Annotated in this window: 47 protein-coding genes and 1 pseudogene (1 of these 48 running past the window's edge); 27 read left to right on the top strand and 21 right to left on the bottom strand. The window is 60.9% G+C overall.

Annotation, left to right across the window (positions count from 1 at the left end; all coding sequences use genetic code 11):
- Positions 1 to 16 precede the first annotated feature (16 nt).
- A complete protein-coding gene (locus I5961_RS28145) occupies positions 17 to 1,021 on the top strand; it encodes an asparaginase (RefSeq protein ID WP_227233945.1) in 1,005 nt (334 codons plus the stop codon).
- Between the two features lie 68 nt (positions 1,022 to 1,089).
- On the opposite strand, the gene I5961_RS28150 is transcribed toward I5961_RS28145, so the two are convergent.
- The gene (locus tag I5961_RS28150) at positions 1,090 to 1,494 is read right to left on the bottom strand and encodes a hypothetical protein (RefSeq protein WP_227233946.1); all 405 of its coding nucleotides are present in this window, start codon (positions 1,492 to 1,494) and stop codon (positions 1,090 to 1,092) included.
- Between the two features lie 363 nt (positions 1,495 to 1,857).
- On the opposite strand from I5961_RS28150, the gene I5961_RS28155 reads away from it, so the two are divergent.
- The 4 genes from I5961_RS28155 (at position 1,858) to I5961_RS28170 (ending at position 9,899) form a co-directional block, all read left to right on the top strand.
- Positions 1,858 to 2,856, top strand: a complete 999-nt coding sequence (locus tag I5961_RS28155) for an AraC family transcriptional regulator (RefSeq protein WP_227233947.1) — start codon at positions 1,858 to 1,860, stop codon at positions 2,854 to 2,856.
- 132 nt (positions 2,857 to 2,988) lie between these two features.
- On the top strand, positions 2,989 to 4,014 hold the full coding sequence (locus I5961_RS28160) for a histone deacetylase family protein (RefSeq protein ID WP_085696733.1): 1,026 nt from the start codon (positions 2,989 to 2,991) through the stop codon (positions 4,012 to 4,014).
- Positions 4,011 to 5,111: a polyamine ABC transporter substrate-binding protein gene (locus tag I5961_RS28165; RefSeq protein WP_227233949.1), complete on the top strand. Its 1,101-nt coding sequence runs from the start codon at positions 4,011 to 4,013 to the stop codon at positions 5,109 to 5,111. Before I5961_RS28160 ends, I5961_RS28165 begins: the two co-directional genes overlap by 4 nt.
- A gap of 174 nt (positions 5,112 to 5,285) precedes the next feature.
- A complete protein-coding gene (locus tag I5961_RS28170; protein ID WP_227233951.1) occupies positions 5,286 to 9,899 on the top strand; it encodes a dermonecrotic toxin domain-containing protein in 4,614 nt (1,537 codons plus the stop codon).
- Here I5961_RS28170 and I5961_RS28175 read toward each other — a convergent pair whose 3' ends face one another.
- Positions 9,900 to 11,453, bottom strand: a complete 1,554-nt coding sequence (locus tag I5961_RS28175; protein ID WP_227233953.1) for a PLP-dependent aminotransferase family protein — start codon at positions 11,451 to 11,453, stop codon at positions 9,900 to 9,902. It abuts the gene before it with no gap.
- 92 nt (positions 11,454 to 11,545) lie between these two features.
- Here I5961_RS28175 and I5961_RS28180 point away from each other — a divergent pair, with 92 nt between their 5' ends.
- The 3 genes from I5961_RS28180 to I5961_RS28190 are packed head-to-tail and all read left to right on the top strand — an operon-like array spanning position 11,546 to position 13,310.
- Positions 11,546 to 12,169 carry an FMN-binding negative transcriptional regulator gene (locus I5961_RS28180; protein WP_085702286.1) on the top strand — a complete coding sequence of 208 codons (624 nt, stop codon included), beginning with the start codon at positions 11,546 to 11,548 and terminating at the stop codon, positions 12,167 to 12,169.
- A gap of 10 nt (positions 12,170 to 12,179) precedes the next feature.
- Entirely contained in the window at positions 12,180 to 12,626 is a 447-nt protein-coding gene (locus I5961_RS28185; RefSeq protein WP_085702285.1) for a GNAT family N-acetyltransferase, read from the top strand.
- 12 nt (positions 12,627 to 12,638) lie between these two features.
- On the top strand, positions 12,639 to 13,310 hold the full coding sequence (locus I5961_RS28190; protein WP_085702284.1) for a GNAT family N-acetyltransferase: 672 nt from the start codon (positions 12,639 to 12,641) through the stop codon (positions 13,308 to 13,310).
- A 30-nt stretch (positions 13,311 to 13,340) separates the two neighbouring features.
- Here I5961_RS28190 and I5961_RS28195 read toward each other — a convergent pair whose 3' ends face one another.
- On the bottom strand, positions 13,341 to 13,619 hold the full coding sequence (locus I5961_RS28195) for a helix-turn-helix domain-containing protein (protein WP_085702283.1): 279 nt from the start codon (positions 13,617 to 13,619) through the stop codon (positions 13,341 to 13,343).
- Complete coding sequence (locus I5961_RS28200; RefSeq protein WP_227233955.1) at positions 13,616 to 14,968, bottom strand: HipA domain-containing protein; 1,353 nt, start codon at positions 14,966 to 14,968, stop codon at positions 13,616 to 13,618. Before I5961_RS28200 ends, I5961_RS28195 begins: the two co-directional genes overlap by 4 nt.
- Before the next feature lie 241 nt (positions 14,969 to 15,209).
- Between I5961_RS28200 and I5961_RS28205 the strand changes: the two genes are divergently transcribed.
- Together I5961_RS28205 and I5961_RS28210 are read left to right on the top strand one after the other, a co-directional pair.
- Positions 15,210 to 18,167 (top strand): autotransporter domain-containing protein, encoded by a 2,958-nt coding sequence (locus I5961_RS28205; protein ID WP_227233956.1) that lies wholly within the window; start codon positions 15,210 to 15,212, stop codon positions 18,165 to 18,167.
- Between the two features lie 596 nt (positions 18,168 to 18,763).
- Positions 18,764 to 19,807, top strand: a complete 1,044-nt coding sequence (locus I5961_RS28210) for an autotransporter domain-containing protein (RefSeq protein ID WP_413541585.1) — start codon at positions 18,764 to 18,766, stop codon at positions 19,805 to 19,807.
- A gap of 103 nt (positions 19,808 to 19,910) precedes the next feature.
- Here the strand turns inward: I5961_RS28210 and oadA are convergent, their stop codons facing one another.
- Positions 19,911 to 21,719 carry a sodium-extruding oxaloacetate decarboxylase subunit alpha gene (oadA, locus tag I5961_RS28215; protein WP_085696724.1) on the bottom strand — a complete coding sequence of 603 codons (1,809 nt, stop codon included), beginning with the start codon at positions 21,717 to 21,719 and terminating at the stop codon, positions 19,911 to 19,913.
- Between the two features lie 11 nt (positions 21,720 to 21,730).
- A complete protein-coding gene (locus I5961_RS28220; RefSeq protein WP_085696723.1) occupies positions 21,731 to 23,146 on the bottom strand; it encodes an acetyl-CoA carboxylase biotin carboxylase subunit in 1,416 nt (471 codons plus the stop codon).
- A 190-nt stretch (positions 23,147 to 23,336) separates the two neighbouring features.
- Between I5961_RS28220 and I5961_RS28225 the strand changes: the two genes are divergently transcribed.
- Positions 23,337 to 24,299 carry a LysR family transcriptional regulator gene (locus I5961_RS28225; protein WP_227233958.1) on the top strand — a complete coding sequence of 321 codons (963 nt, stop codon included), beginning with the start codon at positions 23,337 to 23,339 and terminating at the stop codon, positions 24,297 to 24,299.
- Here the strand turns inward: I5961_RS28225 and I5961_RS28230 are convergent.
- The 3 genes from I5961_RS28230 to I5961_RS28240 all read right to left on the bottom strand — a co-directional run bounded on the left by I5961_RS28230 (position 24,241) and on the right by I5961_RS28240 (position 28,581).
- Positions 24,241 to 24,453, bottom strand: a complete 213-nt coding sequence (locus I5961_RS28230) for a PA3496 family putative envelope integrity protein (protein WP_227233959.1) — start codon at positions 24,451 to 24,453, stop codon at positions 24,241 to 24,243. The genes I5961_RS28225 and I5961_RS28230 overlap by 59 nt on opposite strands.
- A 238-nt stretch (positions 24,454 to 24,691) precedes the next feature.
- On the bottom strand, positions 24,692 to 25,558 hold the full coding sequence (gene hexR, locus I5961_RS28235) for a transcriptional regulator HexR (protein ID WP_007954250.1): 867 nt from the start codon (positions 25,556 to 25,558) through the stop codon (positions 24,692 to 24,694).
- A 149-nt stretch (positions 25,559 to 25,707) separates the two neighbouring features.
- The gene (locus tag I5961_RS28240; RefSeq protein WP_227233961.1) at positions 25,708 to 28,581 is read right to left on the bottom strand and encodes a putative bifunctional diguanylate cyclase/phosphodiesterase; all 2,874 of its coding nucleotides are present in this window, start codon (positions 28,579 to 28,581) and stop codon (positions 25,708 to 25,710) included.
- A gap of 259 nt (positions 28,582 to 28,840) precedes the next feature.
- Between I5961_RS28240 and uvrD the strand changes: the two genes are divergently transcribed.
- The 4 genes from uvrD (at position 28,841) to I5961_RS28260 (ending at position 33,117) form a co-directional block, all read left to right on the top strand.
- Positions 28,841 to 31,024 (top strand): DNA helicase II, encoded by a 2,184-nt coding sequence (gene uvrD / locus I5961_RS28245; protein ID WP_227233962.1) that lies wholly within the window; start codon positions 28,841 to 28,843, stop codon positions 31,022 to 31,024.
- 53 nt (positions 31,025 to 31,077) lie between these two features.
- The gene (locus I5961_RS28250; protein WP_085702277.1) at positions 31,078 to 31,518 is read left to right on the top strand and encodes an EamA family transporter; all 441 of its coding nucleotides are present in this window, start codon (positions 31,078 to 31,080) and stop codon (positions 31,516 to 31,518) included.
- Between the two features lie 175 nt (positions 31,519 to 31,693).
- Positions 31,694 to 32,572 (top strand): Tim44 domain-containing protein, encoded by an 879-nt coding sequence (locus I5961_RS28255; protein ID WP_085686042.1) that lies wholly within the window; start codon positions 31,694 to 31,696, stop codon positions 32,570 to 32,572.
- Between the two features lie 137 nt (positions 32,573 to 32,709).
- Positions 32,710 to 33,117 carry an SMI1/KNR4 family protein gene (locus I5961_RS28260; RefSeq protein WP_007954245.1) on the top strand — a complete coding sequence of 136 codons (408 nt, stop codon included), beginning with the start codon at positions 32,710 to 32,712 and terminating at the stop codon, positions 33,115 to 33,117.
- Between the two features lie 21 nt (positions 33,118 to 33,138).
- Here I5961_RS28260 and I5961_RS28265 read toward each other — a convergent pair whose 3' ends face one another.
- On the bottom strand, positions 33,139 to 34,902 hold the full coding sequence (locus tag I5961_RS28265) for a cation:proton antiporter (protein ID WP_085696713.1): 1,764 nt from the start codon (positions 34,900 to 34,902) through the stop codon (positions 33,139 to 33,141).
- A 282-nt stretch (positions 34,903 to 35,184) separates the two neighbouring features.
- On the opposite strand from I5961_RS28265, the gene I5961_RS28270 reads away from it, so the two are divergent.
- Positions 35,185 to 35,667: an acyl-CoA thioesterase gene (locus tag I5961_RS28270; protein ID WP_003229693.1), complete on the top strand. Its 483-nt coding sequence runs from the start codon at positions 35,185 to 35,187 to the stop codon at positions 35,665 to 35,667.
- A gap of 43 nt (positions 35,668 to 35,710) precedes the next feature.
- On the opposite strand, the gene pdxY is transcribed toward I5961_RS28270, so the two are convergent.
- Positions 35,711 to 36,583: a pyridoxal kinase PdxY gene (pdxY, locus tag I5961_RS28275; RefSeq protein WP_085696711.1), complete on the bottom strand. Its 873-nt coding sequence runs from the start codon at positions 36,581 to 36,583 to the stop codon at positions 35,711 to 35,713.
- Between the two features lie 117 nt (positions 36,584 to 36,700).
- Between pdxY and I5961_RS28280 the strand changes: the two genes are divergently transcribed.
- Entirely contained in the window at positions 36,701 to 37,114 is a 414-nt protein-coding gene (locus I5961_RS28280) for a DUF3301 domain-containing protein (protein WP_085696709.1), read from the top strand.
- Position 37,115: 1 nt separating this feature from the next.
- Here the strand turns inward: I5961_RS28280 and I5961_RS28285 are convergent.
- Positions 37,116 to 38,086 (bottom strand): annotated as a pseudogene (locus I5961_RS28285) (CobW family GTP-binding protein).
- 25 nt (positions 38,087 to 38,111) lie between these two features.
- Here I5961_RS28285 and I5961_RS28290 point away from each other — a divergent pair.
- On the top strand, positions 38,112 to 38,468 hold the full coding sequence (locus I5961_RS28290) for an NADH:ubiquinone oxidoreductase (RefSeq protein ID WP_227233964.1): 357 nt from the start codon (positions 38,112 to 38,114) through the stop codon (positions 38,466 to 38,468).
- Positions 38,469 to 38,472: 4 nt separating this feature from the next.
- On the opposite strand, the gene I5961_RS28295 is transcribed toward I5961_RS28290, so the two are convergent.
- Both I5961_RS28295 and zigA read right to left on the bottom strand, forming a co-directional pair.
- On the bottom strand, positions 38,473 to 39,123 hold the full coding sequence (locus tag I5961_RS28295; RefSeq protein WP_227233965.1) for a DUF1826 domain-containing protein: 651 nt from the start codon (positions 39,121 to 39,123) through the stop codon (positions 38,473 to 38,475).
- The gene (gene zigA, locus I5961_RS28300) at positions 39,123 to 40,328 is read right to left on the bottom strand and encodes a zinc metallochaperone GTPase ZigA (RefSeq protein ID WP_227233967.1); all 1,206 of its coding nucleotides are present in this window, start codon (positions 40,326 to 40,328) and stop codon (positions 39,123 to 39,125) included. Before zigA ends, I5961_RS28295 begins: the two co-directional genes overlap by 1 nt.
- 223 nt (positions 40,329 to 40,551) lie before the next feature.
- On the opposite strand from zigA, the gene I5961_RS28305 reads away from it, so the two are divergent.
- Positions 40,552 to 40,926, top strand: coding sequence for a glutamine synthetase (locus I5961_RS28305; protein ID WP_085696698.1), 375 nt, complete (start codon positions 40,552 to 40,554; stop codon positions 40,924 to 40,926).
- Here I5961_RS28305 and I5961_RS28310 read toward each other — a convergent pair.
- Positions 40,923 to 42,122 carry an N-acetylmuramoyl-L-alanine amidase gene (locus I5961_RS28310; protein ID WP_085702272.1) on the bottom strand — a complete coding sequence of 400 codons (1,200 nt, stop codon included), beginning with the start codon at positions 42,120 to 42,122 and terminating at the stop codon, positions 40,923 to 40,925. The genes I5961_RS28305 and I5961_RS28310 overlap by 4 nt on opposite strands.
- 84 nt (positions 42,123 to 42,206) lie before the next feature.
- Between I5961_RS28310 and folE2 the strand changes: the two genes are divergently transcribed.
- Genes folE2 through I5961_RS28340 form a run of 6 tightly spaced genes read left to right on the top strand, consistent with a single transcriptional unit; the run spans position 42,207 to position 47,419 of the window.
- Positions 42,207 to 43,103 (top strand): GTP cyclohydrolase FolE2, encoded by an 897-nt coding sequence (gene folE2, locus I5961_RS28315; RefSeq protein WP_227233969.1) that lies wholly within the window; start codon positions 42,207 to 42,209, stop codon positions 43,101 to 43,103.
- Positions 43,100 to 43,768, top strand: a complete 669-nt coding sequence (locus I5961_RS28320; protein WP_227233970.1) for a metal ABC transporter ATP-binding protein — start codon at positions 43,100 to 43,102, stop codon at positions 43,766 to 43,768. Before folE2 ends, I5961_RS28320 begins: the two co-directional genes overlap by 4 nt.
- Positions 43,768 to 44,634, top strand: coding sequence for a metal ABC transporter permease (locus tag I5961_RS28325; RefSeq protein ID WP_085696690.1), 867 nt, complete (start codon positions 43,768 to 43,770; stop codon positions 44,632 to 44,634). Before I5961_RS28320 ends, I5961_RS28325 begins: the two co-directional genes overlap by 1 nt.
- Before the next feature lie 11 nt (positions 44,635 to 44,645).
- Entirely contained in the window at positions 44,646 to 45,521 is an 876-nt protein-coding gene (locus I5961_RS28330; protein WP_227233972.1) for a metal ABC transporter substrate-binding protein, read from the top strand.
- Positions 45,518 to 46,078 carry a carbonate dehydratase gene (locus I5961_RS28335; protein ID WP_011336655.1) on the top strand — a complete coding sequence of 187 codons (561 nt, stop codon included), beginning with the start codon at positions 45,518 to 45,520 and terminating at the stop codon, positions 46,076 to 46,078. Before I5961_RS28330 ends, I5961_RS28335 begins: the two co-directional genes overlap by 4 nt.
- Before the next feature lie 3 nt (positions 46,079 to 46,081).
- Complete coding sequence (locus I5961_RS28340) at positions 46,082 to 47,419, top strand: dihydroorotase (protein WP_227233974.1); 1,338 nt, start codon at positions 46,082 to 46,084, stop codon at positions 47,417 to 47,419.
- Between the two features lie 45 nt (positions 47,420 to 47,464).
- Here the strand turns inward: I5961_RS28340 and I5961_RS28345 are convergent, their stop codons facing one another.
- Positions 47,465 to 47,983, bottom strand: a complete 519-nt coding sequence (locus I5961_RS28345; protein ID WP_007954220.1) for a DUF3617 domain-containing protein — start codon at positions 47,981 to 47,983, stop codon at positions 47,465 to 47,467.
- Between the two features lie 146 nt (positions 47,984 to 48,129).
- On the opposite strand from I5961_RS28345, the gene cls reads away from it, so the two are divergent.
- Entirely contained in the window at positions 48,130 to 49,569 is a 1,440-nt protein-coding gene (cls, locus tag I5961_RS28350; protein ID WP_085696684.1) for a cardiolipin synthase, read from the top strand.
- A 2-nt stretch (positions 49,570 to 49,571) separates the two neighbouring features.
- Here cls and cfaB read toward each other — a convergent pair whose 3' ends face one another.
- From cfaB to hflK (I5961_RS28375), 5 genes are all read right to left on the bottom strand, one after another.
- Positions 49,572 to 50,759, bottom strand: a complete 1,188-nt coding sequence (gene cfaB / locus I5961_RS28355) for a C17 cyclopropane fatty acid synthase CfaB (RefSeq protein WP_227233975.1) — start codon at positions 50,757 to 50,759, stop codon at positions 49,572 to 49,574.
- 177 nt (positions 50,760 to 50,936) lie between these two features.
- Positions 50,937 to 52,844, bottom strand: coding sequence for a heavy metal translocating P-type ATPase (locus I5961_RS28360; RefSeq protein WP_227233977.1), 1,908 nt, complete (start codon positions 52,842 to 52,844; stop codon positions 50,937 to 50,939).
- Entirely contained in the window at positions 52,841 to 53,899 is a 1,059-nt protein-coding gene (gene hflK, locus I5961_RS28365; RefSeq protein ID WP_085702263.1) for a protease modulator HflK, read from the bottom strand. The genes I5961_RS28360 and hflK (I5961_RS28365) overlap by 4 nt, the downstream gene beginning before the upstream one ends.
- Positions 53,896 to 54,942, bottom strand: a complete 1,047-nt coding sequence (gene hflC / locus I5961_RS28370; protein WP_085696676.1) for a protease modulator HflC — start codon at positions 54,940 to 54,942, stop codon at positions 53,896 to 53,898. Before hflC ends, hflK (I5961_RS28365) begins: the two co-directional genes overlap by 4 nt.
- Positions 54,939 to 56,885, bottom strand: coding sequence for a protease modulator HflK (hflK, locus tag I5961_RS28375; RefSeq protein WP_227233978.1), 1,947 nt, complete (start codon positions 56,883 to 56,885; stop codon positions 54,939 to 54,941). Before hflK (I5961_RS28375) ends, hflC begins: the two co-directional genes overlap by 4 nt.
- A gap of 209 nt (positions 56,886 to 57,094) precedes the next feature.
- On the opposite strand from hflK (I5961_RS28375), the gene lpdA reads away from it, so the two are divergent.
- Positions 57,095 to 57,671 carry the 5' end (the start) of a dihydrolipoyl dehydrogenase gene (gene lpdA / locus I5961_RS28380; protein WP_227233980.1) on the top strand. 824 nt of this gene lie beyond the right edge of the window, so 577 of the gene's 1,401 nt are visible here — the first part of the coding sequence; its start codon is at positions 57,095 to 57,097; its stop codon lies beyond the right edge, outside the window.

Here is a 57,671-nt window from a genome sequence, read left to right on the forward strand (position 1 = left end):
CTCAGGAGAACTCCCCATGAATTCCTCGACCTACCCTGCCGCCCAGCACGTCATGGTGCTGTACACCGGTGGCACCATCGGCATGCAAGCCAGCGCCAATGGCCTGGCCCCGGCCTCCGGTTTCGAAGCGCGGATGCGCGACTACCTGCGCAGCCAGCCTGAGCTGGTGGTGCCGCAGTGGCGCTTTCGCGAGATGTCGCCGCTGATCGACAGCGCCAACATGACCCCGGCCTACTGGCAGCAACTGCGCGAAGCGGTGGTCGACGCCGTTGATGTGCAGGGCTGCGACAGTGTGCTGATCCTGCATGGCACCGACACCCTGGCCTACAGCGCCGCCGCCATGAGCTTCCAGTTGCTCGGCCTGCATGCCCGTGTGTGTTTCACCGGTTCGATGCTGCCGGCCGGCGTCACCGACAGCGACGCCTGGGAAAACCTCAGCGGCGCGCTGGTCGCCCTCGGCCAGGGCCTGGCGCCGGGCGTGCATCTGTATTTCCACGGCGAACTGCTGGCCCCGACCCGTTGCGCAAAAGTGCGCAGCTTCGGCCGTCATCCGTTCAAACGTCTGGAGCGTCAGGGCGGTGGCGTGAAAGCCACTTCCCTGCCGGCCGCGCTGAACTACAACCAGCCGAAGCAACTGGCCAGGGTTGCCGTGCTGCCGCTGTTCCCGGGCATCGGCGCCGAGATCATCGACGGCCTGCTCGACAGCGGCATCCAGGGTCTGGTGCTGGAGTGCTACGGCAGCGGCACCGGACCGAGCGATAACCCGGCGTTCCTGGCCAGCCTTGATCGGGCGCGCAATAACGGCGTGGTCGTGGTTGCGGTTACGCAGTGCCATGAGGGCGGTGTGGAGCTGGATGTCTACGAAGCCGGCAGCCGTCTGCGCGGGGTTGGCGTGTTGTCCGGCGGCGGGATGACCCGTGAGGCGGCATTCGGCAAGTTGAATGCATTGCTCGGCGCAGGGCTGGATGTCGCGCAGGTTCGCCGGTTGATGGAACTGGACTTGTGCGGGGAGCTGCTCTGAGTAACACAGACCTGCGATCTGATGCCTGAAACAAGCAGGCCCTCCCCAGGGAGAGCCTGCACCAACAATTACTCTTCAGCCAAATCAAAACTTCCCGCAAACTTCCTTTTTCCATTGTCGAAATCAACACTGACGATACCTTTGAACGCCATCCACGGAAACCCCGTTACACGCTCCAGCTTTACTGTCCCTACCCCATCGAGATACAAAACATCGTCCGTCGTAATCTCGAAATGTGCGTGCTCCGGAATTTTAACTTCCGTGCCCAGGTATTCTTGTTTTACCAGCAGCGTGATTTTGTTCTTGAAACTTTGGCCGTCATAGTCAGCAAACACTAGAGCAACGCCTTCTTTATCGAGGCGCAATCCAGGTAGCGCAAAGTTCCCACCATCCAAAAGCCCTCTGATCATGCCCTTCGGCAAGGAAGCCGCTGAAGATCGGGTGTTGTTGACCTGCGAACCATTGTTATCCATAGCCGTTCTCCGAAATTTATTGGAACCTCAAAACAACAAGTGCACTTACAATCGAAACTAGCAACAGACCCACTGGCAGTCAAATATCAACACGACAAATAAAAAAATGTTTTCAATCAGCCAATATAACTGACGAACGGCAGCGTTTTCGCGAAAAACCTGTCAACTTTGACAGTTGTCGAATGATTGTTTTTATTTTAAGTTTTAAGTGCCAACAGCAATAACTTTAACTTAACCGAAGAATAAAACTTCAGTTATCAACATCGACAAGTTATTAACCGGGCCATCGCTTGATTAATGCAGGCATGCTGGCGGCACACAATTTGCTCATTGTTCCGGTATCCCCAAGGCTGGAAGTCTTCGATGCTCCACTCCCACCTCACCACCCTCAACGCCGTCGCCCTGGTGCTCAACACCTTCAAGGATCAAGGCCTGTCCAGCGAAGCGCTGCTGGCCGGCAGCGGTATCAGCGCGGCGGATCTGAGCCGGGCCGACACCCGCATCACCACCAATCAGGAGATGCAGGTCTGCGCCAACGCGGTCGCGCTCAAGCACGACATTGGCCTGGAACTGGGCCGGCGCATGCATGTTTCCTGCTACGGCATCCTCGGTTACGCGCTGCTGACCTGTGCCACCTTCGGTGACGCTTTGCGGCTGGCGATCCGTTATCCGGCGCTGCTGGGAACACTTTTCGAACTGAGCCTGGAAGACGACGGCGAGCGCGTCTGGTTCGTCGCCGCCGATTACCGCGAGAGCCCGGCAATGGCGGTGTTCAATGCCGAGTTCTGTCTGGTGTCGCTGAAAGTCATCTGCGATGACTTGCTCGGTCATCCGCTACCGCTGCTCGCCACCCGCTTCGAGCACACCGCGCCAGATTATCGCGACAGCTACGCCGAACACTTCAAGGCACCTGTGCACTTCGGCGCCAAGGACAATGCTTTCGCCTTCGACCGGCGCTGGCTCGACCAACCGCTGCCGCTGGCCGACATCATCACCCACCAGGCCATGGCCGAGCGCTGCCGCAAGCAGAACACCGAGTTCACCGGTCGTCAGGCGTGGCTGGGGCGGATCCGTCAGTTGCTCAGCGCGCAACTCAACGCCGCACCGGGGCTGGAAGGTCTGGCGCAGCAGATGAACTGCTCGCCGCGTACCTTGCGCCGGCATCTGAAGGACATGGGTTGCAGTTATCAGGAACTGCTCGACGAACTGCGTTTCGAGCGAGCCAAACAGATGCTGTGCGAGGACCAGTTGCCGATCTACCGCATCGCCGAAACCCTGGGTTTCAGCGAAACCGCGAGCTTCCGCCATGCGTTCGTGCGCTGGAGCGGCGTGGCGCCGAGTCAGTTCCGTCCACACGGTTAAACCGTCCAGGGGCGATATCAGGTCAGCATTTTTGGCCACATCGATCCCCTTTTGGCCTCTCTGGCCGTTCTCCGATTCGCTCCGCGCCGCAACACTGGGATCAACCGAATCAGCCCCTGCGGAGAACAACAAATGCTGACGATCTACTCTGACGATCACCACCTGCACCATGGCCGCTGCGAATTGATCGACGGGCAACTCAAGCCTTGCTTCGAGATGCCGTCGCGCGCCGACCACGTGCTGCAACGGGTAAAACATCAAAACCTCGGCCCGGTCGAGGCGCCGAAGGATTTCGGCCTCGGGCCGATCGAGCGCATCCACAGCCGCGACTACCTCGACTTCTTCAAAGGCGCCTGGGCGCGCTGGACCGAATTCAACACCGACGGCGACTTGCTGCCTTACACCTGGCCGGCGCGCACCTTGCGCCAGGTCAAACCGACCAGCCTGCACGGCCAGCTCGGCTATTACAGCTTCGACGGCGGCGCACCGATCACCGCCGGTACCTGGCAAGCCGCCTACAGCGCAGCCCAAGTGGCGTTGACCGCTCAAGCGGAAATCCAGCGCGGCGCCCGTGGCGCCTTCGCCCTGTGCCGTCCGCCGGGACACCACGCCGCCGGCGATTTGATGGGCGGTTATTGCTACCTCAACAACGCCGCCATCGCCGCGCAGGCTTTCCTTGATCAGGGCCACAAGAAGGTCGCGATCCTCGACGTCGACTACCACCACGGCAATGGCACCCAATCGATTTTTTATGAGCGTAGCGACGTGCTGTTCACCTCGATCCACGGCCACCCGGAAGCGGAGTTCCCGTTCTTCCTCGGCTACGAAGACGAGCGCGGCGAAGGCGCCGGTGAAGGCTTCAACTTCAACTATCCGCTGCCGGCCGGTTCCGGCTGGGATGTCTGGAGCGCGGCGCTGGATCAGGCCTGCCAGGAGATCGACAACTACGGCGCCGACATCATCGTCGTGTCGCTGGGCGTCGACACCTTCAAGGACGACCCGATCTCGCAGTTCAAGCTCGACAGCCCCGATTACCTGGCGATGGGCAAGCGCATCGCGGCTCTCGGCAAACCGACCCTGTTCGTCATGGAAGGTGGCTACGCGGTGGAAGAAATCGGCATCAACGCGGTGAACGTGCTTGAAGGTTTCGAACAATGAGCAGACTCAAGCACCTCATCGCGCCGGCGTTGTGCGCAGCGCTGCTGAGCGGCGCGGCGCACGCGGAGGAACGCACCCTGCGCGTCTACAACTGGTTCGACTACATCACCCCCAAAGCACTGGAAGACTTCAAGGCGCAGAACAGCCAGACCAAACTGGTCTACGACATCTTCGACACCAACGAAGCACTGGAGGCCAAACTGCTGACCGGCAATTCGGGCTACGACGTGGTGGTGCCGTCCAACGTGTTCCTCGCCAAGCAGATCGAGGCCGGGGTATTCCAGCCGCTGGATCGTAGTCAGTTGCCGAACTGGAATCACCTCGACCCGAAACTGATGAAGCTGATCGAGGCCAACGATCCGGGCAACAAATTCGCCGTGCCCTACATGTACGGCACCATCCTGATCGGCTTCAACCCGGCCAAGGTCAAGGCAGCGCTGGGCGACAACGCACCAGTGGACAGCTGGGATCTGATCTTCAAAGAGGAGAACATCAGCAAGCTCAAGCAGTGCGGCGTGGCCCTGCTCGACTCGCCGTCGGAAATCCTGCCGCTGGCCCTGCAACACCTCGGCCTGGATCCCAACAGCAAGAACCCGGCGGACTACGCCAAGGCTGAAGCGCTGCTGTTGAAGATCCGCCCGTACGTGACCTACTTCCATTCGTCCAAGTACATGGCCGATATCGCCAACGGTGACATCTGCGTCGCGGTCGGTTACTCGGGCAGCTTCTCGCAAGCCGCCAACCGCGCCAGGGAAGCGAAGAACGGCGTGGTGGTGGACATGCGCCTGCCGAAGGAAGGCGCGCCGATCTGGTTCGACATGCTCGCCATCCCCAAAGGCGCGAAGAACCCGCAGGACGCCTACACCTTCATCAACTACCTGCTGCAACCACAGGTGATTGCGCCGGTGAGTGACTTCGTCGGTTATCCGAACCCGAACAAGGACGCCACCGAACGTGTCGACCCGGCGATTCGCAACAACCCGAATCTGTACCCGACCGATGCGGCGATGAACACGCTCTACACCCTGCAACCGTTACCACGGGATGCAGAACGGGCGCGGACCCGGGCGTGGACCAGGATCAAGTCCGGCACTTGAAACCAGCCATTGAAAAAGACCCGCCTTCGCGGGTCTTTTTTTGCGCTATCCCTGTACCGTACCGTGTCGCCGGCGCCCTTATCTATCTACCACCGCACAGGCAAAAACCCGGCTTACCGTGGACCGGAATCGAAGTAGCAATCCCGCTACCTTCTTCACCCATGGAACAGGCCCGTGAATACACCTGCAGTGACACACGACGTGTCCCCTCCCTTGCTGAAACAGAGCCGACTGGTCGAAATGGCCAGTCAAGGCTATTCGCTGCATCAGATCGCCTCGACACTGTTGCGTACAGTATTGAGCGAACGCTACCCCGACCAACACCTCGATCCGGATAACACCCTGCTCGCCACACCGGTACGCAACATGGACGCGCCGCAGATGACCGTCGAAGCCTGCAACTTCGAAACGCTGACCCACGTCCTGATACAACAAAGCCTGCACAAGACCACCGCCGAGTTCATCGAAGGTGAACACTTCCTGACAGGCATGCCCCTCTCCAATCCACCGCTCCATCTGGCGGTGAGCATGGATGAGCTCACCTTATTGATGAACGAACATGCCCCTCTGCTGTTCGTCGCATTTCAGCAGCGCCAGCTGGATTACTGGAATGAAACCGAACAGGACCAGCCCCGTTGGCGAGCACTGTCCGACCAACTGCGCTCGGCTGTCGATGTTCAGACCGCCAGTGGCTGGGATAGCGACGCGTGCCTGCTGGCGCGCTTCGTCGCGCAGTACCCGGACAAAGCCGAACGCCCGACCGCCAGCGATCATTTCACCGGACTGCGAGCCTGCATCATGGACATCGACCAGGTCGATGGCAGCACCGTCACGCATGCGCTTGTCGCCGGCGCCCTGGTCATCACGGCAACCCTCGGCAAACGGCAGCGAATTCTGCTGCACACCATTGACGACGGCTATGAATCGTTCGATTCACTGGAACAACTGGGAGACTCCCTGCCGGAACGTATCGATCCCGAACACCCACAACCACCGCTGCAGTGGCGCCTGATCGAACCCGACGGCAATATCTTCGACGCTGTTGCCCAGGCACTCGTGGCCAATCAATTGGTCGCCATCGCGGCACTGGATCCCGCCAGTCAGCACCTCGACAACCGGGTCATGGCTGGCTCACAGAACACCAACCGACTCAGCCCGCCGGAACGAAACCGGATCAACCAGTTGGAAAAGGCAATTCCAGACTGGTTGAAAGCGGCGTCGGCGACGGACCTGCAAACCTACAGCCGCTACCTGGTCGACCTCGGCGCGTTGCGTCAGGAGGCTGCGGACGGCGCGTTCAAGGTCGATGACCTTCCTGCAATCAAACCCTATGCCGAGCAAAAAATGCAGGAGGCAATACTGGCCGATACCCGCGCGGAGGGGGCCGCCGACCTGCCGCTGGACCGCTTGCGAATCACCGTGACCGACAGCATGGAAACGGCTGGCTTCACCTTCGCCAATCCCTTGAGTCGGGTTCGCGAGACGCTGGGTGAATTCGCCTTGCAAAACACCCCGCCGTATCAGGCAAGCATCGACTTCGACGATGGCCGGGCCTTACCGGCGTGGCTGACGGTCGATTACCTGAGTGCCCTGGCAGAGCAGGTCGACATTGGCCTCCACTACCCGAAACTGATCAAACGCAACCTTATCGACGACCCGGTCCGTGCTGCCGAACAGAAGACTCGCTACACGCGCCAACTGCCCATACTCCTGCCGTTGCTGGCGCTGGAATGCAAACTCCGACATCTGGGTGGCGTCGATGAACGGGGTCACGCCTGCATCCGTCAGTTGATGGACGCCATCACAGGCAATCAACCGTCGCAGGAGCATCCGGTGACCATCCGCCCACTGGCGTTTACCCCCGTTCGCCGCCTGAGCGGTCAGTCAGACACCGTGACCAACATGTTCATCATTGCCCCCCGCGATCATCGCCAGGGGCCTTGCCTGTTGTATCGACCGATGACGGACATGCCACTGATGCAGTTCGCATCCCTGCAAAATCTGATGTATGCGCTGTACCAGCCCGGGGAATTGCGCAGTTCCGTATTGGCCTGGCTCGGCTCGCCTTCGCTGAGTTTCGAATACTCGCAGTATGTTTTTGCAACAGGGCTTCCTTCCCCGTGGACGGTGACCCAACTGGTGTTCGAACCCTTCATGCACCTGGACCTGACCGGACCCATCAAACTGGCGAACCAGCCTCTGACGGGAGACATTCTGGGCACCTTGCATGCGGCCAATAGTCGGGCATTGATCGAACTCGCCGACCGCCAGTCGGTGTCCAACAGCGAGCGGCGCTGGGCATTGCTGGCCGAAAGCGGCTGGGCGATCTTCAGTATCGCCTCCAATTTCATGAGCGGAGCGGCAGGTGCCGCCGTATGGGTCTGGCAGACCATCGAACAGATTCAGCAAGCCATCGATGCCCATGAACGCGGCGATGACCTGATGACCTGGCAATCGACTGCCGACATTCTGATGACACTCGGCATTCTGTTGACCCACCGGGTCGTCGCACGGCGCAACCGCTCGCTGAATCCGCAATTGAGCGCGACCCGGGAAACGCCGCAAACCTTGCGGGAAGCCGAAGAACCTTTCGAAAACCAGACAACGGAGTTGTCACCTGCCCCGAAGGCTGTCACCCACGATCCTGTCACCCTCACCGGAGACATCCCCGCCGGCCATCTCACACTGCTGGAACCTGCGCTCCTCCCGCGACCGGACTCCAGCGAGCGCTTCACTGCGATGCTCGACAGTTTCAAGGTCGAGGCCCCTGACCTGCACGACAAACAGGTGTCATCGACCAACCACCTCTATACGGTCGCGGACAAGACCTATGCCCAGGTCGGCAGCCGCTGGTTTCAAGTCAGTGCCCGCAAGGACGAGCCGGTGTACATCATTCATCCGCACGACCCGCTACGCACCGGCATGCCCCTGAAATATGACGACAAATCCGGACAATGGCACTGGGACCCGAAACTGCGCTTGCGTGGGGGCGGTCCGACCGGTCGCCTCGACGCGCTACGGCGCGCCAAGGAACAAGAGAAGGACGCCGCGTGGCAAGCCCTGCAACTGTTCTTCTCACGTGAACCGGCAAACAAGCGCGACATGCTGACCGAATTGCTCGCCTTGCCCAATGACAACAGCGAAGCCACCTATTCGCGCGCTGCGCCACGTTACCTGGACCTGGCCATGACGAATGGGACGGGCTACACCCAGGCGCTGGAACAGCTCGCGACCTGGCACCAGAACGGTGGCGGCGGTGTTTTCTACCAGGCACAACTGATGCGCATGACCGCCGAGCAGCATCGCTGCCTGGGTTCATGGCTGCGGGTGAAGATACGCCTGTATGCGATGACGTCCAAAAGGATCGCGGACAGCTTTGACAACAGTTCTCCCCTGTCACGCAGTGAACAGATCGACATCGCGACCCGAGCCACAGCACTCAGTGACGAAATGATCGCCACCCTTCAGACGCTGAATCGCTCTCTGCTTGTACTGGTCAAGCATTCCGGCAAAAGCGCAAAACTGGCCGCAGACTTGAAACGGTTGATGCCCGCTTACGGCGAACTTGATCTGAAGGCCAACGAAATCGGCATGTCCTTTGAACGCTGCGTCGTCGAACATCCCGGACCGGAAATGGACGCCGCCCGGCAGGACATCGGCATCATCACCGTCAAGGCTGCAGACGCCGCTCACGAGCTGCTCGGACTTTCACGCACAACCGCCACTGCGGACGGAAAAGCCGCGCGTATCGAGCAGTTTTCACACTGGAATGACCTTCTCTCCAGTCTCGACGATCAGATGGAACAGTTGCCCGCCAAACACCCTGCACAGTTCATCCAGGCCAGGATCGACAGGATTCGCGAACTGATCGGCGAGTTCCGTGAGCTGGCCCGCGAGCGCCTGATCGCCGAAGTCCCCGAGCCTCAAGTCGAGCCCATCGCGACACCCGCCAGACAGGATCCGCAGCCCTCGACTTCGCAACCGAAGGTCAAAGTCAGCAAAACCCGTCCGCGCCAGAATACCGCCGAACAGGCCCGCTTGCCCGGTACGACCCAGTCGGACGAAGAATCACCGTTCGTGAAAATTTCCGCTCGACCACCGAAACCGGCACAGTCAGTCGAGGACAGTGACCTGATCAACAAAGCGCAGGAGCTGAGCTATGACATCAACGACTTCATCACGAGGACTCGCGAAAGTGCCCGGCGTCCGGGGCGCATTCCCGCTGATATCAGAGACATGTTCGACCAGCAGGCCGCACGCCTGGAACAGGCGGCCAATGACGTGGACACGGTATTTGCCAAAAGGCGCGCAGCCAAACTGGATTCCTGGCCGGTTGCCGCTCTCAGTCCGGATCTGCGTGCCGGCGCGACCATCACACGCACCGAAGGCAACGCCGTCTACGGGGAGATGCTCAAGCAGCGCAAGCCCCGGGAAACCTATTTCCACTGGCTGTACGACAACGGTCAGGTCGACGTCGTCAAGGACGAACGCGGTCGCATCCGAACCCGACAGCGGGGTGATTACTTTCAGGAATACCGGATTCTCGACAAGGCCAAAGGAGGACGACCGATGTGGGTGGCGCATTTCCACTACGAACGAAAGAGTGACGCGGATGCCCAGTACACCATCGCCCACCTGAAATTCGCTGATGCCTATCTGCAGACCCTCGATGAAAAGACCCGTCAGACATTGAGCACCTTCGATGCCGTCGACAATGCAATGCGCCGCATCGTCGACCCGACGGTGCGTGACCTGTTCCTCAAGCCACAGCCGGCGGGCACCCGATAACTATTCACACCAGACAGAGCGCAGGCGGGCCAGAGCCGACTCGATTGCCGGCTCCGGCACCGCCGCAAAGCCCAGCACCAGACCGGCCCGCTGATCGAGCGGCGTCACCGAATCCGGCAGCCAATACTTGCTCAGGCCCTGGACTTCCACCTCCACACTGGCGGCTTGCTCTATCAACTGCTGCTCACGGGCCACGCTGTCGACTGCCACCGTGAGATGCAGTCCGGCCGACACAGCCGGCAATTCGCCGACGCCCGCCAGGCCTTGAGGCCAGCCGTTGATCAAGGCATTGCGCCGATTCACAGCCGCGCGACGCATCCGCCGGATGTGCCGCTGGAAGTGCCCGGCCGCCATGAACTCGGCCATCACCGCCTGGGTGCTGACTTCAGAATGCCGGACATCCACCGCACGTCGTTGCGCAAACGCTTTCACCAACCCCGGAGGCAGCACCAGATAACCCAGACGCAGCGCCGGGAACGCGACTTTGCCGAAGGTGCCGACGTACAACACACGACCCTGGCGGTCGAGCGCAGCCAACGGGGCCAAGGGCGCGCCGGTGTAGCGATATTCGCCGTCGTAGTCGTCCTCGACGATCCAGCCCCCGGTGCGCTCGGCCCAGTCCAGCAGTTCCAGACGTCGCGCCAGGCTCATCACTACCCCGGTCGGGTACTGATGAGACGGCGTGACATACGCCACCCGGCAATCTTCGGCAGCCGCCAGTGCCGCGCAGTCGATGCCCTCTTCGTCCACGGCAATGCCATGCAGCCGACCACCGGCCAGCGCGAAGGCATGACCCGCTGCGCGATAGCCGGGATTCTCGATGCCCACTCCGGCGCCCGGTTCAACCAGCAACTGTGCACAAAGGCTGATTCCCTGTTGTGCGCCACTGGTGATCACAATTTGCTCAGCGGAACACTGCATGCCGCGCGAACTGCGCAAATAAGCGGCGATCAGACCGCGCAGGCGCGCATCGCCCGCCGGGTCGCCGTAACACAGTTGCTGCAAATCGGGTTTGCGCCAGAAGGCCGCGTTCAGCTTGGCCCAGACGTCGAACGGAAACAGATCGAAGGCCGGAACACCGACCCGGAATGCTCGTGGCGGACCACTGGGTGGCGTCGGCAAATGGTTGCGCTCAAGCCGCTGCAACGCACAGCTGTGGATAACTTTGCTGGATAAATTACCAGTGGAATTGAGCGAAATTGTGGATAAGGCTGTGGGTAAGGTTGTTGAAAACCCTGTGGATACTTTTGTGGATAATTTTCGTGCCGGTGTCACCGATTGCGGCAACTGCGCCACATAAGTGCCGTCCCCGACACGGCCTTCGATAAAACCTTCGGCATACAGCTGATCGTAAGCGCGCACCACGCTGTTTCGGGAAATCCCCAACGCTGTCGCCAGATCGCGGCTGGCAGGCAGGCGCGTGCCGCTGGCCAGGCGCCCGTCCAGCACCCGCATGCGCAAGGCCTGGTAGAGCTGACGGCTCAGGCCTTTGCGGCGGTCGAGTTCGACACCGGCGGGGTTGAACGGCAGCGACAGCGTGGGCGAATCGGGCATGAAAATGGACCTATGAAATTGGTCATCAATGGCTCTTACAACAGACCAATAGCCTGCCTACGATGCAGGCATTCGCCAAGGAAATTTTCTCCATGTACACGCCCCGCGCCTTTGCCATCGATGACTTGTCCCAACTGCACGAATTGATCCTCGCCACCCGCCTCGCCATCCTGGTGACCCACGGCGAACAAGGCTTGCAGGCCAGTCATGTGCCGGTGCTGCTGCATCGCGAGCAAGGTCCGAACGGCACGCTGTACGGGCATCTGGCCAAGGCCAATCCGCAGTGGAAAGACCTGCGTGACGGCGCCGAGGCCATGCTGATTTTTCCCGGTGCCGATGCCTACGTCAGCCCGGGCTTTTACCCGAGCAAGGCCGAGCACGGCAAAGTCGTGCCGACCTGGAACTACGTCGCCGTGCACGCCTACGGTCACGCCGAAACCTTCAGCGATGGCGGTCGGCTGCTGGACATCGTCAGCACCCTCACCGATCGCCATGAAGCGGGCCGCGCCCAACCGTGGTCGGTCGACGATGCCCCGGCCGATTACATCGACGGCATGCTCAAGGCCATCGTCGGTTTCGCCATTCCGATCGAGCGCCTCGAAGGCAAGCGCAAGCTCAGCCAGAACCGCAGCGCCGAAGATATCGCCGGCGTGCGCGAAGGCCTGGCTGCCAGCCCCGACATCAACGATCAAACCCTCGCTCACTTGATGCGTTAAGGAAATCACCATGAGTCAGATCGACATCCGTCCGGTCAGTGCTGCCGATCACGCGGCCTGGCTGCCGCTGTGGCAGGCCTACCTGCGCTTCTACAACACCGAGCTGCCGGACACCGTCAGCCAAAGCACCTGGCAGCGTTTTCTCGACCCGAACGAACCGACCCACGCCGCCCTCGCCTGGGCCGACGGCAAAGCGGTGGGCATGGTGCACTTCATCTACCATCGTTCGAACTGGAGCATCGAAAACTCCTGCTACCTGCAAGACCTGCTGGTGGAGCCGCAAACCCGTGGCACCGGCGTCGGCCGGCTGCTGATCGAACACGTCTACGCCACCGCCAGGGCCGACGGTTGCTGCAAGGTGCACTGGCTGACCCATGAAACCAACGCCACCGCGATCCAGCTCTACGAGCGCATCGCCGAGCGCCCGGGCTTCATCCAGTTTCGCAAAGCCATTTAAGGAGCCACGTGCATGACGATTTCTCTCGCTGACTGGAAAGGCGTGCCGCCGCCCTCCACCACCCTGATCGAAGGCCGCTTCATCCGCCTGGAAAAACTCGACCCGGCGCGCCACGGCGACGACCTGTTCAACGCTCTGCAAGGCCCCGGCGCCGATCCGAAACTCTGGGATTATTTGCCCTACGGCCCGTTTCCGGAGCGCAGCGCCTTCAACGACTGGCTGAATAATCACGCCGCCCACAGCGATCCGTATTTCTTCAGCGTCATCGACCGCGCCAGCGGCCAGGTGCAAGGCATCCTCAGCCTGATGTCGATTGTTCCGGCCCAGGGCCGCATCGAAATCGGCCACGTCACCTTCGGCGCCCCGATGCAGCGTTCGCCGAAAAGCACCGAGGCGGTCTACCTGCTGGCCAAGGAATCCTTCGCCCTCGGCTACCGTCGTCTTGAATGGAAATGCAACAACGGCAACGCCCGCTCCAAATACGCGGCCGAGCGCCTGGGCTTCAGCTTCGAAGGCGTGTTCCGCCAGCACATGGTGGTCAAGGGCCAGAACCGCGACACCGCGTGGTACTCGATTCTGGACTCGGAATGGCCGGCGATTGCGGCAGGGTTCGAGCGCTGGTTGAGCGATGAGAATCAGACGGCCGAGGGGCAGGTGAAGGGGTTGGTTGAGTGCCGCGCTTAAAGCTCAATAGAGATTAAGTGTGTTGCGGGTTCAGCTGTTATCGCGTCGAACCCGCACCACCCCCATCTTCAGCCCGAACGGTCGAAACACGGCGTTCAGCGATTTGAGCGTCTGATTGCCCTCGCCGTGTTCGATGTGCACCAGCGTACGTACCGAAATTTTGCACATCTTCGCGAACTGGGTCTGATGCAGCCCGGTGACCTCAACGCGCAAACGGCGAACGGCTTCACCGATTTCTACGGTTCCTTCAGCCAGCGCTTCCTGGATGCTTTCGATGAGCACTGTGCGTTCGGCAACGGTCATGCTCATTTCAAATCCCACTCTTTCAAACGTTGCTCCAGGTTTTTCAGGTGGACGCCCGGATGATTCATTGTCCGCTCAGGCAAACCACCCGCGTTCAATATGTCCGGCAACTCGGCCAGGCACTGCGCATCTTCACGCAACCGCTCGAAAGATTCCGGTGCATCGGACATCGCTGCCAATGGGTCATCCGGATCGGAAATATCCGCCAATGCGCGGCAAACACCCCGCCAATCGACATCTCCCGCCCTCTCCAGCTCTTTTGGCCATTTGGTCGTGCGAGTCACACCTTCGTCATCCATGACCATGGGGGCCAAGTCATAAATGGGGGCCAAACGGTACGAGTCGGCGTCACGAATGATTGCGGTGTTGCGACCGTGGTTATCCGAGTTGCCAAGAATCTTGTTGATCAGGTCCCGACGCAAATAGTCTGCGACAAGTGCCGGAATCTCGTGCGCTTGCCCCGCTTCCCGCCAAAGCCTGGCAAGCATGCGAATGACATCCATATGATTCATAGCGCTCCCCGGCGTCGTCACCTCGGCCAGCGAGTAGATCGACTCCACGGCAAAACGCTCTACACCTCGCTCAGTCACTTGGCGATCAAAACGCCGCATCCACAAGCTGGGTTTGTTCGATTCCTCTAACGCCAGACCTTCCGCAGCGACGGTTTCGATACCAAGCGCCTGAAGCGCCTGATAGTAGTGGTATTCGCTGCGCAGGATGTCTTGATCGGTTTGACTGCCTTTATTTCGGGCAAACTTCACAAACCAGTGCTGACGGACGTTTTCATCGTCCAGCACAGCATCGGGGTAAAGAAGTCCGGCACGATCTTCAGCCAGAAGAATCTTGGGCGCTTCGCCTCCAGCCCCTGTCGCACCACCAATCGCAGCCCCCATTTCATACGCGTATTCAAGAAACCGGTAGTCACGGCTGATGACATCCTGGCGTTGAAACCCGATGGGTTTGCGCTCGTCGACAGTCTCGGCTGATTCTTTTATCCGCATGTTGCCGATCGGAGCCGGAGTGCAGTGTCCGAGCAGATAAAGGTCAGCACTGATGTCTGCAGGTTTCTCCTGCCCCATACGTGCGAGGAGAAACCTTCTAGCGGCGCCTGCCGGTGCAATGTCATGCACGAATGCAGGCGTGATGGATCGCCGACCCTCCCAATCCAGGGGATACAACGCACTCACGGCTTTGGAAAATGGAGAGCCAATAAACTCAATGTTTTCGACCAGATACGCCGACTCGTAACCAAAGCTGCAACGGCTTTCGAAGCCTTTCTCGGGCGAGTCGAAACTCAACACCATCGCGTCGTGCCATTTGCCGGCGTCGAATATTTGCAATGTCAGGTTGTGCATGCGGCTCTCATCTGCAATTAAATGCATTGCTGCGGTCGTTTGGTTAACTAAAAATGCAATATAGTGCATCTCAGAAGATCGAGATACTCAGTGATCTGCAGTAAAGTGCAGATGCAGGATTTAAACCTCCTAATAAACGCAAAATAATGCAGATGCCGCTGAGTCCGCCACGGACATCATTCTGTAAAAACCCTCCGCTATACAGAACGCCCCCGCTTATAACAAAAAGGACGTTCTCCCCATGCCCTTCCCGCCCCAGCGTCTGTCGCTTGCCATCGCCCTGTTGATCGCCACCAGCGCCGCCCACGGCAAGACCGTGCAGATCGACACCGCCACCACCGCGTCGCAGACATTGGGCGGCAGCGACACGCTGACGATTTCGGCGCCGGGCAGCATCACCAACAGCGGCAAGGCCGTAAGCCTCAAGGACAGCACCAGCGGTGTCGGCGTGATCATCGATAACGCCGGCAAGATCATCTCCACCGGCGGCCGGGCCATCGACAGCAGCGGCGATCTGACCCAGGCACGCAATTACGCGATCCATAACCGCAGCGGCGGGCAGATTCTCGGCTCCAATGATGCGATTCGCATCGACAGCAACTTCATCAGCGGCAGCCTGTTGATCGACAACAGCGGCACTATTCGCTCAAGCACCGGCCAGGGCCTGGATCTTGATGCGTTGCGCAGTGACGGGGTGAAAACCACGATCATCAACCGTGCGGGCGGACTGATTCGTGGCGACGCCAGCGACGGCATGAAGACCGGCGCCAATGCCACCATCAGCAACTACGGCGAGATCTCGACCGGAGACTCGCGCAACGCCGACCAGAAGTTCGACGGCATCGATATCGACACCGCGACCGGCGTCAGCGTGATCAACTACGGCGTGATTTCCGGTGGCCGGCACGGCATCACCACTGACCTGGGGGCGACGCTGGTCAACTACGGGCAGATCACCGGGCGCAATGGCTCCGGTTTCGGCTCCGATGGCGACGGCACGGTGATCAACCACGGCACCATCACCGGCGCGTATTCCGGGTTGCAACCCAATGGCGACGGCGACGGCGTGGACATCGACAAGATCGCCCACATCGAAAACTACGGCACGATCCAGGGCGTCGGCGCCGGCGGTGTGGACAAGGGCGGTTTTGCCAATGGCAGTGAAGGCATCGCGCTGGGCGGCGGTTATATCCTCAACGCCAAGGGCGCCCTGATCAGCGGCGCCAACAGCGCCATTCTGGTGGACGACGGCAGCGGCGGTTCAGGGCTGGCGGCCACCACGCTGGAAAACTACGGCACCATTCAAGGCCTCGACGGTTTCGGCGTGAAGTTCGTCGGTGAGTTCGCCGACAACGTGATCAACGGCGGCACCTTCAGCGGCAGCAATGGCCTGGCACTGGACCTGGGTGGCGGTAACGACAATCTGACCCTGCGCAGCGGCAGCCGCTTTGTCGGCATGGTCGATGGTGGCAGCGGTTATGACCGCGTAGTGATGGACGATGCGGCAGGCGGCAGCTTCGGTGCCAGCCGCAACTTTGAATGGCTGGAGGTCAAACAAGGCGCCTGGACACTCACCGGCAGCGGCGACTTCAGCGACGGCGGTGCCGTGCGCAACGGCGCCACACTGGTCAACCAGGGCAGTATCGCCGGCAATCTGACCGTGGACGCCGGTGGCGTGTATGCCGGCGGCGGGTCGGTGGGCAACCTCAGCGTGAATGGCACGTTGCGCACCGACACCCGCCTCGGTACCGCGACCGTCGTGCACGACTTGAACATGGGCAGCGCCTCGACCCTCGCCTACGGCGTCAACGCCGATGGCAGCAGCGCACCGGTCCAGGTCGGCGGCACGGCCAACCTCAACGGCGCGACGCTGGCGGTCAATCCCGGCAGCGGCACCTATCCGTGGCAGAGCCACTACACGGTGCTGCAGGCTGCGCGGGTCAACGGCACGTTCGGCGCGGTCACCAGCGACTACGCGTTCCTCACGCCAATCCTCGCTTACACGCCGACTCAGGTCGATCTGACCTACACCCGCAATGACGTGGCGTTCAATGAATTCGCCGCCACCGGCAACGCCAGCAACGCCGCCAACAGCCTGGCCTCAATGAGCAAGAACAACGCGCTGTACAACGCCTTGCTCAACACCAGCCAATCCACCGCGGGCGCGGCCATCGAGCAACTGGCCGGCGCCAGCAACGCCAATCTGACCAGCGCCACCCTCGGCGCCAGCAGCCAGATCGGCAGCAGCATGCTCTCAGCGATGCAGCAGATGGGCGGCAGTCCCGGCTTGATGGTCGGCCTCGATCAGCGCAACACCCCGATCCTCGCCGCCAACGGCGTACCGTCCGAAGCGCGCAACCTGAATGATCCGAACGCCCGGGGCCGGCTCTGGCTGCAGGCCATCGGCGGCTACGGCAAGCTCGATGGCGAGCACGGCAGCAGCGGTCTGGAACAACGCACCAAGGGCAGCGTGCTCGGTGCCGACTGGGCATTGAATCCACAATGGCGACTGGGCGTGCTCGGCGGTTACTCGAAGACCGACCTGGACGCCACCGGTGTCGACGGCAATGTCGAGAGCTGGCACGCCGGCCTTTATGCGCTGCATCAAAACGGCCCGCTGGCCCTGCGCCTGGGCGCCGCATACAGCGGCCATCAGGGCGAAAGCAAACGCACCATCGCGTTCAATGGTTTCAGTGATCGTCCCAAAGGTGATTACGACGCCGACAGCCAGCAAGCCTTCGCCGAACTCGGCTACGCCATGGGCAGCGGCCGCCTCAGCGCCGAACCGTTCGCCAGCCTCGGATACCAGCGCTATCACCGCGACCGCTATCAGGAAAAGGGCGGCGCGGCGGCCTTGCAGGTCGACAGCCAGACCCAGGACAACTTCAGCAGCACCTTCGGCGTTCGCCTGGCGCACCTCAGCTCGCTGGACAATGGCATGAGCCTGACCCCACGGATGGCCGCTGGCTGGAAGCACACCTACGGCGATGTCAGCAGCTCGACCCGCCAGGCATTCGTCGTCGGCGGCACGGCGTTCAGCGTCGATGGCAGCTCGCTGGATCGGGACAGTCTGGTGCTGGAAGCGGGGCTGGATCTGGGCGTTTCGGCGCGGCATACGCTGGGGTTTGGTTACAGCGGCGAGATTGGCAACAACAGTCGCAATCACGGGTTGGTCGGGCAGTGGCAGGTGAGTTTTTGAGATTTCGCCAATCCGGATTTCAGCGGGCGTTGTAGGTAAAGGCGTCTGGATGGTTGGGTAATCATGGCGGGCTCGCCTCCCGCCGACGACCGAGCTACAAACGCAGACGCCATCACCTGCACACGGTTCGGAATTGCCCGGCATCGGCGCATTGGCACCGACTTTTACAGTTTGTTCTCTTTTCACATGAGACGAACTGAATGCCCATTCAATGCAAATACAAGCTCCAACATCTTGTCCTGGCGGTTGCGCTGGCAGTCGGTTGCGTGGAATTTTCTCTAGCGGAGCAGCCGGAGCCGGACGCGCCCGTCGCGAAAGAGGTGAAAACCAGGAGCCCGCGCACACCTCCTAAGGTGAAACCTGCTCCGCTTCTCATGGCAGAAACAGTGAGTGAGGAAAAGATTGCTCCACCACCGCAAGCCCTCCCTACCAGCACTGAGACTCCAACCGCGCCACTTCATGCAGCCGATGACCTCCACGCCAAGAGAGTCGCCACTACAAAGAGCGGCAGTGCACTTGAAGCAAGCATTGAAAAACCAACGCCTCCAGCACAACCCGTTCTGAGCGAAGCGCCAGCAACCCCCGAATCCAAAGAGGTGTCCACTTCAGGCAACGCAGCCATCGACGCCCTGCTCGCTGCCGACGAATACACGGCCACCCTCGCCTACTTTCAACTGGCGGGCGGCAGCAATGCCAAACTCGCCAATGCGACCCTGAGCAGCGTCACGCCGGTCAGCGCCAGCCTGCTGTCGGCCATGCATCAACTCGACAATGCCCACGACTCGACGGGAAACTCACCACGCCATGTGGCCGGCAACGCAGACACCGGCAGGGTGTGGCTGCAAGCCATCGGTCACAGCGGGAAACTCGATCGCGAATTTGAACCGATGCAGCACTCCACCAAAGGGCTGCTGCTCGGCGCCGACTGGCGCCTCGATGAAACATGGCACCTGGGCTTGATGGGCGGCACCTCCGACACGCGCATCGACAGCAAGGAGCTGGACGGCGATCTCGACAGTTGGCACCTCGGTGCCTACGCCTTGCGCCAGACCGGCCCGCTATCACTTCGACTCGGCGCAGCCTGGAGCAACCATGAAGGCAACACCCGTCGCGAAGTCGCGTTCGGCCGCTTCCATGACCGACTCAAAGGCAACTACCAGGCCAGTACCCAACAAGCGTTCATCGAGTCGGGATACAACCTGGGGAGGGCCAACGTCAGCATCGAACCGTTTGTCGGCCTCGGCTACCAACGCTACCAGCGTGACGGCTACACAGAGAAAGGCGGAGCGGCGGCGCTCAAGGTTCACGCTCAATCCCAAGGCAACTTCAACACCACCGTCGGCCTGCGCATGGCGAAAGTCAGCACGCTGGATAACGGCATGCGCCTCACGCCACGATTCAGCGCGGGGTGGAAACACGTGTACGGCGAGACCTATACCAGCACCCGGCAACGTCTGGTCACCGGCGGCCATGACTACACCGTTTACGGCGCAGAGCTGGATCGCAACAGCCTGACGCTCGACACCGGTCTTGATCTGGCCGTCTCGTCCAACCACACACTCGGTGTTGGCTTGTCGGGTGAGATCGGTACCGACAGCCGCAACCACGGCATTTCGGGCCAGTGGCGAATGGCGTTCTGAGTTCCGGTCAGGCGCTGCCGCACCTTGCGGCAGTGCCTGAAAAGCAAAAAAAAGGGGAGCACATGCCCCCCGAGGTTTAAAGCGTTGTATCGAGGCCGTTATCTCAGCCTTCGATCTCGATCAGGATTTCGCCCGGATTCACCCGGTCGCCCTTGGCAACATGGATGGCGGTGACCTTGCCGGCAATCGCGGCCTGGACTTCGGTCTCCATCTTCATCGCTTCGGTGATCAGCACGGCCTGGCCCGCCTTGACGGTGTCGCCTTCCTTGACCAGCACATCGACGATATTGCCCGGCATGGTGGTGCTGACGTGGCCCGGTGCCGAAGCCTGCTTGCGCTTGCTGCTGCCGCCGCCGACGAATTCGTTGAGCGGTTCGAACACCACCTCTTCCGGCATGCCATCGATGGACAGGTAGAAGTGACGCTTGCCTTCAGCCTTGACGCCGACACCGGTGATGTCCACGCGATAGGTTTCGCCGTGGACGTCGATGACGAACTCGGTCGGTACACCTTCGCCGCCGGCCGAAGCCACCTTGCCCGCTTCCGGGATCGGCAGCAGCACTTCCGGGGTGAGGGTGCCGGCGGCACGCTCTTCGAGGAACTTGCGGCCGATGTCCGGAAACATGGCGAAGGTCAGCACGTCTTCTTCGGATGTAGCCAGAGCGCCGATATCGGCGCGCAGCTTGGTCATCTCCGGCTTGAGCAGATCGGCCGGACGTACGTCGATCACCTCTTCGCTGCCGATGGCCTGGCGACGCAGCTTCTCGTTCACGGTGCCCGGCGCCTTGCCGTAGCCGCCTTGCAGGTAGAGCTTCACCTCGTTGGTGATGGTCTTGTAGCGCTCGCCGGCCAGCACGTTGAAGAACGCCTGGGTGCCGACGATCTGCGAAGTCGGGGTCACCAGCGGCGGGAAGCCGAGGTCTTCACGCACGCGCGGAATCTCTGCCAGCACTTCGCCCATGCGGTTCAGAGCGCCCTGCTCTTTCAACTGGTTGGCCAGGTTGGAAATCATCCCGCCCGGCACCTGATTGACTTGAACGCGGGTGTCGACGGCAGTGAATTCGCTTTCGAACTGGTGGTACTTCTTGCGCACGGCATAGAAGTACAGGCCGATCTCTTGCAGCAGCTCCAGGTTCAGACCGGTATCGAACTCGGTTCCTTTGAGCGCAGCAACCATCGATTCAGTCCCAGGGTGGCTGGTGCCCGAAGCGAAGCTGGAGATCGCGGTGTCGATGTGGTCGGCACCGTTTTCAATGGCCTTGAGTTGGCACATCGCGGCCAGGCCGGCGGTGTCGTGGGAGTGGATGAACACTGGCAGCGACTGTTCGGCTTTCAGTGCACGCACCAGTTCACCGGTCGCATACGGGGTCAGCAGACCGGCCATGTCCTTGATTGCCACCGAGTCGCAACCCATGGCTTCCATTTGCTTGGCCTGAGCGACGAACGCGTCGATGGTGTGCACCGGGCTGGTGGTGTAGGCGATGGTGCCCTGAGCGTGCTTGCCGGCAGCTTTCACCGCTTCGATCGCCACGCGCAGGTTACGCACGTCGTTCATCGCGTCGAAGATGCGGAACACGTCGATGCCGTTGACCGCGGCCTTGGCAACGAACGCCTTGACCACGTCATCGCTGTAGTGGCGGTAGCCCAGCAGGTTCTGCCCGCGCAGAAGCATCTGAAGACGAGTGTTGGGCAGCGCCGCACGCAGCTGGCGCAGACGCTCCCACGGGTCTTCTTTCAGGAAGCGCACGCAGGCGTCGAAGGTCGCGCCGCCCCAGCATTCCAGCGACCAGTAGCCGACCTTGTCGAGCTTGTCGCAGATCGGCAGCATGTCTTCGGTGCGCATGCGGGTGGCGAGCAGCGATTGGTGAGCGTCGCGCAGGATGGTATCGGTGACAAAGATTTTCTTGCTCATTCTTGTATTCCTCACAGGCCTGCGTGGGCGGCGATGGCGGCGGCGATGGCCAGGGCCAGCTCTTCGGGTTTGCGCTTGATCGAGTAGTTGGTCAGTTCAGGGTGGCTTTCGACGAAGCTGGTATTGAACTGGCCGCTACGGAATTCCGGGTTGCGCAGGATTTCCTGGTAGTACGCGGCGGTGGTTTTCACGCCTTGCAGACGCATGTCGTCGAGGGCGCGCAGGCCACGATCCATCGCCTCTTCCCAGGTCAGTGCCCAGACCACCAGTTTCAGGCACATCGAGTCGTAGAACGGCGGGATGGTGTAGCCGGTGTAGATTGCCGTGTCGGTGCGCACGCCAGGGCCGCCGGGGGCGTAGTAGCGCGTGATCTTGCCGAAGCTCGGCAGGAAGTTGTTTTTCGGGTCCTCGGCGTTGATCCGGAACTGCAGGGCAAAACCGCGATGCTGAATGTCTTCCTGCTTCACCGACAGCGGCAGGCCGGAAGCGATGCGGATTTGTTCGCGAACGATGTCGATCCCGGTGATTTCTTCGGTAATGGTGTGTTCCACCTGCACCCGGGTGTTCATCTCCATGAAGTACACCTCGCCCTCGGCGAGCAGGAACTCCACGGTGCCGGCGTTCTCGTAACCCACGGCCTTGGCTGCGCGCACCGACAGGTCGCCGATGTAGGCGCGCTGTTCCGGGGTCAGCTGCGGGCTCGGGGCGATTTCGATCAGCTTCTGGTTGCGGCGCTGGATCGAGCAGTCACGTTCGAACAGATGCACGACGTTGCCGAAGCTGTCGCCGAGGATCTGCGCTTCGATGTGCTTGGGATTGACGATGCACTTTTCCAGGAACACTTCCGCCGAACCGAAGGCCTTGGTGGCTTCGGAAATGACGCGAGGGAAGTTCTGTTCGAGTTCTTCTCGGCTGTTGCAGCGACGGATACCGCGCCCGCCACCACCGGAAGTGGCCTTGAGCATCACCGGGTAACCAATGCGGTCGCCCTCGCTCAACGCTTCCTCGATGCCCGAGACGTTGCCTTCGGTGCCCGGCGTGACCGGCACGCCAGCCTTGATCATGCTGCGGCGCGCTTCGGTCTTGTCGCCCATGCGGCGGATGACTTCCGCCGCCGGACCGATGAATTTGATGCCGCGTTCGGCGCAGATGTCTGCCAGCTCAGCGTTTTCCGAGAGAAAACCGTAGCCGGGGTGCAACGCATCGCAGCCGGTTTCCACGGCCAGGTTCACCAGCTTGCGCGGATTCAGGTAACCGGCCAGCGGCTCGGCACCAATGCTGTGGGCCTCGTCCGCACGCTTCACATGCAAGGCGTGCCGGTCGGCGTCGGAATAGATCGCGACCGAGCGGATGCCCATCTCGGCGCAGGCACGCACGATTCGTACGGCAATCTCACCACGGTTGGCGATCAGGATCTTTGTTATCACTTGGAGGTTCCCTTGAGCCGGTGGCACCACGACCTGCTAGACCCAGGTCGGCACGTGACCAAATGTTTCAATCTGGTCTCGGCTCCACACTAGCGCTGCCAAGGGATTAACAAAAATGAATAAAAATTGGGTCAGGCATAAGTAAAGACTTATAGTCAGCGCATCAGCCAACGGCCAGAGTCGGTAGAAAATGCGTAAGTCCTTGATGCGTATGACATTGCGTCAATTGCAGATCTTCAACGAAGTGTGTGATTTGCGCTCCTACAGCCGCGCTGCCGACGAAATGTCGCTCACACAACCGGCCGTCAGCCTACAGATTCGTCAGCTTGAAGAGCTGATCGGCCAACCATTGTTCGATTACGTCGGCAAAAAACTCTACATGACCGAAGCGGCCGAAGCACTCCAGCGTGCCAGCCGGGACATCTTCGGCCGACTGGAAAACCTCGACATGCAGCTGTCGGACATGCAGGGCTCACTGCAGGGCCAGTTGAAACTGGCGGTGGAATCGAGCGCCAAATACTTCGTGCCGCACCTGTTCGCAGCGTTCAAGCGCCAGCATCCGGAAGTGAACCTGCAACTGACGGTGGTCAACCGTGGCCAGGTGATCCGCCGCCTCTCCGACAACCGCGACGATCTGGTGATCATGTCGATGGTGCCGCAGGACATGGGCCTGGAATTTCTGCCGTTCCTCAACAACCCGATCGTCGCCGTGGCACGCCCGGATCATCCGCTGGCGCACATGGGCCCGCTGCGCTTGCAGGATCTGGAACCTTACACCTTGCTGATCCGCGAACCCGGCTCGGGTACGCGACTGGCCTGCGAAGAGTATTTCAAGGAGAAGCGCGTGCACTTCACCCAGACCCAGGAAGTGGCGTCGGCCGAAGCCCAGCGTGAATGCGTGGTGGCGGGTCTGGGCCTGGCGCTGTTGACGCGCCACGCCCTGAACCTGGAGCTGGCGACCGGCGGCCTGGTGGAGCTTCCGGTCGAAGAATTGCCGCTGTTTCGCAGTTGGTGCCTGGTGCAAGCCAAAGCCAAACGGCTGTCACCGGTGGCCCACGCCTTCCTGGCGTTTATCCGCAGCGAACGGGTGCAAATCAGCGCGCTGGTTGAGCGCTTCGACGGGAAGCTGCTGGCGGTGCCTGCCAGTAGTTGAGTTCGATGTCCTCGGGAAAATCGCTGATTTCGCTCTGAAGCTGGCGAAGTTCGAAGCGATCTTCGATGGCGCGGCGAAATTCCATGCGGCGCTGGTCTTCCTGCTGACGACGGGTTTTCGCGGCGCTGTTGCGTTCTTCGTAGGGCTGAGCCATTTCGAGTCTCCCAAGGCGAGTACGGGAGTTTCACGATAGGCGCGGTGGATGACGATTTGGCTGCGGGGGATGACAGTGCGATGAACTTGCAAATGGCGATGGCGTTTTTGAGGCCGCCATCGCGAGCAAGCTCGCTCCCACAAGGGATGTTTTACGTACACAAATTCTGTGTCATATCGAAATCAAATGTGGGAGCGAGCTTGCTCGCGATCAAGGTCGGAACGACCTTGCGATGACGTCAGTCATCCAGTGCTTTCACCGACTTTGGCGACAGCCGCAGGCTGCGCAGACTGCGCTTGACGCTCTTGAGGTGGTTGACCAGGCTCGGCCCGCGCGCCATGGCCACGCCCATCGCCAGTACGTCGATCACCACCAGATGAGCGATACGCGAGGTCAGCGGGGTATAGATTTCGGTGTCTTCGTGAACATCGATCGCCAGGTTGACGGTCGACAGCTCGGCCAGCGGTGTCTGGCTCGGGCACAAGGTGATCAGCGACGCACCACTCTCGCGAACGAGGTTGGCGGTGATCAGCAGGTCTTTGGAACGGCCGGACTGGGAAATGCAGATCGCCACGTCGGTGGGCTTCAGTGTCACCGCCGACATTGCCTGCATGTGCGGGTCGGAATACGCCGCCGCCGTCAGCAGCAGACGGAAGAACTTGTGCTGCGCATCCGCCGCTACCGCGCCTGACGCACCAAAGCCGTAGAACTCGACGCGCTGGGCCTGGGACATCAGCGTCACCGCCCGTTGCAGCTCCAGAGGATCGAGCTTCTCGCGAACCTCCATCAGCGTGTGCAACGTGGTGTCGAAAATCTTCAGGCTGTAGTCGGCGACAGAGTCGTCTTCATGGATCGCGAACTGACCGAAGCTGGCGCCGGCCGCGAGGCTTTGCGCGAGCTTGAGTTTCAGATCCTGGAAACCGGAACAGCCGATGGCCCGGCAGAAGCGCACGATGGTCGGCTCGCTGATGCCGACGCTGTGGGCCAGGTCGGCCATGGAACTGTGCATCACTGCCGCAGGGTCAAGCAGCACGTGGTCGGCGACCTTGAGCTCCGACTTGCGTAACAGGTGACGTGACTGGGCGATGTGTTGCAGCAGATTCAAGGGGCTGGACTCTTGTTATGGAAAGATGTGCTGTGGCCAGATGCCAGGGATGTAGCAAGCTTGTAGTTATACTACATGAATCGGCTTTTTGCCTGCTCAATGCGTAACTCGATACCCCCGGATCAGGCGACATGCGCTGTATGTAGCCCTTACAGCGGTTTTTCCTGTTCACGCAGCAACGCGGCAAGGCCGACCGCCTCCACCGGACGGCTGATCAGATAACCCTGCACTTCGTCGCAACCTTCAGCTTTCAGATATGCCAACTGCTCGGATCGCTCGACACCTTCGGCGACAACTTTCAGTGACAACCCATGAGCCATCGCAATGATCGCCCGGGTGATCGCTGCGTCTTCGCTGCCCTCGCCCAACCCGCGAATAAAGGCCTGATCGATCTTCACGTAGTCCACCGGAATCCGTTTCAGATAGCTCAGCGATGAATAGCCGGTGCCAAAATCGTCGATGGCCAGTTTCACTCCCAGATCCCGCAACTGCTGGAACGCGGCGATGATGTATTCGACGCTGTCGAGCAACTGACTTTCGGTCAGCTCCAGTTCGAGGTAGTGCGGCGCCAGGCCGGTTTCCTCCAGCACCTGACGCACCAGACTGACCAGTTTGCCCTGACGCAGCTGATGCACCGACAGGTTTACCGATACCCGGATCGGCGCCAGTCCCTGACGCTGCCATTCGCACGCCTGCCAGCAGGCCTGACGCAGTACAAACTCGCCGATCGGCCCGATCAGCCCTGTCTCTTCGGCCAGACCGATGAAGTCCCCCGGCGGCACCCGGCCCAAGGTCGGGTGGTCCCAACGTACCAGCGCCTCTGCCGCATTGAGACGACCGGTCGCCAGGCACAGTTTCGGTTGATAAAAGACGTTGAGCTGCTTGTCTTCGATGGCTTTGCGCAGCTGGTTTTCCAGCTGCAAACGCTCCAGCGTGCTGGCCTGCAGACTGTCGGTGTAGAACTGGAAATTGTTGCCGCCCAGGTGCTTGGCATGCTGCATGGCCATGTTCGACTGGCTGACCAGCGCGGAAATCTCCCGCGCATTGTCCGGCAGCATGCTGATGCCCATCGAGGCGCTGACCACCAGTTCATGTCCTTCCACAGTCAACGGCAAACGCAGCTTGGTCGACAGTCGCGTGGCGACCCGCGCCAGGCTCGACAGGTTGCCGTAGGCATCGAACAGTACCGCGAACTCATCACCGGACAACCGGGCAATGGTGTCGGCCTCCGGCAGAGCACTGACCAGACGACGGGACATCTTTTGCAGCAATTGGTCAGCAATCTCATGGCCGAGACTGTCGTTGAGCAGCTTGAAGCGATCCAGATTGATGTGCAGCAACGCCAGACTCCGGCGCCCGCCCTGCCGCACGCGCTGATGGGCTTCGTGCAGGCGTTCGCGGAACAGCGAGCGGTTGGCCAGACCGGTGAGTTCGTCGTAGTGGGTCAGGTAGCGCATGCGCTCCTCGGATTCGCGGCGCGCCGACAGATCGGCGAAGAAGCCGACGATATGGCTCACACTTCCCCGACTGTCGCGCACGGCGTTCAATTGCAGCCACTGCGGATAGAGCTCGCCGTTCTTGCGGGTTTCCACCAGTTCACCCTGCCAGCTGCCGTGCTGCTCCAGCGCGTGGCGGATCGCGACGTAATGCCTGCGGGCATCGCGACTGCACGGCAACTCAACGACATTGCGCCCGAGCATGTCGTCGATGTCGTAACCGGTGACCCGGCTGAAAGCCTGATTGACGGCGATCAGCGAATAATTCGGGTCGAGGATCACGATGCCTTCGCTGGCGGCCTCGAACACCGTCGCCGCCAGTTGCTGCTGGGCTTCCAGGCTTTTGCTGACGCTGATGTCGCGGCGGGTGCCGACCATGCGGATGACCCGGCCGTCCTCGTCGCGCTCCACTGCCCGGCCACGGTCTTCGATCCAGACCCAGTGACCGTCGCCATGGCGCACGCGGTATTCGATCTGATAATCCTCGGTGTGGCCCTTCAAGTGCTCGATCAACGCCCGCTTGAGTGGTGGCACATCCTCCGGATGCAGGCGCGGCCGCAGATGCCTGAGCAGTCCGGTGACGTATTCCGGATCCAGACCGAACAGTTCCTGGATTTGCGTGTGGTGAACTTCGTCGGTCTGCAGGTTCCAGTCCCACAGTCCCAGCTCACTGGCCTTCAACGCCAGCGCCAGGCGCGCCTCGCTCTTGCTCAGCGCCTGGTTGGCGACGTCCAGCTCCCGGCTGCGCTGAGCGACCCGGTCTTCCAGCTCGACCTGAGCTTCACGCAGCTTGCCCTCGGCGCAACGCCGGTGTTCGATTTCCTTCGCCAGTTCCAGATTGAGCTGTTCGCTGCGGGTTTGCGCTTGTTGCAGGTGCTCGATCAGGCGCTGGTTCTGGAAACGCCGCAGCAAACCACGATCGATCAGCCGGTTGACCTGCCACGCCACCACGCTCAGCGACCCGAGCAGGATCAGCCCGAGCCAGCCCCAGCCGCGCGCCAGTTCGTCACCGCCCCAGAACAGGTAGCCGATGGCCGGCAACAGGCACGGCAAGGTAAAGGAAAGAAACGCCGGAATGCTCACGGCGTAGGCCACGCTGGCCGACAGGGTCGCGGCGCCGATCAGGCCGAATACCCAGGCCTGCTGCATGAAATTGTCGGCGGGCACCAGGGCGATGCCGGCGCCGGCCAGGGTCAGGCCGGTCATGGTCGAGCCGAGCAGGAACATCCGCCCCCAGATCGGCTGGGCCTGACGATCAGGGATCGCCGAGTCGAACGCGGCGACCTGAATCACTCGCAGGGCCACCAGCGACAACAGCCACACCAGCCAGACGCTGACCACGAAATAACGCTGCGGACTCCAGAGCAGACCGGCGCAGACCAGACCATTGATCAACATGAACAGGGTGGGCAACAGCGAACCCTGATAAAGAAGGCGCGTGCGCTCGACCGCCATCTGGGTGGCGTAAAGCTTGCGGATCGCCCGAGGCTCCACGGAGGGGCCCGACAGGTCGAAGCTGAGGGTCATAGGCAACGTTCTTGTTCTTATAAGTGTGAGCATGCGCCCGGAAACGTGGACGGAGCATACACAAGCCGAACCACTTGCCAAACTGCCCCAGATCATAATTTCACCGAAACTTTTCCACCGCTCGTCCCCCTCCAAAGCCCCGACGCCAGGCGGGTCAACGCCTGTAGCCGGTGACCGACCGGTCGTCATCGACAGCACTTTCATCGGCTAATGCAAAGCTCGGTTTGCCCGGGCCTGCGGCGCACCCTAGAATGCCCCGATGCGCGATGATCTCTCCCTTCTGCTGAACTCCCTCAACGATGCCCAACGGCAGGCCGTAGCGGCTCCCGTTGGTCGTCAATTGGTCCTGGCCGGTGCCGGCTCCGGCAAAACCCGAGTGCTGGTGCACCGTATCGCCTGGTTGATCCAGGTCGAAAACGCCTCGCCGCACTCGATTCTGTCGGTGACCTTCACCAACAAGGCCGCTGCCGAGATGCGTCACCGCATCGAGCAATTGCTGGGCATCAACCCGGCCGGCATGTGGGTCGGCACCTTCCACGGCCTGGCGCACCGCTTGCTGCGGGCGCACTGGCAGGAAGCCGGGCTGAGCCAGACTTTCCAGATTCTCGACAGCGACGACCAGCAACGACTGGTCAAGCGGGTGATCCGCGAGCTGGGGCTGGACGAGCAACGCTGGCCGGCCCGTCAGGCCCAGTGGTTCATCAACGGGCAGAAAGACGAAGGTCTGCGTCCGCAACACATTCAGGCCAGCGGCGATCTGTTCCTGGCGACCATGCGCGGCATTTATGAAGCGTACGAGGCAGCGTGTCAGCGTGCCGGTGTCATCGATTTCTCCGAACTGCTGCTTCGCGCCCTCGACCTGTGGCGCGATCACCCGGGCCTGCTGGCGCACTACCAGAAGCGTTTCCGACACATTCTGGTGGACGAATTCCAGGACACCAACGCCGTGCAGTACGCCTGGTTGCGTCTGCTGGGCAAGGGTGGCGACAGCCTGATGGTGGTCGGCGACGACGATCAGTCGATCTACGGCTGGCGCGGCGCGAAAATCGAGAACATCCACCAGTACTCTTCGGACTTCCCGGACTCGGTGACCATCCGTCTGGAGCAGAACTACCGCTCTACGGCCGGCATCCTCAAGGCCGCCAACGCCCTGATCGCCAACAACACCGGACGTCTCGGCAAAGAGCTGTGGACAGACGGCGGCGATGGCGAAGCGATCAACCTCTACGCCGCGTTCAACGAACACGATGAAGCGCGCTACGTGGTCGAAACCATCGAAAGTGCGCTGAAAACCGGCCTGGCGCGCAGCGATATCGCGATTCTCTACCGCTCAAACGCCCAATCGCGCGTTCTGGAAGAGGCGTTGCTGCGTGAACGCATTCCGTACCGCATCTATGGCGGCCAGCGCTTCTTCGAACGGGCGGAAATCAAGAACGCCATGGCTTACCTGCGCTTGCTGGAAGGTCGTGGCAACGATGCGGCTCTGGAGCGGGTGATCAACGTCCCGGCTCGTGGCATCGGCGAGAAAACCGTCGAGGCGATCCGTGACCATGCACGCCACAGCGATGTGTCGATGTGGGAAGCCATGCGCCAGCTGGTGGCCAACAAAGGCCTGACCGGTCGCGCTGCCGGTGCGCTGGGCGCGTTTATCGAGCTGATCGAAAACCTCGCCGCCAAGTGCGCCGAGATGCCGTTGCACCTGATGACCCAGACCGTCATCGAGCAGTCCGGTTTGATCGCCTACCACGAAGCGGAAAAAGGCGAGAAAGGCCAGGCCCGGGTAGAAAACCTTGAGGAACTGGTCAGCGCCGCGCGCAACTTCGAGAACACTGAAGAAGACGAAGAGCTGACGCCACTGGCCGCGTTCCTCGGCCACGCTTCGCTGGAAGCCGGCGACACTCAGGCCGACGAACACGAAGACAGCATTCAGTTGATGACCCTGCACAGCGCCAAGGGCCTGGAATTCCCTTACGTATTCCTGGTGGGCATGGAAGAAGGCCTGTTCCCGCACAAGATGAGCCTGGAAGAACCTGGACGCCTTGAGGAAGAGCGGCGTCTGGCCTATGTCGGCATTACCCGGGCGATGCAAAACCTGGTGATGACCTATGCTGAAACCCGACGCCTGTACGGCAGCGAAACCTACAACAAGGTGTCGCGTTTCGTACGGGAAGTACCGAAAGGCCTGATTCAGGAAGTACGCCTTTCGAACAGCGTCAGCCGACCGTTCGGCGGCAACCCGTCGATGGGCAGCAGCAACCTGTTCAGCGGTAGCGAGATTCCGGAAACCGGCCTGAGCCTTGGCCAGGCTGTGCGTCACTCGATCTTCGGCGACGGCGTGATCCTCAACTTCGAAGGCGCCGGCGCCCAGGCCCGGGTGCAGGTTAACTTCGCCGAAGGCAGCAAGTGGCTGATGCTCGGGTACGCGAAGCTGGAAGCCATATAAGTCAACGTCCGTTCCCGCGCTGAGCACGGGAACGGACACTGGAGGCAACATCCATGGGCTCGGGATTTTTTTCCTCCTGGACATTCTGGGCCCTGCTCTCGGCCACTTTTGCCGCGCTGACAGCCATCTTCGCCAAGATCGGCATCGAAAACGTCAACTCCGACTTTGCCACCCTCCTGCGCACAATCGTCGTATTGATCAGCCTGGCCTTGATTTTGTACGTCACGGGCCAATATCAGTCCTTGGGATCGATCTCCGCCAAGAGCTACCTGTTTCTGTTGTTGTCGGGCCTGGGCACCGGTGCTTCGTGGCTGTGCTACTTCCGGGCGTTGAAAGTCGGCCCGGCGTCGCTGGTCGCGCCGGTGGACAAGCTCAGCGTGGTCTTCGTGGCGGTGCTCGGTGTGATCCTGCTGGGTGAGAAACTCGACCTGCGACAATGGAGCGGCATCGGCCTGATCACCGCCGGAGTGGTGATGCTGGCCTTGCGGCGTTGATCCATTTCCTGCTGAACCTATCTCCTTTTCCTACAGACAAAAGTACATGGCCTTATTGCCCCGACCGAGCTGAACGTAACCTGTCAGGCAAAAGCCCGAAACACTCTCTCGCTAGCCAGTAACACTTCAGCTGTGCAACATGGCGCGCGTGTCTCCACAAACGGGAATTCCCTTTATGAAACGTTTTCTTAGCATCGCCATGGCGTTGTGCATCGGCCTGACGATGAGCCTCGACGCCAACGCCAAGCGCTTTGGTGGTGGCAAAAGCGCCGGCGCTGCGCCGACGCACCAGACCAGCCAGATGGCTCCTTCTTCTCCAGGCATGGGCGGCGCTGCGGCGACCGCTGGTGCTGCCGGTGCCGCGGGCGCTGCGGCCAAGGCCGGCGGTGCTTCGAAATGGCTCGGCCCTCTGGCGGGCATCGCGGCCGGTGGCCTGCTCGCTTCCATGTTCATGGGCGGCGGCTTCGAAGGCATGCAGTTCTTCGACATCCTGATCATGGCCGTGATCGCGTTCGTGATCTTCCGCTTCATCGCCGCCCGTCGCCGCAAGCAGCAGGAGCAGTTCGCTCCGGCCGGCGCGCCGATGCAGCGTGAAGTGTTCGAACAGAAGCCAGCAGCCATGGGTTCGATCTTCGGTGGTTCGGCCGCGCCTGCTGCCGCCCGTCCGGTGATCAACGCACCGGCCTGGTTCAACGAACAGCGCTTCCTTGAAGCCGCCCGCAGCCACTTCCAGGCGCTGCAGCAGCACTGGGACGCCAACGAGATGGACAAGATCGCCGAGTTCGTGACCCCGCAAATGCTCGAGTTCCTCAAGCGCGAGCGCGCGGAGCTGGGCGACGCGTTCCAGTCCACCTACATCGACAACCTCCAGGTACAACTGGATGGCGTGGATGACCGCGCGGACAAGACCATCGCTACCCTAACCTTCAACGGCGTGTCGAAGACCTCGCGTTTCGATCAGCAGGGCGAAGTGTTCAGCGAAAGCTGGAACATGGAACGTCCACAGGGCGACAACCAGCCTTGGCTGGTCGCCGGTATCCGCCAGAACGGCTGATCACCTCCGACGTTTACGCGCAGTAATGAAAACCCCGGCCTCGGCCGGGGTTTTCTATTTCGCGGTTGCATCTGTAGCGAGCTACTGTATAAACCGGCCCATATGAACCGCGCCATTCAAGCAAGAGGATCCCGGACGTGGAAGAAATCATCGAACAACTGCGCGAAGCCAACGAACCCGTACCGGTTCCCCTGGAGTTGCCTGACGAAGACCAGTTGGTGGAAATCGAAGAAGAGCTCTTCATCAACATCCCGTTCGTCTTCAAAGAGTTTCTGCTGACCGTCAGCGACGTGGTTTACGGCAGCCTGGAGCCGGTGACCGTCACTGACCCGCAATCCCATACCTACCTGCCGGACGTAGCCGCCAATGCCTGGGATGCCGGCGTGCCGCGTGACCTGATCCCGATCTGCCAGGACGGTGACGACTACTACTGCGTCGAAGAAGACGGCACCGTGGTGCTGTGGTCCGGCGAAGAAGAACTGATCACCGAAGAGTCCTGGGAATCGGTCTGGCACTGGGCGCGGGACGTCTGGCTGGAAAGCTGAAACGCCCCTCACCCTGGGAGGTCAATGCCCCGACGACTCCTTGTGGTTGTCGAGGGTTTCCAGCAAGGCCACCTGCATCCGCGTGTGCACCCGGATGAACCAGCGCCAGAGCAGCGCCGCCACGGCGGCCGCGACCACGGCGACCAAGACCAGCAACTTGTTGGTCGGCAAGATACTGGCCGACAAGGCTGCCAGCAGCAGGAAAATCACCAGCAGCGAGATGATCGGGATCACTTCGGCGATTACCCGGCGTACTCGCTGTGTGTGACGCCCCGCCATCTCCGGCTTCACGCCCATCTCCGCCAGCAGCATCGACAGCGCCTTGAGCTTGCGATAGGCCGCGATCAGGAACGGCAACGACACCAGCAATGCCCCGCCCCAGATCAACGCCTTTTGCCAACTCGGATCGCTGATCCAGTCCTGCATCCAGATCGAGAGGCGCCCGGCAAAGAAAGCGCCGGCAAAGAAGATCGCGATCACCAGCGCCAGATTGACCCCGACCTGCAGCAGGATTCGCCGGATCATCGAGGCCAGCATCGCGCCCTCACCCTGCGGCTGAATACTGCGCAGCCATTCGCCATACATCCCGAACACCCGCCCAAGACGCTGCGGCATGGCGGCGGACAGCTTTATCGACAGCGGATCGGCAGCCCGGATCAGGTACGGCGTCAGCAACGTGGTAATCACCGAAACCGCCACGGCCACCGGATAAAGGAAGTTGCTGGTGACCTGCAGCGTCATCCCCAGCGCCGCGATGATGAAGGAGAATTCGCCAATCTGCGAAAGCCCCATCCCGACGCGCAGTGAGGTGCGTCCGTCATTACCGGCGATAAAGGCACCGAGGCCGCAGGACAGCATCTTGCCCAGCACCACGGCTACCGTGATGACCGCGATCGGCCACGCATATTGCAGAAGAATCATCGGGTCGAGCATCAGGCCGATGGCGACGAAGAAGATCGCACTGAACAGGTCGCGAACCGGCTCGATCAGGCGCTCGATTTTCAGCAGTTGCCGCGACTCGGCCATGATTGCGCCGATCAGGAACGCCCCGAGCACCATGCTGTACTCGAGCTTGACCACCAGCAGGCAGAAGCCGAAACACAGGCCCAGCACGGTGATCAGCAGCATCTCGTTGCTTTCGAACTTCGCCACGTAGGCCAACAGTCGTGGCACCAACAGGATGCCGACGACCAACGCGACGATCATGAACAGCGAGAGCTTGCCCACTGTGGAAAACACTTCACCGGAACTCACCGTACCGCTGACCGCAATGCTCGACAGCAAGGCGATGATGCCGATGCCGAGAATGTCCTCGACGATCAGCACGCCGAAGATCAGCTGCGCGAAGCGCTCGTTTTTCATCTTCAGGTCATTGAGTGCCTTGACGATGATGGTGGTCGAGGAAATCGCCAGGATTGCGCCGAGGAACAGCGAATCCATGGTGTTCCAGTCGAACCAGCGGCCGATTTCGTAGCCGATCCAGATCATCAGGACAATTTCCAGGAACGCCGCGATGAATGCCGTGGCGCCGACCTTGAACAGCTTGCGCAGGCTGAACTCCAGGCCCAGGCAGAACATCAGGAAAATCACCCCGAGCTCGGCGAGGGTCTTGATGGTTTCCTCGTCGTGGATCAGGCCGAACGGCGGCGTGTGCGGGCCGATGATGAAGCCGGCGACGATGTAGCCGAGCACTACTGGCTGCTTGAAGCGGTGAAACAGAACGGTCACCACACCTGCGACCAACATGATCACCGCCAGATCCTGAATAAAGCTGATGGCATGCATGGTGTGGGCTCCTTGAATGACGAGGCTCACGCAGGCATGGGAAATGTCTGGGCGAGCTGAGTAAAAATCCGCTTTGGGTGTAGGAATCGCCCTTGGAGAGGCGCTTTTGCAGGGTAACACCGCGACTTCCGGCTGAAAGGCGGTGCAATATATGGAAACAGATCGATTCGGGCGTGACGGCGGCCAGTTGCCTGGCGTCCCGATAACGGTGCTTTTGAAAAGCGACCAGGCACCCGCAGAGGTGTTTCTTTCAGCAACCCTGCCTTGACCCGTGAGAACGTTATGGAACCCGGAAACGCCCAGCTGTCGATGACGGTACTGATGACCCCCGACATGGCCAACTTCTCTGGCAATGTCCACGGCGGCACCCTGCTCAAATACCTCGACGAAGTGGCCTACGCCTGCGCCAGCCGCTATGCCGGCCGCTACGTGGTGACCCTGTCGGTGGATCAGGTGATTTTCCGCGAGCCGATCCACGTCGGCGAACTGGTGACCTTCCTGGCGTCGGTGAACTACACCGGCAATACCTCGATGGAAGTCGGCATCAAAGTGGTGACCGAAAACATCCGCGAGCGCTCGGTGCGCCACACCAACAGCTGCTTCTTCACCATGGTTGCGGTGGACGATCAGCGCAAACCCGCCGCCGTACCGCCGCTGCAACCTCAGAACAGCGAAGACAAACGTCGCTACATGCAGGCGCAGCAACGCCGGCAGATCCGTCAGGAGCTGGAAAAGCGCTATCAGGAAATCAAGGGCGACGCCTGATTGAAAGCGCGCTCGCGGACCCCGTCCGCGAGCGCGGCAATGATCAGAGACTGATCGGCGTAGCCTCGAATTTCACCCGAGGATGCGCAATCCGGTCCTGCGCCCGCACCAATTGCAACTCGTAACTGGCGCAAGCCTGAGTTTCCAGAAGCACCTCATGCACCGCCGCTGCGGTGAATTCGAACGCCGCCACCAGACTGTCGCCGAGCAGCACGCGCGCCAGGAACAGGCCGGACGTGAGATCGCCCACTCCCACCGGCTGACGCGGAAACGCCAGCAGCGGACGCCGCAGATGCCAGCTGCCCTCGGCCGTCACCAGCAGCATCTCAAAGCCATCCGCCGGCTTGCCTGGATAATCCAGATGTTTGACCAGCACCGCTTTCGGCCCACGTGCCAGCAGCGCCCGCGCCATCGCCAGGCAATCGAACAGCGACTGCGGCTTGCGCCCGGCGAAGCTGTCCAGCTCCAACTGGTTCGGACACATGAAATCCGCAACGGCGGCGGCCTCTTCCAGCAAAAACTCACTGACTTCGGCGGGAACGCTGCAACCCTTTTCCGGATGCCCCATCACCGGGTCGCACAGGTAAAGGGCTTTCGGGTTAACCGCTTTGATCCGCTCGATGCCACTGAGAATCGCCCGGCCCTGCGCCGCACTGCCGAGATAGCCGGACAGCACCGCGTCGCAATTACCCAACTCACCGATGGCGGCGATGCCTTCGACCAGCTCGGGGATCCGCTGCGGCACGAGCACTTCTCCGGCCCACTGGCCGTACTGGGTGTGGTTGGAGAACTGCACGGTATTGAGCGGCCAGACATTCACCCCGACCCGCTGCATCGGAAAAACCGCAGCGCTATTGCCGGCGTGGCCGAACACCACATGGGACTGGATGGCGAGCAGATGAGGCGTACGTTTCATTCGGGTTTTTCCGTAAAACGATTGAAATTCAAGCCGCGCAGTATGCGACGAAACGCAGCCTGTACGACAGACCGGCGACGCAGTTAAGCTGACGCCATCATTTGGAGTTTCGTGTTGATGCTCACCCTGGAAAACATTTTCGTGCTGATGCTGTTCGCCGTCGCCGGTGCGTGGCTTTGGCACAACCACGGCTTGCGCGAGCGGGCGCTGGAGCGGGTCAAACAGCATTGCGTGAATGTCGGCGTCGAGTTGCTCGACGGTAACGTGGCGCTGAAGAAGATCGGCCTGATCAAGGACGCCAGTGGCCGGCGACGCCTGGCCCGGGTCTACAATTTCGAATTTACCGTGACCGGCGAAACCCGGCACAACGGCACCATCACCCAGTTCGGAGCACACAGCGCCCAGATCGAGCTGGCGCCCTACCCGGCGCCGTTCGATGACTCACCGCCCGTGGTGGAAGTGACCAAGCCGCGTGGTGAAGTGATCGAGCTGAGCCAATGGCGTCAGGAACACACCAAGTGGAAGCCTTGAATCAGCTCGTCTGAAGCCGGCACTGAGCCAGCGCAGCCTGTAATTCACCGACAGCTTGTGGCTCGTCGAAAATCAGCTCGATCCGGGAGTCCTTGCGCCATTCACTGGGCAGCCAGCTGAGCTCGGCATTGTCCAGCACATTGGCTGACTGCCAGCCGTCCGGGCTGTGAATCACCAGTTTGGCCCGGCGCCAGTTCAGACTTTTCAGCCATTGGGTAATCCCCGATACATCGAATACCTGGCTCGGATGCCAGCGCCAACCGATACTCCAGCCACCTTCCTGCCCCTGACTCAGACAGATCGGCAACGCCGGATCGCTCCAGATGGCCGGCATCTGCGCCAGCCCTTGGGGCACGATCAACTTATCCACACCTGCTTGCGCCTGTACCGCCAGACCCGGCAATTCGCTGAGCGGCAACATTGCCTGCTGCGTCCAGATCAGTCGGGCAGGCGGCAACTGTCGGCTGATTCGCTCGCGCGTGGTCTCGTCGAGGTTTTCCGCTTTGTTCAACAGCAGCAGGCCTGCACTGGCCAAAGCCTCTTGCTGCGCGTCCGGCAACGGTTTGCCTGCGGCGAGAGCCTTGGCGTCCAGTACCAGCACGCAAGGCTGTACGGCGAGTACGCCTTGCCACGGCGCCTCGTTCAGCTGGTTCAGCAACTGCGCCGGATGCCCGAGCCCCGAGGGCTCGATGAACAACCGATCCGGCCGCGCCTTGCGCAACAAACGCCCCAGACCAATCTGGAACGGCGCCCCGTTCACGCAACACAAACAGCCCCGGCCACTTCACCCAGTGCGATACCATCGGCGTCGCGGGTCAACAGCGCAGCGTCGAGCCCGATCTGGCCGAACTCATTGATCAGCACCGCCCAGCGCTCGCCCGCCGGTCGCTGAGCCATGAGCTGGCGGATCAGGCTGGTCTTGCCCGCGCCCAAGGGGCCGGCGATGACATGGGTGGGAATGTTCTGCAACATGATCAAGGTTTTCTGGAGGTCGAAGATGCGGTGGATGGGGTGGTCGTTGCTGTTGATGCTGATGTCCGGCGAGGCTTTGGCACAGGCCTGCGTGGTGCACAGCCAGGCGGAGCGGCTTGACGTGAAAGTCTGCCAGCAAAATCGCAACATCCCGGAAAAACTCTTCAACGACGGCTTCTGCCAGCCGACCCTGGCCGGGCAGAAAGTCGAAGTTCAATACGTCGACCATTGCCCCGCCGGCGCATTCGGCGTGTGCAGCAACGCGCAAGTCGCCAATATGCCTTATCGCCAGGATATCCACTATTACGGCGTTGCCACCGATGCGGCGTATTTGCAGCCCTATTGCGAGGCTCAGAGCCAAGGGGAATGGCTCAAGCCCTGAGGTGCTAGCCGAGCCAGTCGAGGGTCAGCATCAGCCGCCGCTCACCCGGCGCCGGCTGCGGCGAGCGATGGATCAGCCCGAAACCTTCGTTGCCGTGCCATTTTTCGCCTTTGAGCAATGCCACCTCGCCCCGATTCATTTGCTGAATCCGTGACGTTTCCTGCGGCTCGGCTTGCGGTTGGCCAAGTTGCCGACGGTCCATCTGCCCTTCCCTTAGCCATTCGCTGCCGACACCTGCATACGTCGTAATCAATCGCACCGGCACATGATCGACGTGAAAACGCGGACACATGGCCTTGTCCAATACCCGCAGACGCAAACCGATCCGCCGTGCACCCAACAGGCAGGCGAAGGCACTGATCAACCATTTCAGGTCGGCGATAAACCCTTCGTAACCCTGCAGATCACGAAAACCGCTGGCCAGTCCCGTGAGATCCGGCTCTGCGTCATCGTCCGGCAATTCCAGGCACAGCGCCTCTGCGTAAGGTTCGTTCAGAGAAAGTAACAGGTCCGCAAATTCGGAAATATGCAGCGGAAGCTGGCGTTGCCAGACCGCGAGGTTGGTCTCGTCGTCAAGAATGTCCGCCAGCGTCTGCGGGGTCTGGCCGAACGATTGATGACGCGTGCAGCCGGGCAGCGGTTTCAGGGCGAGCATCAGGCCACCTCGTCGTGCCAGGAGCCAAAGGGATCGTGCAGTTGTCGCCAGCCTTGAGTACCGAGCGCCATTTCGGCATCGGTCAGCAGGCAATCATCCAGTTCCGACGACAGCTGTGCGAAATCGATGTTCTGCCCGATAAACACCAGCTCCTGGCGACAATCGCCTACGCTGGCGATCCAGTTTTCCATGATTGCAGCTGTACTTTCCTGATCCTGCGGCCACTGTTCTTTCGGCACAAAGCGCCACCAGCGCCCGGCGAAACCGTGGCGCATCAGGCCTCCGGCCTGGGACCAGCTGCCAGCGTCGGTGGGTTTGCTGGCCAGCCAGAAGAAGCCTTTGGAGCGCAGCAGTTTGCCGTTTACCCAAGGGCGATCGATGAAGTCAAAAAAGCGCTGTGGATGAAAGGGCCGACGCGCCCGATAGGCTGTGGATGCGATGCCGTACTCCTCGGTTTCCGGCACATGGTTCCCACGCAGTTCCTGCAACCAGCCTGGGGCCTGGGCAGCTTTTTCGAAGTCGAAACGACCGGTGTTGAGAATTTTCTCCAGCGGTACTTCACCCATGACCATCGGGATGATCTCGGCCTGAGCGTTGAGACGTCTGAGAATGGCCATCAGCTCCTCCCGCTCGCGACTGCTGATCAGGTCGATCTTGCTGATCAACAGAACGTCGGCGAACTCGATCTGTTCGATCAGCAGATCGGTGATCGAACGCTCATCCTCTTCACCGAGAAATTCGCCACGGGAAGCGAGATTTTCAGCAGCCTGGTAGTCCGGCAGGAAATTCATGCCGTCGACTACAGTGACCATAGTGTCGAGGCGAGCGATGTCGGCAAGGCTTTGCCCCTGCTCATCGCGGAAGGTGAACGTCTCGGCCACTGGCAATGGCTCGGAGATTCCAGTGGATTCGATCAGCAGGTAATCGAAACGGCCTTCACGAGCCAGCTGGCTGACCTCTTCAAGCAGGTCTTCGCGTAACGTACAGCAGATACAGCCGTTGCTCATTTCCACGAGCTTCTCTTCGGCACGATTCAGGCTGACATCACGCTGGACTTCGCTGCCATCGATATTGATCTCGCTCATATCGTTGACAATAACGGCAACGCGCAGATCGTCTCTGTTACGTAGTACGTAATTCAAAAGTGTACTTTTTCCGGCGCCGAGAAAGCCGGACAAAACGGTCACGGGAAGTCGGGAAGACATTGGATAAACCTCATCAGACGTTCGCTAAACAGCGCTGGAAGCTCTCGGGGCTAGCGTTCTTGGGCTTCGATAAGATCACCTGGGAAGCGGACGCTTGAAAAAGAAGCCACGAAAAGCCTTGTCTGAATAATGTTATAGTATAACAACAAATTCAATCTACTCTCTTCTTGCCCAAAGTGACAAAGGGCCGGAAGCTGCAATCAGTTTGTCGCCGAGTGACGTCATGGAAACCGTGCTGAAGTACTCGCTTATCTGCCTGGCAATGCTGACGCTGAGTGCCGAAGCACAAGTGCCGGGGCTCGCCAACTGCACACGCAGCGCAAACCTGTTGGCTTGCATTGATGCCAACGGCAACGCCTATAGCGTCAACACCGTCGGCAGCACAATTTACGTGCGCGGATTCGAGAAAGCGGGCAACCGCTACTGGGCACAAACCAATAGCCGTTATGGGCAACTCACGTTCTTCACCGGCATCGCTTCTGATGGAGAAGCCTGGGTTGGCTACAACCGGCGCGTAGGCTGGACGACGATCAATCGGTTCTCCAGCTCCGGCGGCAGCAGTGCGAAGTTCACCTGCAGCCGGATCATCGGGTGTTAAACCCGTGATCCTTTCTGCTCTTGTTGCCAGGCCATGTAGCTGTCGATGGGTGGATTTTTCTGGAAATAGCGCTGCAAGCCGTCAAACAAACCATCAGCCACGGCCTGTTGATGACGCGCCGTCACCAGGCGCTGACTGTCCCGCGCGTTGGAAATGAACCCGGTTTCCACAAGAATTGACGGCACGTCCGGTGATTTCAGAACAGCAAATCCAGCCTGTTCCACGCGCTTTTGGTGCAGCGTGGTGATGCCGGCCAGACTGCTCAGCACTGTGCTTCCGAGTTGCAAACTGGCAGCGAGGGTCGCGTTCATCGACATGTCGAGAATCACGCCAGCAAGCATCGGATCCTTGTCCTTGAGATTGAGCAGGCTGGTTGCACCGAGCAGATCCACGCCGTTCTCACGCTGCGCCATGAACCGTGCGGTGGCGGACGTAGCACCGCCTTCGGACAAGCAATACACCGACGCCCCGGAAGCCGTCAGACGTGGCGCAGCATCGGCGTGTACCGAAATGAACATGTCGGCCTTGTGCTGACGGGCTATCTCTACACGTTTGCGCAACGGGACAAAGAAATCGTCGTTACGGACCAGCTTCACATCAAAGCCTTTCTCTCGCTTGAGTCTTCGTGCGAGCAGTCGCGCAATGGACAGAACTACATCCTTTTCCCGCTCGCCTTTGGTGCCGATTGCACCTGGATCTTTCCCGCCATGACCCGGGTCGACTACCACCATGATGTCGCGCTTGGGATGGGATTTTTCTTGTGGTGTTTCACGTGGAACGCTTGCCGGAAGCTCTGCCGGAGCTCCCATCAAGTCCAAAACCAAGCGGTGACCTTGTCCATCCTGAGGCGCCAGCAAGAAAGAATTAAGCTGAACCGGACTGCTTAAATCCAGCACGATCCGGGCGTTTCCTTGGCCAAAATGGCCGGAGCGAATCGAGCGAATCGGGGTGCCGGATAACGCTAATTGGCTGAAATCGCCGTCCAGGCTCGCCCCGCTCAAATCGATAATCAACCGCTCAGGCGTACTCAAAGTGAATGTCTTGTAGCTCACAGGCCCGCTTAGATCGAATACCAGCCGAAGCTTTTCATCCGAACGCCAAAGCCGAGCATTCCGTATCTGCGCGGCGGGCACTGAAAAAGGCAAAACAAAGGCCGCGCTGGCCAGCATCAAGTTGAGCAAGTGGCGTCTGTGCATATGAAAGCCTGTTCATGAAAAAGGCATCGTGGTTTGAATTGTTATAATGTAACATCAAATCCAATAACCATCATGGAACTGCTCATGAACGCGCTGACTTTGCCGGATGTCGCGGCTCAAGCCGCTCGCCAGGCCCTGCCTCTCGAATGGGTGGGGATGTGCGGCATCGCTTTACCTGTGTTTATCGAAGGCCAGCGCCTGGCCGCAAAAGCGGATGCAGGCGTCAGTCTTGATGATGGAGACGCACGCGGCATTCACATGTCGCGACTGTATCTGGGGCTGGAAACGCTGGAGCAGCAGAATCTTTCGCCGGCCCTTCTGCGACAAGTTCTGCAACGCTTCCTCGACAGCCACGAAGAGCTCTCCGACGCCGCCTATCTCAATATCCACGCTGATTTACTGCTCAGAAGGCCGGCATTGGTCAGCCCGTTGGCAGGATGGAAAACCTATCCGGTCACTGTTTCAGCCCAGCTAAAAAACAAAGTGTTCCACGTGGAACTGAAAATTAACGTCGCGTACTCCTCAACTTGCCCCTGTTCCGCGGCATTGGCGAGGCAGTTGATCCAGCAACAATTCGTCGACGATTTCGCCAACAAACCGCTGCAACACGCCGATGTGTTGGCGTGGTTGGGCTCGACCCAAGGCATTGTCGCCACACCTCACAGTCAACGCAGTACTGCGCAGTTGCATCTACATCTGGATGAATTCATTGATGAACTGCCGCTGACATCCATCATCAACGACGCCGAAGCAGCCCTCGGCACCGCTGTACAAACCGCTGTAAAACGCGCCGACGAACAAGCCTTCGCCCTCGCAAACGGCCAGAACCTGATGTTCTGCGAAGATGCTGCCCGCCGCCTGAACCAGACACTGCGCCGCTCACCGGGTGTCAGCGAATTCCATGTTCGAGTTATCCACGCCGAAAGCCTTCACGCTCACGACGCCGTCGCCGAGAGTCATTGGCGCCGGGAGCAGCCATGATTCGTTGCCAGAATCTGAGCTGGGGAGCACCCGGCCAACCACTTACCGCGCCGCTTGACCTAAAGCTGGAAAGCGGCAGCCTGACGGCAATCATCGGCGTCAACGGCAGCGGCAAAAGCAGCCTGCTCAAAGTCATCGCCGGGTTACAGCGACCATTGGCCGGCAAGGTCGAACTGAGTGTTCCACGCCAAAGCGGTTTGTCCTTCCTGCCTCAACAGCAGCATCTGGATCGACAGTTCCCGATCAGCCTCCAGGAATTGGTGGCTGCAGGTTTTTGGGGACGCCGACTGTCATCGCAACTCAGGGCTCAACGTCTTGAATCCGCACTCGAAGATTGGCACCTCGGCGGGCTGGAACATCGTCCCCTGATGGCCCTCTCCGGCGGAGAACTGCAACGCGCCCTGCTCGCCCGATTGAGCCTGGCCGACACACCGTTGCTGCTGCTCGACGAACCCCATGCCGCACTCGACGAACTGGGTCAGACATTGCTGTGGCAACACCTGCACGCCTGGCATGAGCAGGGACGAACCCTGGTCGTGGTTTGCCATGACCTTGCCGCCGTGCGCCAACACATTCCACAAACCTTGCTGATCAAACCGAGCGGCTGCGCATTCGGCAGCAGCGTCGACCTCATCCAGCAAACGCCTCACACGCAGGTGGCCTGATGCTCACGCTCAGTCATTTATGGCAGCCGTTCCACGAGTTCGTCTTCATGCGTCGGGCCTTGCTGGGCGGTCTGGTATTGGCGTGCAGCACCGCACCACTGGGCGTTTTCCTGATCCTGCGGCGGATGAGCCTGATCGGTGATGCCGTCGCCCACGGCATTCTCCCCGGCGCCGCATTGGGGTTCTGGTTCGCCGGGCTGAGTCTTCCCGCGCTGACCCTCGGCGGGCTCGGTGCCGGCCTGAGCATGGCCGGACTCGCCGCGTGGATCACTCGACGCACCGGCCTGCGCGAAGACGCCAGCCTCGCGGCCATCTATCCCATCTCGCTGGCGAGCGGCGTGCTGATTCTCGGCATCGCCGGCAAGCGACTGGATTTGCTGCACCTGCTGTTCGGCTCTGCACTGGCGGTCGACGGGCCAACCCTTAACGGCATGTTGTGGGTATCAGCGCTTAGCCTGATGGCCATGGCATTAATCTACAAACCCTTGCTCCTCGACACGCTCGATCCGTTTTTCCTGCGCACGGTCAGCCGACTCGGCCCCGTCGCCCATGGCGTGTTCCTGACGCTGGTGGTGCTCAACCTGGTGATCGGTTTCCAGGCCATCGGCGCCCTGATGGTGGTCGGTCTGATGATGCTGCCAGCCGCCGCCTCACGCTTCTGGAGTCGACGCCTGCCGATCCTGATCGCCATCGCCGCGCTCATTGGCTGCGCATCGGTATGGCTCGGTCTGTTGCTGTCGTTCTACTACTCGCTGCCCAGCGGCCCGGCCATCGTGCTGGTCGCCGGTGGCGGCTATGTGTTTTCCGTGGTGTTCGGACCGGTTCACGGTCTGTTGCGCCGCCCGCCTTTGCTCACATCCCAATGAGGAGTTTCCCGATGCGCGCTCTACTCGTGCTGTTCAGCCTGATGCTGTCGATGTCGTTATCGGCGGCGGAAAAACTGCCGGTGGTCACCAGTTTCAGCATCCTTGCCGACATGGTGCATCAGGTCGGCGGTGAGCATATCCAGATCATCAACATGGTCGGCCCTGACGCTGATGCCCACACTTACGAACCCACTCCGGATGACGCCAAGGCCCTGCTCAAGGCGAAACTGATCGTCAAGAACGGGCTGGGTTTCGAGCCTTGGCTGGATCGGCTGGTCGCCAGCACCAACACAAGAGCCCCAGTGATCAGTGCCAGTCGCGGCGTGATTCCGCGCTCGCTGGATGAGGACGGCGAAACCGTCCCCGACCCTCACGCCTGGCACAACCTGGCAAACGCCGAGCTGTACGTTGCCAACATTACCAAGGCGCTGATCGCTGCTGATCCGGCCAACAAAGCCGACTACGAGCGCAACAGCCAGGCCTACCTGAAACAGATCTACGCCCTCCTCGCCCAAGCGAAAACCAAGCTCGGTTCACTGCCGCCGGGCAACCGCAAGATCGTCACCAGCCATGACGCCTTCGGTTATCTCGGTCAGGCCTACGGCATCGACTTCATGGCGCCACAAGGACTGTCCACCGAACGCGAACCTTCTGCTGCCGAAGTCGCCGCGCTGATCACCCAGATCCGCCAGGCCAAGGTCAAAGCGGTGTTCATGGAAAACATCAAGGACGCGCGCCTGCTGAAACAGATCGCCGACGAAAGCGGCGCACACATCGGCGGCACGCTGTACTCCGACGCCCTCGCCGCAAACGGTCCGGCCAGTACTTTCACCGGGCTGTTCGAATACAACCTCAACACTCTCTACCAAGCCCTGAGCCAGCCATGATCCGAAAAAATCCTTCCGGTGATTTGCCGCAGATTGCCGAGTCTGCCTACGTCGATAAAACCGCGATCATTTGCGGCAAAGTGGTGATCGGCGAAAACGTTTTCGTCGGCCCGTACGCGGTGATCCGCGCTGATGAAGTGGACGCCACCGGCGAGATGGAACCGATCACCATCGGCGCCAATTCGAACATCCAGGACGGCGTGGTGATCCACTCCAAATCCGGCGCAGCGGTGACCATCGGCGAATTCAGCTCCATCGCCCACCGTTCGATCGTGCATGGCCCGTGCACGGTCGGCGACCGCGTTTTCATCGGCTTCAACAGCGTGCTGTTCAACTGCGTGGTCGGTAACGGTTGCGTGGTGCGGCACAACTCGGTGGTCGACGGCCGGGACCTGCCGGACGCGTTCTATGTGCCCTCCACCACCCGCATCGGTCCGGGTACCGACCTCTCGCAATTCCCGCCGGTGAGCGTCAGCGCCTCCGAGTTTTCCGAAGACGTGGCGCGTACCAACGTCGACCTGGTGCGCGGCTACAAAGCCCTGCAGAACGAGTTCTGAATCATGAGCAGTGTGTTGATTCGCAATGCGCGGCTGGTGAACGAAGGTCGTCAGTTCGACGCCGATCTGTTGGTCAGCAACGGGCGCATCGTCAAGATCGCCGGCAGCATCGAAGGTGAAAACGCGACCCGTGAAATCGACGCCAACGGCCAATGGTTGCTGCCGGGCATGATTGACGACCAGGTGCATTTTCGCGAGCCGGGTGCACCGGCCAAGGGCAGCATCCACACCGAATCCCGTGCTGCCGTGGTTGGGGGCATCACCAGTTTCATGGACATGCCCAACACCAACCCTGCCACGCTGACCCTTGAAGCGCTGGCCGACAAAAAGCGCCGGGCAGCGATCACCTCGGTGGCCAACTACGGTTTTCACTTCGGTGTCAGTCACGACAATCTGGACACCGTCGCGGCGCTCAATCCCTGTGAAGTGGCCGGTGTGAAAGTGTTCATGGGCGCGTCCACCGGCAACATGCTGGTGGACGACCCGAACACCCTCGAGCGCCTGTTCGCGCAAGTGCCGACGATTCTGCTGGCCCACTGTGAACACACGCCGAGCATCGAAGTGAATGCCGGGAATCTGCGTGAGCGCTACGGCAATCATTTGCCAGCCGATGCCCACGCGCTGATCCGCAATGCGGATACCTGCTTTCGTTCGTCGTCTCTGGCAGTGGATCTGGCGAAACGTCACGGCACTCGTCTGCACGTCCTGCACCTGACCACGGCCCGCGAACTGGCGTTGTTCGAAGACAAGCCGCTGTCGCAAAAACGCATCACCGCCGAAGTCTGCCTGCACCATCTACTGTTCGATGACCGTGACTATCCGAACCTCGGCAACCTGATCAAATGCAATCCGGCGATCAAGTCCCAAAGCGATCGCGACGCCCTGCGCCAGGCACTGCTAAGCAATCGGCTGGACGTGATCGGCAGCGATCATGCGCCGCACACCTGGGCGGAAAAACAGCAAGCGTATGAACAGGCGCCGTCCGGGCTGCCACTGGTGCAACACGCGCTGCCGGCGTTGTTGGAACTGGTGGCGGATGGCGTGCTGCCGATCACCACACTGGTGGCCAAGACCAGTCACCGGGTGGCGGATCTGTTTGCCATTCCGGATCGCGGCTATTTGCGTGAGGGGTATTGGGCGGATCTGGTGTTGGTGCAACCGGAGCCCAAGGGTGTCGCGGTGTCACGCCAGCCGGTTCTGTCGCAATGCGGCTGGACGCCGTTCGCTCAGCGCAGCTTTCGGCATCGGGTCAGCACGACGGTGGTTTCGGGGCAAATTGCGTGGCATGACCATCGGATCCATGACAACTGTCAGGGATTGCCGCTGCGGTTCATGCGCTGAAAAAAACCGCCTCCACTCGATGTGGAGGCGGTTTCGACAGTGACGTTACGCTCTCGGTTTGACCGTACCGCAATCCTGACCCAGCCAGACTGCCCGGGTTTCCAGACTGCCCTTCTGGTTGATCCCGATGGCGTTGAAAGTACCGTTGGCGACGGTGGTGAACTCGCGGTCACTGAGGAACGTCGCGACACCGGTGCCTTGGGCTTTCGGGCAACTGAAGCGGAATTTCCACTGGTTGCCGACACGCTCGGTGATCTGCTGCTTGCAGCCCGACTGCGGATCCGCCAATGGAATATCGTTGGTCGCCACCTGCTGCGGCGTCAGACAGGCGCGAATGCCCTTGCCGCCGATGTTGATCCCCTGCTTCTCCAGTTCAGCCCGTTGTTGCGGAGTGATCTGGCCCTGAATCTGGCCGAGGATCGACTGCACATCCATCACCTGATCATCGACCTTCACATTGCTCGACGTCATTTCCCACAACCCCGGCTGCAGCATTTGCGCCTGAGCAACCACCGGCAAGGCCAAACCCAGGCCCAGCGCCAAACCCAGCAGACGAACGTTCATTGAAAAACTCCTGATCAGTAGTGGCCGTTAGACGCCGGCCGCCTGTTTCGGTTCATGGCGGACGCTGGCGACTTGAAAACAAATAGCGACAATCGCCCTGGAACATGGTCTGTTAAGCATTGAATCTTCAGGAGCAAGGTTGCCCCATGGATTATTTCGGACCGCACATCTTCGGTTACCTGATCGCCCTGATACACACCCTCGGCTCGATCGCTGCGATCCATGCCGTATTGACCGTACGCACGGCACAAGGCTCGATTGCCTGGGCGCTGTCGCTGATCTTCATTCCCTACCTCACCCTCATCCCGTATCTGGTGTTCGGCCGCAGCACCTTCGATGGCTACATCAAGGCCCGCCGCCAGGCCAACGAACAGATGCGCCAGGCGATTTCCGAACTCAACTGGCGGCCGTGGGTGGAAGAAGCCTTGACCGCCCGCGCCTCGAATGCGTATGACTCGTTGCGGGCGATGCCGAAACTGGGGCGCATGCCGTGCCTGGCCAACAATGAAGTGCGATTGCTGATCAACGGTGCCGCCACCTTCGAGGCGATTTTCCACGCAATCGACCAGGCGCGGGAAGCCGTGCTGATCCAGTTTTTTATCATTCACGACGATCGACTCGGTCAGCGCCTGCGTGACCTGTTGCTGAAAAAAGCGGCCGAAGGCGTGGTGATCCATTTGCTCTATGACCGCATCGGCAGCCACGCCCTGCCCCACAGCTACGTGCAGGCGCTGCGCGATGGCGGCGTCGAGGTCAAAGCATTTGCCACCCGCGGCGGCTGGCTCAATCGTTTCCAGGTGAATTTCCGCAACCACCGAAAGATCGTGGTGGTCGACGGGCTGATCGGGTTTGTCGGCGGCCACAACGTCGGCGACGAGTACATGGGTGAAAAACCACCGCTGGCACCGTGGCGCGATACCCACGTCCAGGTGCGCGGCCCGGTGGTCGCGTGCATGCAGGAGTCATTTGCCGAAGACTGGTTCTGGGCCGCGCGGTCATTGCCGCCGCTGATCCTGCCGGACGCCTACCCGGAGGACGGCGTACTTTGCCAATTACTCGCCAGTGGCCCGGCGGATGCCTACGAAACCTGCTCGCTGTTCTTCGTCGAAGCCATCCACGCCGCCACCGAGCGCGTGTGGATCACCAGCCCCTACTTCATTCCCGACGAAGCCGTGTTCGCCGCATTACGCCTCGCGGTATTGCGCGGGGTCGACGTGCGTCTGCTGCTGCCTTCGCGTCCCGACCACCGCATCGTCTACGCCGCATCCAGCCTGTACGCGTTCGAAGCGGTGCGCGCCGGCGTGCGGGTATTCCGCTATGAACCGGGATTCCTGCATCAAAAAGTGGTGTTGATCGACAGCGAAATCAGCGCCATCGGCAGCGCCAATCTGGACAACCGCTCGTTCCGGCTGAATTTCGAAGTGATGCTGCTGACCGTCGACAGCGAATTCGCCGCCAGCGTGGAACAGATGCTCAATGACGACTTTGCCCAAGCCTACGAGGTCGCCAAAGAAGAAAGCCGGGAGATCCATCGCCTGCAACAGGTCGGCATGCGGATCGCCCGGCTGATTTCACCGATTCTCTAGGTTCAAGGGTTGTAGATGTCGTCCCTGGTCCACGGCAGTTCATGGCTGCCGTCGGCATGGGCTTTCACGGCGAGAATCTGGTGCAGGTTGATCCAGCCGCGAGCGAATGCGTAAGCGCAGCCCGCCAGGTACAGACGCCAGATACGCAGCGCCTGCTCCGGCACCAGTTTCGCGGCGGCTTCAAGATTGTCCTCCAGCCGTTCGCTCCAGTGGTCCAGGGTGCGCGCGTAATGCAGACGCAGACTTTCGACGTCGACAATCTCCAGACCCGCTTCGCTGATCTCGGCCGAGATCATCGCCAGGTGCGGCAGCTCGCCGTTGGGGAACACGTACTTCTCGATGAAATCCCCGGCACCGCGCCCCACCGGACGGCCATCGGTGTGCTTGGCGGTGATGCCGTGGTTCATCACCAGACCGCCCTCTTTCACCGCGCCGAACAGGGTTTTGCAGTATTCGGCGAGGTTGGCGTGGCCGACGTGTTCGAACATGCCGACGCTGACCACCTTGTCGAAACGCCCGTCCTGAGGCAGATCGCGGTAGTCAAGCAGCTGCAGTTCGATCTGGTCTTCCAGGCCTTCAGCCTTGACCCGCTCACGAGCCAGCGCCAGTTGTTCCTTGCTCAGGGTGATACCGAAGACCTTGGCGCCGAACTCACGGGCGGCGTAACGCGCCAGACCGCCCCAGCCGCAACCGACGTCCAGCAGGTAATCACCTGGCTGCAAACGCAGCTTGCGACACAGGTGCCGGAACTTGGCCTGTTGCGCCTGCTCAAGGGTTTCGCTGCCGGTTTCGAAATACGCACAGGAATACGCCATGTCGCTGTCCAGCCACAGCTGGTAGAACGCGTTGGACAGATCGTAGTGATAGGAGATGGCCTTGGCGTCGGTTTCCTTGTCGTGGAGCGTGCGCACCGGGTGACTGTCTTCGTCTTCATCAAGCAGCGCGGAGCTCAACTCATCGCACACCCGGATGACCTCGCTGATCGACCCTTCCAGTTCGAGTTTGCCCTCGACGAACGCCGCCCCCAGCGCGTCGAGGCTTGGATGGGTCAACTGGGACACCATCAACGGGTCCTTGACCACGATGGTGACGCTGGGCGTCGGGCCCAGATTGAATTCATGGCCGTCCCAGAGTCGCAGGCGAAGCGGAAGCTGCAGATTCTGTAAGGCCGGTGGAAGTTGCGCGAGCATGGAATATCCCCCTGGTTTCAGACGTCTGATCTGAGGGTAGACCATCCTTGAAAATTAGCAGGCTATCGATCTGATAGTCGCCGACTATCAGCCACAGCGGCTGTCACCGCGCGGTCATCCGTGTTTCAGTGCGCCTTCTCAAATGACTGCGAGAGCGGCGCACAGTTCGAAAAATGATCAGTCCGACGCCTTCAGTTTCAGCAGCGGCTCCTGAAAACGCAGCAGCCGGCCAGCATTGCCCAGCACCAGCAGCGTGCTCAGGTTGTGCAGCAATGCAGCGATCATCGCGCCCGCCGCACCGAGCCAGCCGAAGGCCGCGAATACCACGATGGCCAGCGTCCAGCCCAGGCCGATGATCACGTTCACCTGCAAGGTTTTCCGGCACTGACGACTCAGGCGCACACAGGTGCCAAGCCGACGCAGGTCACTGCCGATCAGCACGATGTCGGCTGACGCCAACGCAATGTCCGCGCCGCCCGCGCCCATCGCCACCCCGACGACACCTGCCTTGAGCGCCAGCGAATCGTTGATCCCGTCGCCGACCACCATCGGCCGGAAGCCGTTATCGATTTCCTTGAGCACTCGGTTGAGTTTGTCTTCGGGCAACGCCTGGGCTTCTACTTCGTGCAGGCCGACGTCCTTGGCCAGGGTTTGCGCAACGCTCTGCCGGTCACCGGTTAACAACAGTTGCCTCCCCAGCCCGAGGTCACGCAGCTCGCTCAACGCAAATCGCGCTTCCGGTTTGACGGTGTCGGCCAGCAACAGCCAGGCGAGAAATTCGCCATTCAATGCCAATCCGGCAATCGGGCCATCGTGTTCGGGGATCGCGGTGGTCGGGATGCCCAACTGCGCAAACAGCTCCGGGCGCCCGAGTGCGGCCTCGCCTTGCGCGGTTTGGGCCACTACGCCCAACCCCTGCCGCTCATGAATATCGGTCAGCACCAACACCTCTTCCGCGCTGACCAGTCCGGCCAGCGCGCGGCTGACAGGATGGCTGCTCGCCGCGCCCAGGCTCGCGGCCAGTGCCATTACCGATCCGTGATCCGCTCGCGGGCTGCTGATCGACTGCAAGCGCAGCGTGCCGTAAGTCAGGGTGCCGGTCTTGTCGACGACCAGCGAAGTGAGATCAGCCAATTCCTCCAGGAACGCCGAACTGCGGATCAGAATCCCGTGCCGAGCGGCCACCGCCACTCCGGCAATCGCCGTGGCCGGCGCCGACAACACCAGCGCGCATGGGCATGCCGCCACCAGCACCGCGAGCATCGCCTGTGCATCGTTGGTGATGAACCAGGTGACTGCCGCAAGCAACAACACCAGCACCATGTAACTGCCGGCATAGCGTTCGAGCAAACGGGTGATCGGCGGCTTGGAGCGTTCGGCGTTTTGCATCAGCGCGATGACCTTGCCGAGGGTCGACTCATCCCCGGTACGGGTCACTTCAATTCGCAGCAACCCGTCGAGGTTGATCGCGCCGCCGAACACTGCCATGCCGACAACCGCCTCCACCGGCACCGACTCACCGGTGATCGACGCCGTATCGAGGCTGGCCTGACCGGACACCACCCGACCGTCCGCCGGCACGCGATCGCCGGCGCGCACTTCGACTTTGTCGCCGGCCTTGAGCGCACCATTGTCGACTTCGATGACCGAGCCGTCCGCCTGCACCTTGCGCGCATGGCTGCGCGTCAGTTGGCCGAGGGCATGAATCGCTTCCTGGGAGCCGATCACACTGCGCTCTTCCAGCACATGGCCGAAGATCATGATGATCGGCAACAGCGCAGCGGTGAGCAGATCGCCCGTGGCCCAGGCCCCGATCATCGCCAGGGCGATCAATTGATCAGTGATGCCGTGCAGGCTCGGATAACGCAGGCTGAACCACGCCGAACGCATCACCGGCACCGCGACCAATAAAGAAGCAAATCCGAGCAACAACTGACTGACGCCGGTCTGTTCCGGCATCAACCAGCGCCAGATCAGTCCAAGACCAAGCAAGCCGAGGGCGAGCATCGCCAGGGTCAACTGGCGCGCGGCGCGGCGTTGTTCGGCCGAGGACAACAGGCTCGGAGCGGAGGTGGTGGCAGTCATTGGCTGGCTCCCTGAATGATCAGGCGTGAATCGTCTTTCGGATCGACCGTGGTCACCGAACCGGCCTGGCCGAGAATCTTCGGCATCCGCTCGCGGTACAAACGCAACAGCATTTGTGGGTCAGTGCCCTGCTGTTGCGCCTTGGCCAGACTCAGCACCGTCGCCGTGTCGGCGGAGGCTTTGGCCAGGCGCTCACCGGCCTGGGCGTGGGCGACTTGCAGCGTGCGGTCGGCCTGTTCGTTGGCGGACTGGGTCAGCTTTTCAGCGTCCGTGCGGGCATTGGCGACCGCCTTGTCGGCTTGCTGGCTAGCGGTGAGGACGGCGTTGAAAGCACTCACCGCCGGCTCCGGCAGGCTCGATTGCACATCGACCCGCGCCACTTCGATGCCGATGCCCTGACCGCTCGCCTTCAACTCGGCGAGACGTCGGTTGATGCCTTGCACCAGATCACCGCGCAACCGTTCGCGACGTTCGGCGGCCTGATTATCAGCACCGATCAACTCGGGCCGCGCCACCAGAATCGTGTCCAGATCCCGCGCAGCCGTCAGCGCAACCGCGCTTCGCGTCACCACTCGATCCAGTGCCGGCAAAACATGTTCGCCTTGCAGCACAAAGTCATAGGGATCGGTGACCTTGTAGAACACCCGCACATCCAGCTGCACAACGCCGGCATCACCGGTGAGCAGATAACCGGAACCGGCCAGCGCGTCACTCAGCGGTGTGGCGAAGGTGGCGACGCGATCCGCCCGCACGGCCTGATCACTGCGCAGCAGATTTTCCACCCGTCGCTCAATGACCCGATCCGCCGCCGGCAACAAAACCACCTGTTCAAACGGCTGCGGCCACGCCAATAGCAACCCGGCATTCTGAATGCGATCCAACGCTCCGAAATGCAAAACCATCGCGCGATTTTGTGGGTCAATCTGCCGCACATTGGAAAATGCCCAGGCCAACGCCGCGAGCACCGTTACCGCGTACAGGGCGAAAAACGCCAGACGTCCCGCTTGAATCCAGGGACTGTTCAGCGAATGTGTTCCACGTGGAACTTCATTCATGGCTGCGTTCCGCTTTTGCTGTCGAGATTGGGCGGACCGTCGACCAACACCCGGAATGGCGCGGCGTCGGTGCGCAGGATCAGCTTGGTGTCTGGCGAAACGATGGTGCCCAGGGTGTCCAGCGAACGCAGCAAGTTGTACAGCTGCGGCGAACCGGCGTAAGCACGTCCGTAAATCTGCGCCGCTTCCACCCGCGATTGGGCTTCGATATCGGCGGCTTTCACCGTGGCATCGGCTTGCACGATTCGCGCATCGCGTTCAGCGGCGGAGCGGATTTGCGCCGCTTCACGCTTGCCGACAGCGGTGCGTTCGGTGGCGATGGTTTCGCGCTCGGCACGCATCCGGTCAACCGTTGCAGTCAAGGTCACCGATGGCAATGTCAGCCGTTCGATGCCCACCTGCACCACGCGCACCCCGTAAGTGGCGAGCAGTTGCTGATCGATTTGCTGACGCAGCTGCGCTTCAAAATCGGCGATGCGAACCTGACTGGCATCGGTGTTCACCAGATTGGCCAGATCGAAACTGCTGGCCGTGGTTTCCAGCGCCGAGCCGACAAACGTCCGAATCTGCCGCGCCGCTTCGTCCGGCTGGTTCTGCACGGCGCGCATGAAGCGCTGCACATTGTCGGGGTCGCCTTGTACCTGCCAGGCGACGTAAGCCTGAACGATGATGCGCAAACCATCGCGGGTGCCGACGTCCTGCAAGCCGCTGGAGGTCGTGCGCAAACGCAGGTCTACCGGAATCGCCGCTTCGAACGGTGCCGGCCAGCGCCAGCTCAGACCCGGTTCCAGCAACACGCGGGACGGGTTGCCAAACCGCGTGATGACCGTGGCTTCACCGGAGCGTACTTGCACCAGGCTTGCCGCCGCGATGGCAAAGGCCACCAGCAACGCTGCCCAACCCATGCGTTTCCAGGGAAAAGGCCCCGCCTCTTCCGGCGCGCCGTGGTGATGGTGATGATGCCCGTGATGGTGATGACCGCCGCCATGAGCATGATCGTGGCCGCTGTGGTCATGGTGATCGTGAGTGTGCGACTGGCTCAATGGGTGGCTCCTGGCTGAGCGGTGGTGCGCGCCGGGTCTGCCGGCAGCGTGAACGTACGCAGATCGATGGTCGGCGCATTACTGCTGCCGCCCAAGCGATGGTCGAGTACCAACAGTTTGGCTTTGCTCAAACCCTGGCTGAGTTGGCTGAGGTATTGCTCCAGCACGAAGGCTTGGCCGGCGCTGGCGTAGGCCTTTTGTTCGGCGCTGAATTTCAGGTCCGCCGCCTGGGCCGTGGCATTGATTTCGTGGGCGTTGGCACTGGCCTGATCCCGAGCGAGACTGGCCTGCAACTGCGCCTGGTTACTCGCTTCGGCAGCAGCGCCGCGCTCGCGGGAGATCAATGCCTGAGCGCCGATCTGTGCCGCTTGCACACTGTGATAGGCATTGGCCGCCCCTGCCGGCGGGTGGATCGCTTCGACCACCGTGGCGAGAATTTCCACGCCGCTGTCGAGTTTCTGCAGATCGCTTTGCACGGCGCGGCCGATTTCTTCGGCGAGCCCGGTCCTGTCCTCGCCAAGCAATCCGTCGAGAGTACGCGAGGCAAAGTCATGCACCAGAATCCGGCTGGCGGTGCTGCGGATCAGCATCGGCACATCGGCGCTGTTGTAGGTGGCGGCCAGCGCGGCTTGATCGCTCAGGCCGATGCGGTAGACGAAGCGCACATCCATGTTGACGATCTGAAAGCTCTGCTGATCGCCACGGCTGCTGGCGATAACCTGAGACTTGTCGTTGACATGGCTGGCGTCCCACAAACGATTCGCGGTCAGAGGCGCCGGCCCTTCTGCCGGATCCAACTGCGCGGGCGTCGGGTTCTCGCCGACGCTGGTCGCCAGTTCGTGCACAACACCATTTTCAACATTCAGCACGCGCCCCAGCGGCCAGGGTAAACCGGCGTGCAAACCCGGACCGAAAACCTGCACCGGTTTGCCGAAGCGCTCGTAGATGCCACGGCTTTGCAGCGGAATTTCGTGAAGGCCGGTGAGCAGCCAGCCCACCGCTGCCACCAGCAGCAACACCGGCAAGAAGGCGCGACGCATGTAACTGAAGGCCCAGATCTGACGCAGATCGATGCCGAAACGGTTGTGCAATTCGTGCTGCAATGCGAGCAACGGTTGTGGCGGCCAGCGCAGCAAATCGGCGACGAAACTGCGCGCCAGCAATGCCGGCTCGAGTTGTTCGCGGCGCGGGCTGAACAGCGACAGCAGCGCACGCAGCAGTAATTCCAGGGCAACCAGTCCCGGCAGAATGCCGATCAACACTGCCAGACGCACCGGCCAGATTGCACTCTCACTGGCGAAAAGCAGGCACAACGCGCCCAACACCAGACTGATGATCGCCACTCGCGTCAGTTGCGCCAGCGCTCCAGCCTCGGGCCATTGCGCCGGGTTTTCCTGAGCCAGTTGCCGCTCCAGCACCAGCAGAGCGAATGCCAGCAGCAAAGCGATGGCCGCGCCAACCGTGGCAGACAAGCCCACACCCGCCGCCGGCAACGCCAGATTCCATATTTGCTCGATGCTCAACAGCACCAGCACCGACCACCCGCCCAACCACAATGTGGCCGCGCCAATCTGCCTGAGCAGGTGCAGACTGCGCTGGCTCATGCGATCCAGCAGGCGCTCGTACCAGCCTTCCGGCGCTGGTTCCTCAGCAGCCGTCACCGGCACGACGGGATTGATCACCCGCGCCCGCCAGCGCGTCACCCACCACGCCGATTGCAACCCGGCCACCAGCACCAGCAACGCCGCGCTCTGATTGACCAGCAATGCGGGCCACAGCGATTGCGGCGCAAACAGGCCGACGAAAAACGCCAGCCCCCATCCCGCCCCGGCCAACACGCCCAGACCGATCGCCAGGCGACGCAAACGCCGGCCCTGCGTCGCCGCTTGCTGAAAGCGCGGCATCGCGGTCACCGGCGTGCCTTCATCCAGATCGACTTGCATATCCCCCAAAACCCTTGGTTTTCCACACATATCGTTACGATATAACGAAAGTCGTGAAATATTTGTACTCATTTGCGCCATTCAAAGATGCGCAACCTGTCGCTTGCCTGAAGCCTTGACCGAAATGTCTGGAAACGCACATATTACGTTCGTAATTTTCAGTGCGAACTACTTTTACCGATCCGCATCCTTAAGCCAGGAGTGAGAGCATGAGCAACTATGACGTGGTGATTCTGGGCGGCGGCCCCGGCGGTTATAACGCAGCGATCCGCGCCGGCCAGCTGGGCCTCAAGGCCGCGTGTGTCGAGGGCCGCGCCACGCTGGGCGGCACCTGCCTGAACGTCGGCTGCATGCCGTCAAAGACGCTTTTGCACGCGTCCGAGCTGTACGAAGCGGCGCTGGGTGCGGAGTTCGCCAACCTCGGCATCGAGGTCAAACCCACGCTCAACCTTGCGCAAATGATGAAGCAGAAAGACGAAAGCGTGAGCGGCCTGACCAAAGGCATCGAATTTCTGTTCCGCAAAAACAAAGTCGACTGGATCAAGGGCTGGGGCCATATCGACGGCCCCGGAAAAGTCAGCGTGACCGGCGATCAGGGCAGCCGGATCGAGCTCACCGCCAAGGACATCGTCATCGCCACCGGCTCCGAGCCCACTCCCCTGCCCGGTGTGGAGATCGACAATAAGCGCATCCTCGACTCAACCGGCGCGCTGTCCCTGAATGAAGTACCCAAACATCTGGTAGTGATCGGCGCGGGCGTGATCGGCCTCGAACTTGGCTCGGTCT

Source organism: Pseudomonas sp. IAC-BECa141, from assembly GCF_020544405.1.
Taxonomy (GTDB): domain Bacteria; phylum Pseudomonadota; class Gammaproteobacteria; order Pseudomonadales; family Pseudomonadaceae; genus Aquipseudomonas.

What these genes read in the sequence shown, in the direction of transcription:
- I5961_RS28145 (WP_227233945.1), top strand. Translation starts at nt 17, where the DNA reads ATGAATTCCTCGACCTACCCTGCCGCCCAGCACGTCATGGTGCTGTAC.
- I5961_RS28150 (WP_227233946.1), bottom strand. Translation starts at nt 1,494, where the DNA reads ATGGATAACAATGGTTCGCAGGTCAACAACACCCGATCTTCAGCGGCT.
- I5961_RS28155 (WP_227233947.1), top strand. Translation starts at nt 1,858, where the DNA reads ATGCTCCACTCCCACCTCACCACCCTCAACGCCGTCGCCCTGGTGCTC.
- I5961_RS28160 (WP_085696733.1), top strand. Translation starts at nt 2,989, where the DNA reads ATGCTGACGATCTACTCTGACGATCACCACCTGCACCATGGCCGCTGC.
- I5961_RS28165 (WP_227233949.1), top strand. Translation starts at nt 4,011, where the DNA reads ATGAGCAGACTCAAGCACCTCATCGCGCCGGCGTTGTGCGCAGCGCTG.
- I5961_RS28175 (WP_227233953.1), bottom strand. Translation starts at nt 11,453, where the DNA reads ATGCCCGATTCGCCCACGCTGTCGCTGCCGTTCAACCCCGCCGGTGTC.
- I5961_RS28180 (WP_085702286.1), top strand. Translation starts at nt 11,546, where the DNA reads ATGTACACGCCCCGCGCCTTTGCCATCGATGACTTGTCCCAACTGCAC.
- I5961_RS28185 (WP_085702285.1), top strand. Translation starts at nt 12,180, where the DNA reads ATGAGTCAGATCGACATCCGTCCGGTCAGTGCTGCCGATCACGCGGCC.
- I5961_RS28190 (WP_085702284.1), top strand. Translation starts at nt 12,639, where the DNA reads ATGACGATTTCTCTCGCTGACTGGAAAGGCGTGCCGCCGCCCTCCACC.
- I5961_RS28195 (WP_085702283.1), bottom strand. Translation starts at nt 13,619, where the DNA reads ATGAGCATGACCGTTGCCGAACGCACAGTGCTCATCGAAAGCATCCAG.
- I5961_RS28200 (WP_227233955.1), bottom strand. Translation starts at nt 14,968, where the DNA reads ATGCACAACCTGACATTGCAAATATTCGACGCCGGCAAATGGCACGAC.
- I5961_RS28205 (WP_227233956.1), top strand. Translation starts at nt 15,210, where the DNA reads ATGCCCTTCCCGCCCCAGCGTCTGTCGCTTGCCATCGCCCTGTTGATC.
- oadA (WP_085696724.1), bottom strand. Translation starts at nt 21,719, where the DNA reads ATGAGCAAGAAAATCTTTGTCACCGATACCATCCTGCGCGACGCTCAC.
- I5961_RS28225 (WP_227233958.1), top strand. Translation starts at nt 23,337, where the DNA reads ATGCGTAAGTCCTTGATGCGTATGACATTGCGTCAATTGCAGATCTTC.
- I5961_RS28230 (WP_227233959.1), bottom strand. Translation starts at nt 24,453, where the DNA reads ATGGCTCAGCCCTACGAAGAACGCAACAGCGCCGCGAAAACCCGTCGT.
- I5961_RS28240 (WP_227233961.1), bottom strand. Translation starts at nt 28,581, where the DNA reads ATGACCCTCAGCTTCGACCTGTCGGGCCCCTCCGTGGAGCCTCGGGCG.
- uvrD (WP_227233962.1), top strand. Translation starts at nt 28,841, where the DNA reads ATGCGCGATGATCTCTCCCTTCTGCTGAACTCCCTCAACGATGCCCAA.
- I5961_RS28250 (WP_085702277.1), top strand. Translation starts at nt 31,078, where the DNA reads ATGGGCTCGGGATTTTTTTCCTCCTGGACATTCTGGGCCCTGCTCTCG.
- I5961_RS28255 (WP_085686042.1), top strand. Translation starts at nt 31,694, where the DNA reads ATGAAACGTTTTCTTAGCATCGCCATGGCGTTGTGCATCGGCCTGACG.
- I5961_RS28265 (WP_085696713.1), bottom strand. Translation starts at nt 34,902, where the DNA reads ATGCATGCCATCAGCTTTATTCAGGATCTGGCGGTGATCATGTTGGTC.
- I5961_RS28270 (WP_003229693.1), top strand. Translation starts at nt 35,185, where the DNA reads ATGGAACCCGGAAACGCCCAGCTGTCGATGACGGTACTGATGACCCCC.
- pdxY (WP_085696711.1), bottom strand. Translation starts at nt 36,583, where the DNA reads ATGAAACGTACGCCTCATCTGCTCGCCATCCAGTCCCATGTGGTGTTC.
- I5961_RS28280 (WP_085696709.1), top strand. Translation starts at nt 36,701, where the DNA reads ATGCTCACCCTGGAAAACATTTTCGTGCTGATGCTGTTCGCCGTCGCC.
- I5961_RS28290 (WP_227233964.1), top strand. Translation starts at nt 38,112, where the DNA reads ATGCGGTGGATGGGGTGGTCGTTGCTGTTGATGCTGATGTCCGGCGAG.
- I5961_RS28295 (WP_227233965.1), bottom strand. Translation starts at nt 39,123, where the DNA reads ATGCTCGCCCTGAAACCGCTGCCCGGCTGCACGCGTCATCAATCGTTC.
- zigA (WP_227233967.1), bottom strand. Translation starts at nt 40,328, where the DNA reads ATGTCTTCCCGACTTCCCGTGACCGTTTTGTCCGGCTTTCTCGGCGCC.
- I5961_RS28305 (WP_085696698.1), top strand. Translation starts at nt 40,552, where the DNA reads ATGGAAACCGTGCTGAAGTACTCGCTTATCTGCCTGGCAATGCTGACG.
- I5961_RS28310 (WP_085702272.1), bottom strand. Translation starts at nt 42,122, where the DNA reads ATGCACAGACGCCACTTGCTCAACTTGATGCTGGCCAGCGCGGCCTTT.
- folE2 (WP_227233969.1), top strand. Translation starts at nt 42,207, where the DNA reads ATGAACGCGCTGACTTTGCCGGATGTCGCGGCTCAAGCCGCTCGCCAG.
- I5961_RS28320 (WP_227233970.1), top strand. Translation starts at nt 43,100, where the DNA reads ATGATTCGTTGCCAGAATCTGAGCTGGGGAGCACCCGGCCAACCACTT.
- I5961_RS28325 (WP_085696690.1), top strand. Translation starts at nt 43,768, where the DNA reads ATGCTCACGCTCAGTCATTTATGGCAGCCGTTCCACGAGTTCGTCTTC.
- I5961_RS28330 (WP_227233972.1), top strand. Translation starts at nt 44,646, where the DNA reads ATGCGCGCTCTACTCGTGCTGTTCAGCCTGATGCTGTCGATGTCGTTA.
- I5961_RS28335 (WP_011336655.1), top strand. Translation starts at nt 45,518, where the DNA reads ATGATCCGAAAAAATCCTTCCGGTGATTTGCCGCAGATTGCCGAGTCT.
- I5961_RS28340 (WP_227233974.1), top strand. Translation starts at nt 46,082, where the DNA reads ATGAGCAGTGTGTTGATTCGCAATGCGCGGCTGGTGAACGAAGGTCGT.
- I5961_RS28345 (WP_007954220.1), bottom strand. Translation starts at nt 47,983, where the DNA reads ATGAACGTTCGTCTGCTGGGTTTGGCGCTGGGCCTGGGTTTGGCCTTG.
- cls (WP_085696684.1), top strand. Translation starts at nt 48,130, where the DNA reads ATGGATTATTTCGGACCGCACATCTTCGGTTACCTGATCGCCCTGATA.
- cfaB (WP_227233975.1), bottom strand. Translation starts at nt 50,759, where the DNA reads ATGCTCGCGCAACTTCCACCGGCCTTACAGAATCTGCAGCTTCCGCTT.
- I5961_RS28360 (WP_227233977.1), bottom strand. Translation starts at nt 52,844, where the DNA reads ATGACTGCCACCACCTCCGCTCCGAGCCTGTTGTCCTCGGCCGAACAA.
- hflK (WP_085702263.1), bottom strand. Translation starts at nt 53,899, where the DNA reads ATGAATGAAGTTCCACGTGGAACACATTCGCTGAACAGTCCCTGGATT.
- hflK (WP_227233978.1), bottom strand. Translation starts at nt 56,885, where the DNA reads ATGCAAGTCGATCTGGATGAAGGCACGCCGGTGACCGCGATGCCGCGC.